59 protein-coding genes, 1 other RNA gene and 1 riboswitch (2 of these 61 only partly in view) are annotated in these 54,985 nt (G+C 69.6%); of the genes, 25 read left to right on the forward strand and 35 right to left on the reverse strand.

Annotated features, from left to right (window positions below):
• From ABTW65_RS22140 to ABTW65_RS22155, 4 genes are all read left to right on the forward strand, one after another.
• Positions 1-347, forward strand: the 3' end of a protein-coding gene (locus ABTW65_RS22140) for an alkaline phosphatase family protein (protein ID WP_350664093.1). It extends 658 nt beyond the left edge of the window; the window shows 347 of its 1,005 coding nt (coding positions 659-1,005); its start codon lies beyond the left edge, outside the window; the stop codon is at positions 345-347.
• A 42-nt stretch (positions 348-389) separates the two neighbouring features.
• Positions 390-1,436 carry an alkaline phosphatase family protein gene (locus ABTW65_RS22145; protein ID WP_350664095.1) on the forward strand — a complete coding sequence of 349 codons (1,047 nt, stop codon included), beginning with the start codon at positions 390-392 and terminating at the stop codon, positions 1,434-1,436.
• 75 nt (positions 1,437-1,511) lie between these two features.
• Positions 1,512-2,735, forward strand: a complete 1,224-nt coding sequence (locus tag ABTW65_RS22150; RefSeq protein ID WP_350664097.1) for an FAD-dependent oxidoreductase — start codon at positions 1,512-1,514, stop codon at positions 2,733-2,735.
• A 30-nt stretch (positions 2,736-2,765) separates the two neighbouring features.
• Positions 2,766-3,110 carry a hypothetical protein gene (locus tag ABTW65_RS22155; protein ID WP_350664098.1) on the forward strand — a complete coding sequence of 115 codons (345 nt, stop codon included), beginning with the start codon at positions 2,766-2,768 and terminating at the stop codon, positions 3,108-3,110.
• A gap of 139 nt (positions 3,111-3,249) precedes the next feature.
• Here ABTW65_RS22155 and ABTW65_RS22160 read toward each other — a convergent pair whose 3' ends face one another.
• Positions 3,250-4,197 (reverse strand): PLP-dependent cysteine synthase family protein, encoded by a 948-nt coding sequence (locus ABTW65_RS22160; RefSeq protein WP_350664100.1) that lies wholly within the window; start codon positions 4,195-4,197, stop codon positions 3,250-3,252.
• 90 nt (positions 4,198-4,287) lie between these two features.
• On the opposite strand from ABTW65_RS22160, the gene ABTW65_RS22165 reads away from it, so the two are divergent.
• The 4 genes from ABTW65_RS22165 to ABTW65_RS22180 are packed head-to-tail and all read left to right on the forward strand — an operon-like array spanning position 4,288 to position 7,814.
• Entirely contained in the window at positions 4,288-5,223 is a 936-nt protein-coding gene (locus ABTW65_RS22165) for an ABC transporter ATP-binding protein (protein WP_350664102.1), read from the forward strand.
• On the forward strand, positions 5,220-5,963 hold the full coding sequence (locus ABTW65_RS22170; RefSeq protein ID WP_350664104.1) for an ABC transporter permease: 744 nt from the start codon (positions 5,220-5,222) through the stop codon (positions 5,961-5,963). The genes ABTW65_RS22165 and ABTW65_RS22170 overlap by 4 nt, the downstream gene beginning before the upstream one ends.
• Before the next feature lie 13 nt (positions 5,964-5,976).
• Complete coding sequence (locus ABTW65_RS22175; protein ID WP_350664106.1) at positions 5,977-7,191, forward strand: sensor histidine kinase; 1,215 nt, start codon at positions 5,977-5,979, stop codon at positions 7,189-7,191.
• Positions 7,188-7,814 carry a response regulator gene (locus ABTW65_RS22180; protein WP_350664108.1) on the forward strand — a complete coding sequence of 209 codons (627 nt, stop codon included), beginning with the start codon at positions 7,188-7,190 and terminating at the stop codon, positions 7,812-7,814. The genes ABTW65_RS22175 and ABTW65_RS22180 overlap by 4 nt, the downstream gene beginning before the upstream one ends.
• A 4-nt stretch (positions 7,815-7,818) precedes the next feature.
• Here ABTW65_RS22180 and ABTW65_RS22185 read toward each other — a convergent pair whose 3' ends face one another.
• From ABTW65_RS22185 to clpS, 4 genes are all read right to left on the reverse strand, one after another.
• Complete coding sequence (locus ABTW65_RS22185; protein ID WP_008358635.1) at positions 7,819-8,094, reverse strand: MoaD family protein; 276 nt, start codon at positions 8,092-8,094, stop codon at positions 7,819-7,821.
• A gap of 32 nt (positions 8,095-8,126) precedes the next feature.
• Positions 8,127-8,555 carry a M67 family metallopeptidase gene (locus ABTW65_RS22190; protein ID WP_350664110.1) on the reverse strand — a complete coding sequence of 143 codons (429 nt, stop codon included), beginning with the start codon at positions 8,553-8,555 and terminating at the stop codon, positions 8,127-8,129.
• A gap of 85 nt (positions 8,556-8,640) precedes the next feature.
• Complete coding sequence (locus tag ABTW65_RS22195) at positions 8,641-9,231, reverse strand: DUF2017 domain-containing protein (protein ID WP_350664112.1); 591 nt, start codon at positions 9,229-9,231, stop codon at positions 8,641-8,643.
• Positions 9,231-9,524 carry an ATP-dependent Clp protease adapter ClpS gene (gene clpS / locus ABTW65_RS22200; RefSeq protein ID WP_040755277.1) on the reverse strand — a complete coding sequence of 98 codons (294 nt, stop codon included), beginning with the start codon at positions 9,522-9,524 and terminating at the stop codon, positions 9,231-9,233. The genes ABTW65_RS22195 and clpS overlap by 1 nt, the downstream gene beginning before the upstream one ends.
• Positions 9,525-9,550: 26 nt before the next feature.
• Between clpS and ABTW65_RS22205 the strand changes: the two genes are divergently transcribed.
• Genes ABTW65_RS22205 through ABTW65_RS22215 form a run of 3 tightly spaced genes read left to right on the forward strand, consistent with a single transcriptional unit; the run spans position 9,551 to position 12,764 of the window.
• Positions 9,551-10,843, forward strand: coding sequence for a nicotinate phosphoribosyltransferase (locus ABTW65_RS22205; protein ID WP_350664114.1), 1,293 nt, complete (start codon positions 9,551-9,553; stop codon positions 10,841-10,843).
• A 36-nt stretch (positions 10,844-10,879) separates the two neighbouring features.
• Complete coding sequence (locus ABTW65_RS22210; protein ID WP_502890650.1) at positions 10,880-11,464, forward strand: isochorismatase family protein; 585 nt, start codon at positions 10,880-10,882, stop codon at positions 11,462-11,464.
• Between the two features lie 55 nt (positions 11,465-11,519).
• Positions 11,520-12,764 (forward strand): MFS transporter, encoded by a 1,245-nt coding sequence (locus ABTW65_RS22215; protein WP_350664119.1) that lies wholly within the window; start codon positions 11,520-11,522, stop codon positions 12,762-12,764.
• A gap of 10 nt (positions 12,765-12,774) precedes the next feature.
• Here ABTW65_RS22215 and ABTW65_RS22220 read toward each other — a convergent pair whose 3' ends face one another.
• Entirely contained in the window at positions 12,775-13,377 is a 603-nt protein-coding gene (locus tag ABTW65_RS22220) for a TetR/AcrR family transcriptional regulator (RefSeq protein WP_350664121.1), read from the reverse strand.
• A 59-nt stretch (positions 13,378-13,436) separates the two neighbouring features.
• Here ABTW65_RS22220 and ABTW65_RS22225 point away from each other — a divergent pair, with 59 nt between their 5' ends.
• Positions 13,437-15,872 (forward strand): FAD-dependent oxidoreductase, encoded by a 2,436-nt coding sequence (locus ABTW65_RS22225; protein WP_350664123.1) that lies wholly within the window; start codon positions 13,437-13,439, stop codon positions 15,870-15,872.
• Positions 15,869-16,708 carry an SDR family oxidoreductase gene (locus ABTW65_RS22230; RefSeq protein WP_350664125.1) on the forward strand — a complete coding sequence of 280 codons (840 nt, stop codon included), beginning with the start codon at positions 15,869-15,871 and terminating at the stop codon, positions 16,706-16,708. The genes ABTW65_RS22225 and ABTW65_RS22230 overlap by 4 nt, the downstream gene beginning before the upstream one ends.
• A 3-nt stretch (positions 16,709-16,711) precedes the next feature.
• On the opposite strand, the gene ABTW65_RS22235 is transcribed toward ABTW65_RS22230, so the two are convergent.
• Complete coding sequence (locus ABTW65_RS22235; protein WP_350664127.1) at positions 16,712-17,251, reverse strand: DUF1697 domain-containing protein; 540 nt, start codon at positions 17,249-17,251, stop codon at positions 16,712-16,714.
• A gap of 58 nt (positions 17,252-17,309) precedes the next feature.
• Between ABTW65_RS22235 and ABTW65_RS22240 the strand changes: the two genes are divergently transcribed.
• Positions 17,310-17,786, forward strand: a complete 477-nt coding sequence (locus ABTW65_RS22240; RefSeq protein ID WP_350664129.1) for a MarR family winged helix-turn-helix transcriptional regulator — start codon at positions 17,310-17,312, stop codon at positions 17,784-17,786.
• On the opposite strand, the gene ABTW65_RS22245 is transcribed toward ABTW65_RS22240, so the two are convergent.
• From ABTW65_RS22245 to ABTW65_RS22265, 5 genes are all read right to left on the reverse strand, one after another.
• Entirely contained in the window at positions 17,783-18,514 is a 732-nt protein-coding gene (locus ABTW65_RS22245) for a copper homeostasis protein CutC (protein ID WP_350664132.1), read from the reverse strand. The two genes, ABTW65_RS22240 and ABTW65_RS22245, sit on opposite strands and share 4 nt — an antisense overlap.
• Before the next feature lie 14 nt (positions 18,515-18,528).
• On the reverse strand, positions 18,529-20,310 hold the full coding sequence (locus ABTW65_RS22250; RefSeq protein WP_350664134.1) for a DEAD/DEAH box helicase: 1,782 nt from the start codon (positions 20,308-20,310) through the stop codon (positions 18,529-18,531).
• A complete protein-coding gene (locus ABTW65_RS22255) occupies positions 20,307-20,585 on the reverse strand; it encodes a DUF3039 domain-containing protein (protein ID WP_141803520.1) in 279 nt (92 codons plus the stop codon). The genes ABTW65_RS22250 and ABTW65_RS22255 overlap by 4 nt, the downstream gene beginning before the upstream one ends.
• 21 nt (positions 20,586-20,606) lie before the next feature.
• Positions 20,607-21,173 (reverse strand): YqgE/AlgH family protein, encoded by a 567-nt coding sequence (locus ABTW65_RS22260; protein WP_350664136.1) that lies wholly within the window; start codon positions 21,171-21,173, stop codon positions 20,607-20,609.
• Between the two features lie 176 nt (positions 21,174-21,349).
• Entirely contained in the window at positions 21,350-21,880 is a 531-nt protein-coding gene (locus ABTW65_RS22265) for a hypothetical protein (protein ID WP_350664138.1), read from the reverse strand.
• Between the two features lie 125 nt (positions 21,881-22,005).
• On the opposite strand from ABTW65_RS22265, the gene ABTW65_RS22270 reads away from it, so the two are divergent.
• On the forward strand, positions 22,006-22,695 hold the full coding sequence (locus ABTW65_RS22270; protein WP_350664140.1) for a TetR/AcrR family transcriptional regulator: 690 nt from the start codon (positions 22,006-22,008) through the stop codon (positions 22,693-22,695).
• Positions 22,696-22,715: 20 nt separating this feature from the next.
• On the opposite strand, the gene ABTW65_RS22275 is transcribed toward ABTW65_RS22270, so the two are convergent.
• The 13 genes from ABTW65_RS22275 to ftsE form a co-directional block, all read right to left on the reverse strand.
• Entirely contained in the window at positions 22,716-23,756 is a 1,041-nt protein-coding gene (locus ABTW65_RS22275) for a DUF3048 domain-containing protein (RefSeq protein WP_350664142.1), read from the reverse strand.
• A gap of 99 nt (positions 23,757-23,855) precedes the next feature.
• The gene (locus ABTW65_RS22280) at positions 23,856-24,623 is read right to left on the reverse strand and encodes an SDR family NAD(P)-dependent oxidoreductase (protein ID WP_350664145.1); all 768 of its coding nucleotides are present in this window, start codon (positions 24,621-24,623) and stop codon (positions 23,856-23,858) included.
• Between the two features lie 90 nt (positions 24,624-24,713).
• Positions 24,714-25,865: a glycerophosphodiester phosphodiesterase gene (locus ABTW65_RS22285; protein WP_350664147.1), complete on the reverse strand. Its 1,152-nt coding sequence runs from the start codon at positions 25,863-25,865 to the stop codon at positions 24,714-24,716.
• Between the two features lie 76 nt (positions 25,866-25,941).
• A complete protein-coding gene (locus ABTW65_RS22290; protein ID WP_350664149.1) occupies positions 25,942-26,853 on the reverse strand; it encodes a glycerophosphodiester phosphodiesterase in 912 nt (303 codons plus the stop codon).
• Between the two features lie 114 nt (positions 26,854-26,967).
• Positions 26,968-27,375 carry an HIT family protein gene (locus ABTW65_RS22295; protein WP_350664151.1) on the reverse strand — a complete coding sequence of 136 codons (408 nt, stop codon included), beginning with the start codon at positions 27,373-27,375 and terminating at the stop codon, positions 26,968-26,970.
• Complete coding sequence (locus ABTW65_RS22300) at positions 27,372-28,199, reverse strand: hypothetical protein (RefSeq protein WP_350664153.1); 828 nt, start codon at positions 28,197-28,199, stop codon at positions 27,372-27,374. The genes ABTW65_RS22295 and ABTW65_RS22300 overlap by 4 nt, the downstream gene beginning before the upstream one ends.
• A gap of 37 nt (positions 28,200-28,236) precedes the next feature.
• Positions 28,237-29,118 (reverse strand): phenylalanine 4-monooxygenase, encoded by an 882-nt coding sequence (locus ABTW65_RS22305; protein ID WP_350664155.1) that lies wholly within the window; start codon positions 29,116-29,118, stop codon positions 28,237-28,239.
• 233 nt (positions 29,119-29,351) lie between these two features.
• Positions 29,352-29,722: a transfer-messenger RNA gene (gene ssrA / locus ABTW65_RS22310) on the reverse strand.
• Positions 29,723-29,816: 94 nt separating this feature from the next.
• Positions 29,817-30,296: an SsrA-binding protein SmpB gene (smpB, locus tag ABTW65_RS22315; RefSeq protein ID WP_350664157.1), complete on the reverse strand. Its 480-nt coding sequence runs from the start codon at positions 30,294-30,296 to the stop codon at positions 29,817-29,819.
• Positions 30,297-30,362: 66 nt separating this feature from the next.
• Complete coding sequence (locus ABTW65_RS22320) at positions 30,363-31,634, reverse strand: peptidoglycan DD-metalloendopeptidase family protein (protein WP_350664159.1); 1,272 nt, start codon at positions 31,632-31,634, stop codon at positions 30,363-30,365.
• Positions 31,635-31,709: 75 nt separating this feature from the next.
• On the reverse strand, positions 31,710-32,975 hold the full coding sequence (locus ABTW65_RS22325; protein ID WP_350664161.1) for a murein hydrolase activator EnvC family protein: 1,266 nt from the start codon (positions 32,973-32,975) through the stop codon (positions 31,710-31,712).
• A gap of 23 nt (positions 32,976-32,998) precedes the next feature.
• Positions 32,999-33,907, reverse strand: coding sequence for a permease-like cell division protein FtsX (gene ftsX, locus ABTW65_RS22330; protein ID WP_350664163.1), 909 nt, complete (start codon positions 33,905-33,907; stop codon positions 32,999-33,001).
• Between the two features lie 61 nt (positions 33,908-33,968).
• Positions 33,969-34,658: a cell division ATP-binding protein FtsE gene (gene ftsE / locus ABTW65_RS22335; RefSeq protein WP_008358693.1), complete on the reverse strand. Its 690-nt coding sequence runs from the start codon at positions 34,656-34,658 to the stop codon at positions 33,969-33,971.
• 74 nt (positions 34,659-34,732) lie between these two features.
• On the opposite strand from ftsE, the gene ABTW65_RS22340 reads away from it, so the two are divergent.
• The gene (locus ABTW65_RS22340; RefSeq protein WP_350664166.1) at positions 34,733-35,350 is read left to right on the forward strand and encodes a hypothetical protein; all 618 of its coding nucleotides are present in this window, start codon (positions 34,733-34,735) and stop codon (positions 35,348-35,350) included.
• A gap of 100 nt (positions 35,351-35,450) precedes the next feature.
• Here ABTW65_RS22340 and ABTW65_RS22345 read toward each other — a convergent pair whose 3' ends face one another.
• From ABTW65_RS22345 to ABTW65_RS22370, 6 genes are all read right to left on the reverse strand, one after another.
• Entirely contained in the window at positions 35,451-36,236 is a 786-nt protein-coding gene (locus ABTW65_RS22345; protein WP_350664168.1) for an alpha/beta fold hydrolase, read from the reverse strand.
• A 4-nt stretch (positions 36,237-36,240) separates the two neighbouring features.
• Positions 36,241-37,359, reverse strand: coding sequence for a peptide chain release factor 2 (prfB, locus tag ABTW65_RS22350; RefSeq protein ID WP_350664170.1), 1,119 nt, complete (start codon positions 37,357-37,359; stop codon positions 36,241-36,243).
• Between the two features lie 122 nt (positions 37,360-37,481).
• A complete protein-coding gene (locus ABTW65_RS22355; protein WP_350664172.1) occupies positions 37,482-38,294 on the reverse strand; it encodes a C40 family peptidase in 813 nt (270 codons plus the stop codon).
• 2 nt (positions 38,295-38,296) lie between these two features.
• Positions 38,297-38,459: riboswitch (cyclic di-AMP (ydaO/yuaA leader) on the reverse strand.
• A 228-nt stretch (positions 38,460-38,687) separates the two neighbouring features.
• Complete coding sequence (locus ABTW65_RS22360; RefSeq protein WP_176884042.1) at positions 38,688-39,368, reverse strand: response regulator transcription factor; 681 nt, start codon at positions 39,366-39,368, stop codon at positions 38,688-38,690.
• A 14-nt stretch (positions 39,369-39,382) separates the two neighbouring features.
• Positions 39,383-40,300, reverse strand: a complete 918-nt coding sequence (gene ligD / locus ABTW65_RS22365) for a non-homologous end-joining DNA ligase (protein ID WP_350664176.1) — start codon at positions 40,298-40,300, stop codon at positions 39,383-39,385.
• Complete coding sequence (locus ABTW65_RS22370; protein ID WP_350664178.1) at positions 40,300-41,268, reverse strand: ATP-dependent DNA ligase; 969 nt, start codon at positions 41,266-41,268, stop codon at positions 40,300-40,302. The genes ligD and ABTW65_RS22370 overlap by 1 nt, the downstream gene beginning before the upstream one ends.
• A gap of 153 nt (positions 41,269-41,421) precedes the next feature.
• Here ABTW65_RS22370 and ku point away from each other — a divergent pair, with 153 nt between their 5' ends.
• The 7 genes from ku (at position 41,422) to kynA (ending at position 47,597) form a co-directional block, all read left to right on the forward strand.
• Positions 41,422-42,264 carry a non-homologous end joining protein Ku gene (gene ku / locus ABTW65_RS22375; protein ID WP_350664180.1) on the forward strand — a complete coding sequence of 281 codons (843 nt, stop codon included), beginning with the start codon at positions 41,422-41,424 and terminating at the stop codon, positions 42,262-42,264.
• Positions 42,265-42,375: 111 nt separating this feature from the next.
• Positions 42,376-42,735, forward strand: coding sequence for a YciI family protein (locus ABTW65_RS22380; RefSeq protein ID WP_350664182.1), 360 nt, complete (start codon positions 42,376-42,378; stop codon positions 42,733-42,735).
• On the forward strand, positions 42,732-44,006 hold the full coding sequence (locus ABTW65_RS22385; protein WP_350664184.1) for an RNA polymerase sigma factor: 1,275 nt from the start codon (positions 42,732-42,734) through the stop codon (positions 44,004-44,006). The genes ABTW65_RS22380 and ABTW65_RS22385 overlap by 4 nt, the downstream gene beginning before the upstream one ends.
• A gap of 55 nt (positions 44,007-44,061) precedes the next feature.
• Positions 44,062-44,880, forward strand: a complete 819-nt coding sequence (locus ABTW65_RS22390) for an alpha/beta fold hydrolase (protein WP_350664186.1) — start codon at positions 44,062-44,064, stop codon at positions 44,878-44,880.
• Positions 44,881-44,914: 34 nt separating this feature from the next.
• The gene (kynB, locus tag ABTW65_RS22395) at positions 44,915-45,547 is read left to right on the forward strand and encodes an arylformamidase (RefSeq protein WP_350664188.1); all 633 of its coding nucleotides are present in this window, start codon (positions 44,915-44,917) and stop codon (positions 45,545-45,547) included.
• Positions 45,544-46,800, forward strand: a complete 1,257-nt coding sequence (gene kynU / locus ABTW65_RS22400) for a kynureninase (RefSeq protein WP_350664191.1) — start codon at positions 45,544-45,546, stop codon at positions 46,798-46,800. The genes kynB and kynU overlap by 4 nt, the downstream gene beginning before the upstream one ends.
• Positions 46,797-47,597 (forward strand): tryptophan 2,3-dioxygenase, encoded by an 801-nt coding sequence (kynA, locus tag ABTW65_RS22405; protein ID WP_350664193.1) that lies wholly within the window; start codon positions 46,797-46,799, stop codon positions 47,595-47,597. The genes kynU and kynA overlap by 4 nt, the downstream gene beginning before the upstream one ends.
• Before the next feature lie 111 nt (positions 47,598-47,708).
• On the opposite strand, the gene ABTW65_RS22410 is transcribed toward kynA, so the two are convergent.
• The 3 genes from ABTW65_RS22410 to ABTW65_RS22420 form a co-directional block, all read right to left on the reverse strand.
• Positions 47,709-48,629 carry a methylenetetrahydrofolate reductase gene (locus ABTW65_RS22410; protein ID WP_350664195.1) on the reverse strand — a complete coding sequence of 307 codons (921 nt, stop codon included), beginning with the start codon at positions 48,627-48,629 and terminating at the stop codon, positions 47,709-47,711.
• A gap of 71 nt (positions 48,630-48,700) precedes the next feature.
• Entirely contained in the window at positions 48,701-49,609 is a 909-nt protein-coding gene (locus ABTW65_RS22415) for an HpcH/HpaI aldolase/citrate lyase family protein (protein ID WP_350664197.1), read from the reverse strand.
• A 149-nt stretch (positions 49,610-49,758) separates the two neighbouring features.
• On the reverse strand, positions 49,759-50,391 hold the full coding sequence (locus ABTW65_RS22420; RefSeq protein ID WP_350664199.1) for an ArsR/SmtB family transcription factor: 633 nt from the start codon (positions 50,389-50,391) through the stop codon (positions 49,759-49,761).
• A gap of 67 nt (positions 50,392-50,458) precedes the next feature.
• On the opposite strand from ABTW65_RS22420, the gene ABTW65_RS22425 reads away from it, so the two are divergent.
• Entirely contained in the window at positions 50,459-51,760 is a 1,302-nt protein-coding gene (locus ABTW65_RS22425; RefSeq protein WP_350664201.1) for an MFS transporter, read from the forward strand.
• A gap of 57 nt (positions 51,761-51,817) precedes the next feature.
• The gene (locus tag ABTW65_RS22430; protein WP_350664203.1) at positions 51,818-53,893 is read left to right on the forward strand and encodes an MSCRAMM family protein; all 2,076 of its coding nucleotides are present in this window, start codon (positions 51,818-51,820) and stop codon (positions 53,891-53,893) included.
• Here the strand turns inward: ABTW65_RS22430 and ABTW65_RS22435 are convergent.
• Positions 53,853-54,985, reverse strand: the 3' end of a protein-coding gene (locus ABTW65_RS22435) for an NAD-glutamate dehydrogenase (protein ID WP_350664205.1). Its footprint extends 2,818 nt past the window's final position; the window shows 1,133 of its 3,951 coding nt (coding positions 2,819-3,951); the start codon falls outside the window, past its right edge; the stop codon is at positions 53,853-53,855. The two genes, ABTW65_RS22430 and ABTW65_RS22435, sit on opposite strands and share 41 nt — an antisense overlap.

Genomic DNA, 54,985 nt, shown 5'->3' on the forward strand with positions numbered 1-54,985 from the left:
GGCTGCTGAAGGCGATCGACTCCTCGACGACGCTCAAGCGGTCGACGTACGTCATCCTCACCGCCGATCACGGGTTCAAGGCCGCCGCCAGGGACCACGGTGCCCACCTCTACTCCAACTACCGGATCCCGTTCGTCGTGTGGGGTCCCGGGGTCAGGGTCACCCGTGGCGCCTCGCTCTATCGGCTCAACCCCGACTACCGCGCGCCGGGGACGACCCGCCCGACGTACGCCGGCGCGCAGCCGATCCGCAACGGCGACCTCGGCAACCTGGCCCTGGACCTGCTCGGCCTGGGCCCGATCCCCGGCAGCACGCTGAACTCAACTCAGTCACTAGACATTCGCTGAGCGTTCGCCCGGGGTGTCATCGGGTTCACTTAGGGTGTGCCGGTGCGTCGCCTCTTCCCTCTCGTCTCCCTCGGCATCTTCGTCGTCGTGGTGCTCGTCGTCGCGTTCACCGCGCTGCCCGACCGGGACGGTGGCGATGGCGGCGGTGGCAGCGGTGCCGGTGGAGGCGAGCGCAAGGAGCGTGAGGCCACCCAGGTCGACCGCAAGGTGCTCGCGATCTCGATCGACGGGCTCAACCCGGATGCCCTGGCGAAGCTGGGCCCGGCGAAGACGCCCAACATCCACCGGCTGATCGACGAGGGCGCCTCGACGCTCAACGCCCGCACGGCCTACGAGAAGAACATCACCCTGCCCAACCACACCAGCATGGTCACCGGCGACCCGATCAACGCCGACGACGGCGGCCACGGGGTCACCTGGAACGTCGGCGACCCGTCGAAGTCGATCTCGAAGGACGAGGAGTCGGTGTTCACCGTCGCCCACGAGGCCGGGCTCAGCACCGGGGTCTTCGTGACGAAGCAGAAGTTCGAGCTGTGGCAGCGGGCCTGGGAGGACGACATCGACCTCTACGTGCCGATCGACGACCACGACGACCTGGTCCCGGAAGCCGCCGAGGACCTTGCCGACGAGCAGCGGGACCTCACCTTCGTACATCTGTCCCTTCCCGACGCCGCCGGGCACGCCTCGGGCGGGATGTCGCCGGAGTATCTGGAGGCCGTCGAGGAGTCGGACGCCCAGGTCGGCGAGTTCCTCGATGTCATCGACGGCGACCCAGAGCTGTCGAAGGAGCTCGACGTCATCCTCACCGCCGACCACGGCTTCAAGCCGGGCATCACCAACCACTCCGAGAAGGTCTACGAGAACTACCGGATCCCGTTCATCGTGTGGGGACCGGACGCCGGCGCCGGCACGGACCTCTACGAGCTGAACGCCGACGACTACCGCGACCCCGGCAAGGACCGCCCCGACTACGAAGGTCCTCAGCCCGTACGCAACGCCGACCTCGGCAACCTGGCCCTGGACCTCCTCGGCCTCGACCCCATCCGGACCAGCGACATCGGCGAGAAGCAGACGCTCGACGTCAAATGACGTTTGCCATAACTGTCCACGAGCACACACGCCCCTGAGGTACGTTTCGAACGTAACCTCCCCAAGGAGCGTGCGATGTCAGTCACCCGGATGGCTCGGGCAGCTTTACGCAGGGATCGTCGTGCCCGGCGGGTCACGATCATCGGCGCCGGCATCGGCGGCCTGACCCTCGCCGTCGAGCTGCGCCGCCGGGGCATCGAGGTCGAGGTGTACGAGGCCGCGACCGATCCGCGACCCACCGGCGACGCCGTGCTGCTCCCGGCCAACGCGACCAGGCTCCTGGAGCGCATCGGGCTCGAGCCCGATCTCGGCGAGGCGGCGGCGACCGTCGACGGCTGGGTCTGGCGCGACGGCCACACCGGCGCTGCGATCGGCCGGGTGCTCTCCGCCGCGGAGTATGCCGACCGCGCCGGGGCGCCCTGCTACGGCATCGGTCACGCCGACCTGCACGCGCTCCTGAGCCAGGCGTACGGCACCGACGGGCTCCGCCTCGGCCACCGACTGGTCGACATCACCGATGACGGGGACGGGCCGGCGCTGCTGGAGTTCGCCGACGGCGAGTCGGTCGAGGCCGACCTGGTCATCGGCGCCGACGGCGCCGCATCGATGCTGCGCGAGTACGTCGTCGGCTACGACGACGCCCAGTTCTCCGGCTGCATCGCCTGGCGCGGGATCGTCCCACGCTCGCAGCTCACCCTGCTCCCCGACCCCGGCCGCGTGCAGGTGTGGACAGGCACCGACGCTCACCTGATGCATCATCCGGTCGGCAAAGGCGACCACGCGTTCCTGCTGGTCAAGCGGCAGCCCGGACCGTGGGCACCGGACTCGTGGTCCTGGCCGGCCGACCCGGACGAGCACGTGCATGCGTACGCCGGCTGGCATCCAGCCGTGGTCCAGATGATCTCCGCGGCACCGTGCTCGGAGCACTGGGGACTCTTCCACCGTCCGCCTCTGGCGAGTTGGTCACGCGGCCGCGTCACGCTGCTCGGCGACGCCGCTCACCTGATGCTCCCGCACCACGGTCAGGGTGCCGCCCAAGCGATCGAGGACGCGATCGTCCTCGCCGACTGCCTCGCCGCCGACGACTGGGACCGCGCCCGCACGACCTACGAGGTACGCCGCCGCGACCGCACCCGCCGGATCCAGATCGCCTCGCTGGCCGCCGCCGACGTCCTCCACCTCCCCGACGGTCCCCGCGCCCACGCCCGCAACAAGCGGCTCGGGTCAGGCGATGCGTACGACCGCCACCTCGCCTGGATCCACGACCACGACGTGGCCGCCCCCGGCCACCGCCCGTAACCCCGGGGCCCGCTGCCGCGTTGCCCAGGAGTGAGAGCCTTCCTCGGACGCAAGGGGATCCTGGCGCTCGGCATCTGGGCGATGTACGCATCGGCCGTCGCCGTAGCGCTGGTACAGCTCGGCGCCGAGCCGCAGGCCGGCAGCGTCTGGTCGGGGCGTCCGATGGCCCCCGGCAGCCCCGCCGCCCTCATCGCCAAGCACGACTGCTGGAGCGCCGAGGCCCCACGCGACATGGCCGGCAGGCTCCCCGGCCACGCCATCGTCGCCACCGGCCCCGCCCCGCGCTACGTCGACGCCCACCTCACCGGCAAGGCCCTCGACCAGGTCTTCTCCGGCGAGGACCACGGCCTCATCGTCTACGCCTTCTGCCGCTGACGCGCCACCGGTGGTCGAGCCGGATTCGCGAGGTACGAGCGAATCCGTGTCGAGACCAACACAGTCCCCTGTCGAGCTCGAACTGGCTGTGTTGGTCTCGACACGCTCGCTGGCGCTCGCGGCTCGACCGACGGGGAATTCAGGCCCAGAGCTGGCCTTCGAGGCCTTCCTCGGCGTCGTCGATGGTGCCTTCGTACGCCCCGGTGGAGAGGTATTTCCAGCCGCCGTCGGCGACGACGAAGGCGATGTCGGCCTTCTCGCCGGCCTTGAGGGACTTGGCGGCCTGGGCGAGGGCGGCGTGGAGGATGGCGCCGGTGGAGATGCCGGCGAAGATGCCCTCCAGCTCGAGGAGCTCGCGGACGCGGCGTACGGCGTCACGGGGGCCGACCGAGAAGCGGGCGTCGATCAGGGAGGCGTCGTAGAGCTCGGGGACGAAGCCCTCGTCGAGGTTGCGCAGCCCGTAGACGAGCTCGCCGTAGCGCGGCTCGGCGGCGACGATGCGTACCTCCGGCTTGGCGGCGCGGAAGAAGCGGCCGACACCCATGAGCGTGCCGGTCGTGCCGAGTCCGGCGACGAAGTGGGTGATCGAGGGGAGGTCGGCGAGGAGCTCGGGGCCGGTGCCCTCCTCGTGGGCGCGCGCGTTGGCGGCGTTGCCGTACTGGTAGAGCATCTCCCAGTCGGGGTGCTCGGCGGCGAGGCGCTTGGCGACCCGGACGGCCTCGTTGGAGCCGCCGGCGGCGGGCGAGGAGACGATCTCAGCGCCCCACATCCGCAGCAGCTGACGCCGCTCCTCGGAGGTGTTCTCGGGCATCACGCACACGATCCGGTAGCCCTTGAGCTTGGCCGCCATGGCCAGCGAGATCCCGGTGTTGCCGGAGGTCGGCTCCAGGATCGTGCAGCCCGGGCGGAGCCTGCCGTCCTTCTCGGCCTCTTCGACCATGCGAAGAGCCGGGCGGTCCTTGATCGAGCCGGTGGGGTTCCGGTCCTCGAGCTTGGCCCACAGACGTACGTCGGGAGAGGGCGAGAGGCGGGGCAGCCCCACCAACGGGGTGCCCCCGACCGACGCCAGCAGGTTGTCGTAGCGCATGGGGTCCATCGTCGCATCAACCGATCGACTGATGCCCACTCGCGCCGATCGCCCGATCCGTGAGACCGCGTCACCGACCAGGCTGAAGATATGCATCAGGAGCGAGAACCAGCGGTCGTCGTGGACGGCCTGCGCAAGAGCTATGGCGACAAGGTGGCGGTCGACGAGATCAGCCTGAGCGTCCACGAAGGCGAGATCTTCGGCATCCTCGGCCCCAACGGCGCCGGCAAGAGCACGACCGTCGAGTCGATCGCCGGCCTGCGGGTCGGCGACCGCGGCCGGATCCGGGTCCACGGCATCGATCCGTGGACGGACCGCGCCGCCGTGACGGAGGTGCTCGGCGTACAGCTCCAGGAGGCGAAGCTGCAGCAGAAGATCACCGTCCAGGAGGCGCTGGAGCTGTGGAGTGCCTTCTACCCCGACCCGGAGCCGTGGGCGCCGCTGGCCGAGCGCCTCGGCCTGGGGAGTCACCTGCGCCAGCGGTTCGAGAACCTTTCCGGCGGCCAGCAGCAGCGGCTCTCGATCGCGCTGGCGCTGATCGGCCGGCCGCGGGTCGTCGTGCTCGACGAGCTCACGACCGGCCTGGATCCGCGGGCACGTCGTGAGGTGTGGGACCTGGTGCGGGACGTACGCGACCGGGGTGTGACCGTCCTGCTGGTCACCCACTCGATGGAGGAGGCGCAGACCCTCTGCGACCGGATCGCCATCGTCGACGCCGGGCGGATCCGGGCGCTGGACACCCCGGCGGGGCTCATCGACTCCGCCTCCGCCGCCACGATCACCACCTTCGAGACCTCGGTCGCGATCGACCTGGCCTCCCTGCGCGATCTCGACGGCGTCACCGCCGCGCGCAGCGAGAACGGCACCATCACCGTCGAGGGCGCCGAAGGGGTCGCGCTCGCGGTCGTCGAGGTGCTGCGTACGCACGGCGTGACCCCGGAGCGGCTCCGGGTCGCCGCGGGCAGCCTCGACGCCGCCTACCTCGACCTCACCGACACAGACACTCGCCAGGAGGCGCTCCGATGACCGGCCCGACCGTTGCCGTGATCCGTACAGAGTCCCGGCTCTTCGCCCGCGAGCGGCTCTCGCTCTTCTGGATCGTCCTGTTCCCGAGCCTGCTGCTGGGGGTGCTCGGGGTGATTCCGAGCTTCCGCGAGGACAGTGCCGACCTCGGCGGCCGGAGCCTGATCGATGTCTACGTGCCGGTCACCGTGCTGCTCTCGATGATCATGGCGGCGATCATGACGATGCCGCCGACGCTGACCGGCTACCGCGAGAGCGGGGTCCTGCGACGGCTCGGCACCACGCCGGCCCGCCCCGCCTCGATCCTGCTCGGCCAGGTGCTTGTCCACGCCGTCGCGGTCGCTGCCTCCTCGGTGATCGTGATCCTCTTCGGCCGGTTGGTGTTCGGGACCCCGCTTCCGGAGTCGCTCGTCGGATACACCGTCGCGTACGTCCTGGCGCTGGCCGTCTCGCTGGGGATCGGCGCCGCGATCACCGCCGTCTCTCCCAACGCGAAGACCGGGCAGGTCGTAGGGATGGTGGTCTTCTTCCCGTCGATGTTCACCGCGGGGGTCTACTTCCCGGTCGAGGCCTTCGGCGGCACGGTGCGTGACGTCATCTCACTCTCGCCCTACGGGGCCGCGTCCAACGCACTCAACGACGCCGCGGGCGGGAGCTTCCCCCAGCTCGCGGACCTGGCCGTGATGGGTGGCTGGGCGGTGGTGCTCTACCTGATTGCCGTGCGCGCCTTCCGCTGGGAATGAGAAGGTCCTCCACATGACCTCGGCCGTCGAGCACGAGCAGCTCTGGGAGCGAAACCTCAAGGCGCTGCCGTTCGTGCTGCTCGCGCTCGCCACGGTGATCAGCGTCGCGACCATCCCGGAGATGGGACCGCACACGCTCGGCGGGCAGGTGACGCTCGGCGTACTGGTGGCGGCGACCGCGGTGTGGATCTGGCGGTGGATGTATGTCTACGGCCGCCCACATCCGGTCGGCTACGTCGGGCGCACCCTGCTGGCCGCCGCACTCACCGTCGTCCATCCGCTCTTCTGCATCTTCGCCTGGGTCGGGTTCCTGGACGCCTTCGAGTCCTTCCGCGGCCGCTGGAGATGGGTGGCGATGGCGGCCACCGCGCTGATCATGGCCATCGGCCAGACCGGCGGGCCGCCGCCGTACGACAGCCCGTGGCAGAGCGCGGCGCTGCCGGTGCTCTTCGTCGTCAACTTCGGGCTCGCCACCCTGATGGGCCGCTACAGCATGCACCTCGACGCCGTCAGCCAGGAGCGGGCCGACACGATCGTCCGCCTGGAGAGTGCCCTCGCCGAGAACGCGCGCCTCCAGGAGCAGCTCGTCGCGCAGTCACGCCAGACCGGCGTACGCGACGAGCGCGAGCGCCTCGCCCGCGAGATCCACGACACCATCGCCCAGTCCCTGGCCGGCGTCGTGGCGCAGCTCCAGGCCGCCGAGGGCTCTGCGGACGCCCAGGACGTACGCCGCCGGGTGGCCCGGGCCACCGAGCTGGCCCGCACCGCGCTGGTCGAGGCCCGGCGGTCCGTGCAGGACCTCACCCCCGCCGAGCTGGCCGACGCGGGCCTCGCCGACGCCCTGTCGAGGCTGGTCACGAGCTGGCGCGACGACCACGGCGTCGAGGCCTCGTTCGTCGTGGTCGGTGATGCCACGGCGCTGCACTCCGAGGTAGAGGCGACGCTGCTGCGGATCGCCCAGGAGGCCCTCGCCAACGTCGCCAAGCACGCCTCCGCGTCCCGGGTCGGCGTGACGCTCACCTTCGACGAGGCCGACGTCATCCTCGACGTACGCGACGACGGCTCCGGCTTCGACCCCACCGCTCCGCGCCGCTCGTCCTCGTTCGGGCTGGGCGTGATGCGCGAGCGCGCCCAGCGCCTGGCCGGCACCTTCACCCTCGAGTCCGCCCCCGGCGCCGGCACCGCCGTCTCTGCCAGCATCCCCGCTCTCCCCCGAGGACCCGCATGACTCAGATCAGGATCGTGGTCGCTGACGACCACCCAGTCGTACGCGACGGGGTGGTCGGAGTGCTCCGCGCGCAAGGCTTCGAGGTCGTCGGCCAGGCGGGCGACGGGGCGCAGGCCCTCGCTCTCGTCGAGGAGCTCGAGCCCGACGTGCTCGTCCTCGACCTGCGGATGCCCGGCACCGGCGGGGTCGAGGTGATCGAGCGGCTCCGGGCGCTGGAGTCGCGGACCGGCGTACTGGTCCTGACGACGTTCGACACCGACTCCGACGTGGTCGCCGCGATCGAGGCGGGTGCGACCGGTTACCTGCTCAAGGACGCGCCGACGCCGGACCTGGTCGAGGCCGTCCGCGCGACCGCGGCCGGCGAGACCGTTCTCTCCCCCGCGGTGGCGACCCGGCTCGCCTCCCGGCTCCGCTCACCGGGCCCGACGGCCCAGCTGAGCCCTCGCGAGCGCGAGGTGCTCACTCTCGTCGCCCGCGGGACGACCAACCGCGCCATCGCAGCGTCGCTCTTCGTCAGTGAGGCGACGGTCAAGACCCACCTGGGTCACATCTTCGACAAGCTGGGGGTCACAGACAGAGCAGCCGCGGTCGCACGAGCGTACGACCGCGGCATTCTGGGGTGAGCGTTCAGCAGCCGCCGGCGACGGCGGGAAGCACGACGACCTGGTCGCCGTCCTTGAGCTCGGCGTCGAGACCGCCGATGAAACGTACGTCCTCGTCGTTGATGTAGACGTTGACGAAGCGGCGCAGGTCACCGTTGTCGATGAGGCGCTCCTTGATGCCGGAGTGGTTCGCCTCGAGGTCGTCGATGAGCGCGCTCAGGGTCTTGCCCTCGGCGCTGACTGCCTTCTCACCGGCGGTGTAGGTGCGGAGGATGGTCGGGATCTTGACCTCGATGGCCATGGGTTCTCCTAGCTGGATGTTTCTTGGGCGCGTCACGACAACGTCGCGACGATGCTGATTTCTTCCTCGGTGACTTCGCCGTCGACGATCCGGTACGACCGAAACTCGACCGGACCTTCGTCGTTGCCGTGCTCGCGGGTGCTGACCAGCACATAGTGCGCGTTCGGCTCCATCGCCAGCCCGATGTCGGTGCGGGACGGGTAGGCCTCGGTCGCGGTGTGGGAGTGGTAGACGATCACCGGCTCCTCGTCGTTCGCGTCCATCTCCTTGTAGAGCTGGAGCAGATCGGTCGAGTCGAACTCGTAGAAGGTCGGCGAGCCGGCGGCGTTGATCATCTCGATGAATCGCTCCGGCCGGTCGGACCCCTCAGGGCCCGCGACGATCCCACACGCCTCGTCGGGATGGTCGCGCTTCGCGTGGGCGACGATCGCGTCGTACGTCGCCTGGTCGATGGTCAGCACGGGATCAGCCTAGGCGGGCCGAGCAGCGAAGACGTACGTGACCGGGTGCCGGACACGGCCACGACCGCACCACGACATGGTGTAGTCAGGACGCCGCCCACAGCGCCTCGACCATGGTCTCCTGCAGGATCCCGACCCACTGGTAGATCCCGTAGACCTGGCCGGCGGGGTCGTCCTCGGGCAGCGAGTCCCAGAAGTCCTCGTCGCCCTCCTCGACCCCGAGCCGGGTCGCGAGCGCGAGCCGGATGTCGGTGAAGGAGCGCATCCACGCCTCGGCGTCGGGGATCGGGAGCTCGACGTCGATGACCAGCCCGTCCTCGTCGAGCTCGGGCGGGAGCCCGGCCTCCTCGAGCGAGTCGATGATCGTGGACGCGGCCTGCGCCTTGCCGTCGCGCAGCCCGCCCTCGGTGAATCGCCGAAACTCCCCGGCCGCCTCTTCGTCGTTCCCGTAGGCCGAGGGGAAGAGCCGCTTCAGGACCGGGTCCTCGGGCTCGGTGGTCGGCCCCGAGAAGTCGAGCAGCGCCTCGAGCGGGTCATCGCTCTCGGCCGGCGCGGCCACCTCGTTGCGCAACAGCTCGACGAGCTGCGAGGCCAGCGAACGAAGCAGGTCGGCCTCGAACCCGGAGAACGTCGCGATGATCTGCTTGCCGCGGCGGTGGTAGCTGAACCCGCCCATCAATCCTGCTTCTCCAGTGTCGCCCACAGCCCGTATTCGTGCATCGCCTGCACGTCGCGCTCCATCTCCTCGCGCGACCCGGAGGAGACGGCCGACTTGCCGTCGTTGTGCACCTCCATCATCAGCTTCTCCGACTTCTTCTTGGAGTAGCCGAAGTACTTCTGGAAGACGAAGGTGACGTACGACATCAGGTTGACCGGGTCGTTCCAGACGATGGTGACCCACGGGGTCGCGGGCGCTACGAGGTCGTCGACCTCGGGCTCGTCGAGCTCCACGGGGCTTGGCGCGCTCATGACATCCATCGTGCCACGATGTGCCCGTGGACTCGACAGCGGACTCGACCGCGCTCCTGACAGATCACTACGAGCTGACCATGCTCCAGGCCGCCCTGAAGGCGGGCACCGCGGAGCGTCGTGCCGTCTTCGAGCTGTTCCCCCGGCGCTTGGCCGGCGGACGGCGCTACGGCGTGGTGGCCGGGGTCGGGCGGGCCCTCGACGCCCTCGAGGCGTTCCGGTTCGGCTCGGAGCAGCTGGCCATCCTGGAGGACGTCGTCGACGGCCCGACCCTGGAGTGGCTGGCCGGCTACCGCTTCACCGGCGACATCTGGGGGTACGCCGAGGGCGAGACCTTCTTCCCGCACTCGCCGCTGCTCGTGGTCGAGGCCAGCTTCGCCGAGGCGGTCGTCCTGGAGACGGTGCTGCTCTCGATCTACAACCACGACTCGGCCATCGCCACCGCCGCCTCCCGGATGACGATGGCCGCCGGCGAGCGCCCGTGCATCGAGATGGGCTCGCGCCGCACCCACGAGGCGGCCGCGATCGCCGCCGCCCGCGCGGCCTATGTGGCCGGCTTCACCGCCACCTCCAACCTCGCCGCCCGCGCCCGTTTCGGCGTGCCCACGACCGGCACCTCCGCGCACGCCTTCACGCTCCTGCACGACACCGAGGAGCAGGCCTTCCACGCCCAGGTCGCCTCCCTAGGCAAGGGCACCACGCTGCTGGTGGACACCTACGACATCGCCGAGGCGGTGGCGAAGGCGGTCGAGATCGCCGGTCCCGAGCTCGGTGCGGTGCGGATCGACTCCGGCGACCTGGGGCTCCTCGCCCATGACGTACGCCGCCAGCTCGACGACCTCGGCGCCACCGACACGAAGATCATCGTCACCAGCGACCTGGACGAGTACGCCATCGCCGGCCTCGCGGCCGCCCCGGTCGACGGCTACGGCGTCGGCACCCAGCTCGTCACCGGCTCCGGCCACCCGACCGCCGGCTTCGTCTACAAGCTGGTCGCCCGCGAGGGCGCCTCCGGCGACCTGGAGCCGGTCGCCAAGAAGAGCGCGTCCAAGGCCTCGATCGGCGGCCGGAAGTACGCCCTGCGCCGCCGCAACCGCAAGGACGTCGCCGATGCCGAGGTGATCGGCATCGGCACCCCGCCGAACGGCGACGGCAACGACCGGCCGCTGCTCACCCAGCTGGTCAAGAACGGCGAGGTCGTCGGCCGCGAGCCCCTCGACGCCGCGCGCGAGCGCCACCGGGCCTCGGTCGCCGAGCTCCCCGTCATCGCCCACTCGCTCCTGAAGGGCGATCCGGCGATCCCGACGCTCTTCCAGTGATGTCTCGCCAGTGATGTCTCGCCAGCCCGGTCTAGGCTGACGGGCATGACGCGTGCACTGATCGTGGTCGACGTACAGAACGACTTCTGCGAGGGCGGGTCCCTGCCGGTCGACGGCGGGGCCCGGGTGGCCTACGACATCGGTCAGCTGCTGCGCGAGCGGGCGGCGAGCAAGGAGCCGGAGCAGACGTACGGGCTGGTGGTGGCGACCAAGGACCACCACATCGACCCGGGCGACCACTTCGGCAACCCGCCGGACTACGTCGACTCCTGGCCGGCCCACTGCGTGGTCGGCACCGACGGCGAGGCCTTCCACCCCAATCTCGACCCGGTCACCTTCGACGAGATCTTCCGCAAGGGTGAGTACGCCGCGGCCTACTCCGGTTTCGAGGGCGCGGCCACCGGCGGGGCCACCCTGATCGACTGGCTCCGGGCCCACGACGTCGAGGAGGTCGACGTGTGCGGGCTGGCGACCGACTACTGCGTACGCGCCACCGCGCTCGACGCCCGAGCCGCCGGTTTCCACACCACGCTGCTCGCCGATCTGGCCGCCGGCGTGGCCGCGGCGAGCACCTCGGCTGCCATCGAGGAGATGCGCTCGGCCGGGATAACGGTCTCGTGACAGAATCGGGAATTTTGGGCAGATAGAAATCACCCAAAGGTCTATTCTCTCTCGAATGGCTCGGATCTCGGCGACAGCCCCACTTCGCGAACCCCACTTCCGCTGGTTCTTCGCGTCCCGCTCCATCAACCTGGTGGGCAACTTCATGGCGCCCGTCGCCCTGGCCTTCGCCGTCTTGGAGGTGAGTGACGCGCCGATCGCGATCGGCGCCGTCCTCGCGGCCCGCACCATCCCGATGATCGTCTTCATGCTGATCGGCGGCGTGCTCGCCGACCGGATGGGCCGAGCCAGGATCCTGTTCGCCTCCAACCTGGTCTCGGGGCTGAGCCAGGCGGTCGTCGCCGTCCTCGTCATCGCCGGTGTCGCCGAGCTGTGGCACCTGATCGCGCTCTCCGCGCTCAACGGCATCGTCTCCGCCGCCGGCCTGCCCGCCCAACAGGGGATCATCCCGCTCGTGGTGCCTCGCACCATGCTGCAGGAGGCCAACGTGCTGATGTCGCTGACCCGCGCGATCGTCGCGGTCGCCGGCCCCGGCACCGCCGGCCTGCTCGTCCTCAGCGTCGGCGCGGGATGGGCGCTCGCGCTCGACGCCGCCACCTGGATCATCGCGGCACTGCTGCTCCTGCCGGTCAAGATCAGCGGCATGGTCGGCAAGGCCTCGGTCATCGGCGATCTGCGCCTTGGCTGGGACTACTTCCGCTCCACGAGCTGGCTGTGGCTCTGCGTCGGCGCCGCGACCATGCTCAACGCGCTCTACGAGGGCGGGCTCCTCACGCTCGGCCCGCAGCGGGCCGAGGGCTCAGGGCTGGGCGCGGGTGGCTGGGGTCTGATCCTGACCTTCCAGGGGATCGGCGTGCTCGCCGCGACGCTCGTGCTGATGAAGGTCCGGCTCGAGCGGCCGCTGTTCTACGGCATGATCGGCATGGCCCTGTTCGGGCTGCCGATCGCCGCTCTCGGCTTCTCCACCGACCTCGCCGTGCTGTTGCCCGCCGCCGCGCTCTCCGGCGCCGGCATCCAGGTCTTCAGCCTCGGCTGGCAGCTCTCGATGCAGGAGAACGTCCCCAGCGAGCTGCTCTCCCGGGCGTCCTCCTACGACCAGCTCGGCACCTACATCGCCATCCCCGTCGGGCAGCTGGCGATGGGGCCGCTGGCCGCTGCGTACGGGATCGAGAACATGCTCGCGATCGCCGGCATCGCCTACGTGGTGATCTCGCTGGCGACCCTGCTGAGTCCTGCCGTACGCCGCCTGAACCGGGTCTCCTTCCCCTCCCCCGAGCGCAACGGCGCCCCGGCTCACTAGGTCTCGCGCGCTACGACGCAGGTGTCGCGCTCTCCAGCAGCGATCGCAGCAGATCGACCAGGCTGGTGACCGAGAGGTCGGGGTCGAACGCGCGCTGGACGCCGAGCCCGATGCCGAGGGAGAGCAGCTGGACAGCGGCCTCCTCGGCCGGTGCCGGCAACGTGAGGCCGAGGTCGGCGGCCTGCTGCTCGATGAGGCCGGCGACGGCCGCGGTGAGCTCGCGGCGCCGGGCGGCGAGCTGCTGGCTCACTCCATCGACCCGACGGGTGCTGGTCGCGAACTCGACCTCGAGCGCGGTCCAGCCGACGTCGCCAATGTTGGCCTCGGCCCAGGTCGCGAAGGCGTCGATCCGGCCCTCGACGGTGTCGACGCCGCTGACGGCCTCCGCCAGCGACATGGCCCGCTCCCGGTGGATCACGTCGAGCACGGCGAGGCCGAGCTCGTGCTTGGTCGAGAAGTTCGAGTAGACCGCGCCCTTCGAGAAGCCCGCCGCGGTGGCGACTTTGTCGAGCGAGGTCGCGTTGTAGCCGTCCGAGATGAACAGCCGGTGCGCGGTCTCGATGAGTCGCTCACGCGTCTGCGCGTGCGACTCCTTGCGCGTGATCCTTCCCACGGGCCAGATCTTATCAGTTCGGGCTACCGTCGGTATTCAAATACCGTTAGTATCCGAATATGACTCGACGACGCGCACTCGCCATCGGCTGCGGCGGCACCCTCGGTTTCGCTTGGACGGCCGTCGCCCTCCGCGTCCTCGAGGAGGCCCTGGACTGGGACGTCCGCACCACCGACGTCCTTGTCGGCACCTCCGCGGGCTCGGAGATCGTCGCGGCCCTCGGGTCCGGCCGTACGCCACAGGACCTGCTCGACGCGCTCGACGGGGCACCCGGCGCCGACCCCGTCCTGGCGGCCCACGTGGCAGCCCATCCCGGCACGGTGCCACCGGTGCCGGCTCCCGCGCTGCCCGCACTCGGCCTGGTCCGACCCGGCCTCTCCCGCCGCTCGCCCTACAGCGCGATCGCTGGCCTGCTCCCCCGCGGCCGCGGCGACGCCACCTGGCTGAGGGCGTACGGCGACGCGCTGGCCGGCTCTGAGGGCTGGGTCGACCACCCCGCGACCTGGCTGGTCGCGGCGGACGCGGCCACCGGCCAGAGGGTGGCGTTCGGCTCGGACGATGCCCCCGCGGCCACCCTGGGTGCGGGGGTCGCCGCTTCCTGGGCGATACCCGGCTGGTTCCCGCCGGTCGAGATCGCGGGCCGCCGCTACGTCGACGGAGGAGCCGTCTCCTCCGTCTCGGCCGACCTCCTCCTCGGCCAGGCGGCGGTCGACGAGGTGGTCGTGGTCGCCCCGATGACCACCGAGGGTGGCGTCCCCGCTCGTGGCCTGGACCGGATCGAACGTCTGCTGCGCTCACAGATGACCGCCGTGCTCGACCGCGAGGTCGCGCGGCTCCGGGAGACCGGCGTACGCGTCATCCGGATCGAGCCCGGCGCCGAGGAGCTGGCCGCGATGGGCCCCAACTTCATGGACCTCGGCCGCCGCGAGGCCACCCTCGCCGCGGCCCGCCGACACGTCCCCGGCCGCGATCTCGACACGCTCGACCAGTTCGACCAGCGAAGGAGCAACCGCATGAGCACCCACCACGAGGTCGTCGTCATCGGCGCCGGAATCTCCGGCATCGCGGCCGCGATCAAGCTGCGCGAGGAGGGCGTCGAGGATGTCGTCATCCTCGAGAAGGCCGACACCTACGGTGGCACCTGGCGGGCCAACACCTATCCGGGGTGCGCGTGCGACGTACCGTCCAACCTCTACTCCTTCTCGTTCGCGCCCAACAGCGACTGGTCACGGGTCTACGGCAACCAGCCCGAGATCCTCGGCTACATCGACGGCGTGGCCCGGGATCGCGGCCTCGAGGACGTCACCCGATTCGGGGTCGAGGTCCGCGGCGCGACCTGGAACGCCGAGGTCGCCGGGTGGCACCTGGACACCAGCGACGGCGAGATCACCGCCCGCTTCCTGGTCGCCGCCGCCGGCCCGTGGAACGAGCCGAAGATCCCGGACCTGCCCGGCCTGGCCGACTTCCCCGGCGAGGTCTGGCACTCGGCCCGCTGGAACCACGACGTCGACCTGGACGGCAAGCGCGTCGCCGTGATCGGCACCGGGGCGTCGGCGGTCCAGTTCGTACCCGAGGTCCAGAAGCAGGTCGCCGACCTGCACCTCTTCCAGCGCACCGCCCACTGGGTGCTGCCCAAGGTCGACCATCCTGTGCCGGACGCCGAGAAGTGGGTCAAGCACAACGTGCCCTTCTTCGAGAAGGCTCTCGGGGCGGTCGAGTACGCCGCCATGGAGGCCGTCGGCATCGCCTTCCGCCGCCCGCAGCCGCTGATGCAGGGCCTGCAGCAGGTCGGCCGGGCCTACCTGCGCGCCACCGTCCGGGACAAGGAGCTACGGGCGAAGCTGACGCCCGACTACCTGATCGGCTGCAAGCGCATCCTCTTCTCCAACAACTACCTCCAGTCGCTGACGAAGCCGAACGTCGAGGTGCACGCGACCGGCGTCGAGCGGGTCGATGGCGCGAACGTGATCGGCGCCGACGGCAGCACGGCGGAGGTCGACGCGATCATCCTCGGCACCGGCTTCCACATCCTCGACATGCCGGTCGCCGACCTGATCCGCGGAGCCGACGGCCGCACGCTCGCCGAGCACTGGGCCGGCTCCCCCGAGGCGTACCAGGGCACCTCGGTCACCGGTTTCCCCAACGCGTTCGTCGTGCTCGGCCCGAGCCTCGGCACCGGTCACGGCTCGGCCTTCGCCGTCGCCGAGTCGCAGGTGGCGATGATCACCGAGGCCATCACGACCGCCCGCGCCCAGGGCTGGGCCGAGCTCGACGTCAGGCCGCAGGCCCAGGCCGCGTACGTGGAGGAGGTGCAGGCCGCGCTCGCCGGCACCGCCTACAGCGGGGCGTCCTGCCACAGCTACTTCATCGACGCCAACGGTCGCAACAGCTTCTCTTGGCCGTGGTCCACCGGCGAGCTGGTCCGCCGGATCAGCCGCTTCGACCCGGCCGACTTCGAAGTGACGGTCTACGAGACGGAGGAGGTTCCTGCATGACCCGCTACCCCAGGATCGACCTCGACGGCGCTCTGCTCGTCATCACCGGCGCCGCCCGTGGCATCGGCCTCACCACGGCGAAGGAGTTCGTCGCGGCTGGAGCGCGGGTCGCCCTCGGCGACCTCGACGACGCACTGGCGCAGGAGGCGGCGGCAGGCCTCGGCGAGAGCGCCAGCGGCCACCTGCTCGACGTCACCGACAAGCAGTCGTACGCCGACTTCCTCGCGGCCGCGGAGGAGGCGCACGGCAGGCCGGTCGACGTCCTGGTCAACAACGCCGGGGTGATGCCCAACGGCTCCTTCCTCGACCAGGAGGACCGGATCGACCGGCTGACCATGGAGGTCAACGTCTACGGCGTCATCCACGGCATGCGGCTCGTGCTGCCCGGGATGATCGCGCGCGGCCACGGCCATGTCGTCAACGTCGCCTCGCTGGCGGGCAAGTTCCCGCTCAAGGGCCTGGCGGTCTACAACGCCAGCAAGTACGCCGTCGTCGGCCTCAGCGCCGCCACCCGGCTCGAGCTCGAGGGCACCGGGGTGTCGCTCACCACCGTCCTGCCGAGCGCCGTACGCACCGAGCTCTCCTCCGGCATCGACCTCGGCGTCCTCCCGGCCGTCGACCCCGAGGACATCGCGGCCGCGGTGGTGAGATCGGTCCGCAGCCGGGCGGCCGAGATCGCCGTCCCGTCCTACGTCGGCCTCGCCGCCAACAGCGCCCCGCTCGTCCCCGAGCCGGTGATGCGACTGCTCCGCCGTGCCGTCCACGACGACGCCGCGATCACCCGCGTCGACTCAGTCGTACGCCGGGCCTATCTCGACCGCATCGAGGCGCAGTAGGCCTCAGGCCCACTTGTCGGCGAGCGTACGGATCACGTTGATGTTGCGGTTGGTGCTGATGGCGATGTGGCGCTCGACGACGGCGTTGGTGATCTTCGTCTGCTGGAAGCTCTTGGTGAGCAGGTGCACGGCGCGGCCGATGACATAGACCCTCTCGCCCTCCCCCGCCCGAGCGACCAGCGCGTCCCGGGATCCGGAGTCGGTGAGCTCCTTGCACAGGAACACGTACTGCTTGCCCTCGTGCCCCATCCCGACCGCCGCGGCGTCGTTGGCGATCACCTTCAGCTCAGCGGGCGTCACGCAGATCGTCGGCACCTCGAAGAACCGGTCGGCCGCGAAGGCCTCCTCCAGGATCGCTTCCATCTCGGCCCGGTCGCCGACCGGGTGATCGAAGCGTACGTTGCCCGTGTTGATGTAGGTCTCGACGTCGGTTCCGCCCGCCCTTACCACGGCGGCCGAGATCGCCTGCTTCGGGAATTTCCGGGTCGCACCGAGGTTGATGGCGCGCAGGAACGCGATCCAGGTGTGCCGTTCCGTAGTCATTCTCAGATAGTCTCCACCCGTTCACTGCGCCGCAACCCCCAACTCTGGATTCCGATCGATGCCTTCACAGCAGCTGCTTCCCTCGGAAGCCCCGACCGCCTCGGGCTCCGCGTCAGCGAAGACCCTGGACCTCTCCAGCGACCTCGTCGTCTACGCGGCGCGCCTCATGCGCTTGGTCCGCCGTGCGCTCGACCTTCCGGCCAGCGTCCGGGTCCTCACGATCCTCGACGCCATCGGCCCGCTCGGCATCACCGACCTGGCCCGCGCCGACGGCTGCTCGCAGCCCACCATGTCGGCCCAGATCGCGCAGCTGGTGGAGACCGGCCTGGTCAGCAAGGAGCCCAACCCCGCCGATGCGCGGGCGAGCCTGGTGACCCTGACCGACGCCGGCCGCGCCGATCTCGCTGACGTACGTGAGCGCATCTCTCACCTCATCGCCGAGCGGCTGGAGTCGCGTCACCGCACCCAGGCCGATCTCGAGGGCGCCGTCGCCGTGCTGCGCGACCTGGTCGAGGGCGACACCCCGACCGCCTAGGCGAGTTCTGCGGCCGCGGCGGCGATCACATCCGGATCGGTCACCCAGTGACCACCGTCGTCGGCGACGCCCAGGGCCACCCGGCCGGTCGTGACGACCCGTCGCTTGGCGGAGAGATGCACGCCCTCGACACCGAGCTCCGCGAGCGCCCCGATCGCGTCGATGGTCACCCCACCTCCGGCCAGTACGTCCGGCCCGCCGACCGCAACCATCTCGGCGATCGTCGCGGCCCCTGCAGCAGCGGCCGGCGCGCCTCCTGAGGTCAGCACCCGGTCCACCACGCCGTTCAGCGCCCTGATCGCCCCGACCGGGTCCGCGCTGAGATCGATCGCTCGGTGGAACGTCACCGTCGCCTCGTACGCAGCGGCCGCCTCCGCCAGCTCCCGGACCAGCTCCACGTCGGGCTCCCCGTCCGGGGTGAGCGCGCCGATCACGATCCCGTCGGCCCCGGCCTCCAGGACCGTCTCGACCTCGCGCCGCAGCAGGTGGCGCTCCTCGAGCGAGTAGCCGAACCCGCCCGGCCGAGGCCGGACGAGCACATGGACGCCCTGCCAGCCGTCATCGGCATCGACGCCACCGACCTCGTCAAGGACTCCATCGACCAGCCCCTGCGACGGTGTGACCCCGCCGACCTCGAGGGCAGAGCAGAGCTCGACCCGGGTCGCCCCGGCCGCCCGCGCCGCGAGTGCGCCGGCCACCGACGTCACGGCGATCTCGAGCGCTGTCATCGTCCCGAGCTAACTCAGGCGGAACCGCGCGCGGCCCAGTCACGCAGGGTGTCGATGCGGGCCTTGAGCTGGTCGGCGTTGGCGACCGCGGCGGGCGGGCCGCCGCACTCCTTGCGGAGCCGGTTGTGGGTGACGCCGTGGGGCGTCTTGGTGCGGTGGTGCCAGGCGGCGACCAGGCCGTTGAGCTCGCGGCGGAGCACGGCGAGCTGCTCGTGGGCGGCGACAGCGGCGACGGGCTCGTCGGCCGCGATCGGCGCCGCAGCGGACTTCTGCTTGCGCGCCCGGTCGCTCTGCCGCTGCTGGAGCAGGGTCTTCATCTGGTCGGTGTCGAGCAGGCCGGGGATACCGAGGAAGTCCATCTCCTCCTCGGAGCCGACGTGCACCTCACCGGAGTGGCCGAACTCGCCGCCGTCGAAGAGCACCCGGTCGAAGCGCGCCTCCGACCCCATGGCCTCCCAGGCTCCCAGCTCCTCCTCGGAGGCGCCCTCCTCGGCGTTGGCCGCGGCCATCAGCGCATCCTCGGCGGCGAAGATGTCGTCCTCGCTGGTGACCTTCTTGCCGAGCACGTGGTCGCGCTGCAGCTCCAGCTCGGAGGCGAAGCCGAGCAGGTTCGGGACCGACGGCAGGAAGACGGATGCGGTCTCACCACGGGTACGAGCACGTACGAAACGCCCCACCGCCTGCGCGAAGAAGAGCGGCGTGGAGGTGGTGGTCGCGTAGACCCCGACCGCGAGCCGGGGCACGTCGACGCCCTCGGAGACCATCCGGACCGCGACCATCCAGCGGTCGTCGGACTCGGAGAACTTGGCGATCTTCTTCGAGCCGGCCTTCTCGTCGGAGAGCACCACGGTCGCACTCTGCCCGGTGATGGTCTTCAGCGTCTTGGCGTAGGAGCGCGCCGAGTCCTGGTCGGTCGCGATGACGAGCCCGCCCGCGTCCGGGACGTGGCGGCGTACCTCGGTCAGGCGCTTGTCGGCGGCCGCGAGCACCGACGGGATCCACGATCCGGCCGGGTCCAGCGCGGTCCGCAGCGCCTGCGAGGTCAGGTCCTTGGTCAGCGGCTCGCCGAGGTGGGCGGCGATCTCGTCGCCGGCCCGGGTGCGCCACTGCATCTGTCCGGAGTAGGCCATGAACAGCACCGGCCGGACGACGTGGTCGCGCAGCGCCTCGGCATAGCCGTAGGTGTAGTCGGCCGCCGAACGCGGGATCCCGTCCTCGCCGGGTGCATAGGTGACGAACGGGATCGGGTTGGTGTCGGAGCGGAACGGCGTACCGGTCAGCGCCAGCCGCCGCGCGGCCGGCTCGAAGGCCTCCCGGACCCCCTCGCCCCACGAGAGCGCGTCACCGGCGTGGTGCACCTCGTCGAGGATCACCAGCGTCTTGAACCGCTCGGTGCGGATCCGCATCGCGAGCGGGTTGACCGCCACCCCGGCGTACGTCACTGCGATCCCGACGTAGTCGGCCGAGGTCTTGCCCTGTCCGGCCGAGTAGCTCGGGTCGATCGCGATCCCGGCGCGCGCGGCCGCCTCGGCCCACTGGACCTTGAGGTGCTCGGTGGGCGCGACGATGGTGACCCGGTCGATCAGCCTGCGGCCGAGGAGCTCGGCGGCGACGGTCAGCGCGAAGGTCGTCTTTCCGGCGCCGGGCGTCGCGACGGCGAGGTAGTCACGGGGCTGTTCGGCCAGGTACTTGGACAGCGCCTCCTGCTGCCAAGCACGCAGCTTGGGCGCAGTGCCCCACGCGGCCTTGTTGGGCCACGCAGGTGTGAGGGCGCCGGGAAGGTCGGCGCTACTCACTCGTCGTCGCCCTCGCCACCGCTCGGCGGCATCCCCTCGAAGATCTCTTTGCAGTCGGGGCAGACCGGGAACTTGGACCCGTCGCGGCTCGGCACCCACACCTTGCCGCACAGCGCGACCACGGGCGTGCCCATGACCATCGCCTCGGTCAGCTTGTCCTTCTCCACGTAATGGGAGTAGCGGTCGTGGTCACCCTCCTCGGTGGGGACGTCCTGCTCGCGGATGTCCTCCCGTTCCTTGAGGGCTTCTTTCGTGCCGAATCCCAGGATGCCCATGCCGCCCAGTCTACTGGTCTTCTAGTTGAGTTCCGGATCGGGCGGTCGCGTGGCGTGGAAGGCCAGCTCACCGGGCTGCCGACGGAGCACCGCAGCCCACATCGAGCTCACGTCGTCGAGGAAGGAGTCGTACGGCTCGCTGTCGACGACATACCAGGACCCCTCGTCCACCTCGCCCTGGAGCTGGGCGGCGCCCCAGCCGGCGTATCCGGCGAAGATGCGCAGCCGCGACAGGGTGCCGTCGACCAGCTCGACAGGCGTGTCGAGGTCGAGCAGCCCGAGCCGCCCGACCACGGGCCGGAAGCCCAGCGGCGGGTCCTCTGCGTCGACCAGGAGCGCGACGGCGATCGCGGCGTCCTTGCTCACCGGGCCGCCCTGGAAGAGGACGTCGGGATCGGCGACGGAGGTCGCCCATGGATGCAGCACCTCGGCGACCGGCACGGGCGAGGGACGGTTCAGCACCACGCCCAGCGCTCCGTCGTCGTTGACCTCGATCAGGAGCACCACGGTGTCGACGAAGTTGGGGTCGCGAAGCTCCGGGGTGGCTACCAGCAGCCGCCCGGCGCGTACGTCCTTCTGCTCCGTCATGACGCCATGATCGCATCACCTGGGTCACGTCAGCCGCAACAAGAAACCAACAAAGCCCGCCGATCGGAACGAGACAGGAAAAGGCCCCGGGGCCGGCACTTAGGGAGGTGCGGAGGGAGTCCGCGGGAGGGAGCGCACCGGCGCCCGGGGCCTTGGTTCAGACGGCCGTCAGCAGGTCAGGCTGCCGAGCGGACCGCTCGGAACATGTCGACGAGGCCGGCGAAGGGCCCGCGCTCGACGACCTCGACGGCCGGCACGTACTCGGCACGAGCACGCGCCTCGATCATCGAGCCGAGACGTACGCACTCGGCGTCGGCGAACGCGCCGCGGCCGGCCATGACCGCGAGGGTCAGGTGCTCCTTGGTCTGCGACTTGGCCAGCGCGGTGGCCATCGCCTCGTCGACAGGAAGGGCGTGGTAGCGGTCGAGGACCGTGCGGATGCCGGGCAGGTCGTCGGCAGCGCCGTGCCACGCTCGGACGACGGCGTCCTCGAGGTCCATCGGCTGGTTGGCGAGCTCGGTCTCGATGCGGCCCGACAGGCGGGTGTGCCAGCGCAACTGCAGGGCGGCGAGCAGGTCGAGCTCGTCGGTGAAGGTTTCGGTGACGCCGGGAAGATCCATGGGCAGCAGACCGTCTCGACGCTCGTCGATGACGGCGACCACGCCGCGGAGGATCTCCCCGCGCTTGTGATGGCTGGTCCAGCTCATTTGTCGGCTCCTTGCGGAAGGTGAGCACTCACATACCGTGAGTACGTACCTATAGTATTGGACATACCGACGGTATGGCCAACACCTGGGACGGTGATTCCGAACACGGCCGTTAGAGTGGACGAGTGGCAAAGTCGTCCGTGAGCAAGCTCGTCCCCAAGGTTCCTCCGCTTCCGTCGGTGCCGGGGATGTCACGACGACAGCAGTTCTCCGCCTCGACCAAGAAGACGCTCGTCGAGGTCGCCGAGCGGCTTTTCACCGAGCACGGCTACGCGAGCACCTCGCTGGACGCCATCGTGGCCGGGGCCGAGGTCACCAAGGGCGCGCTCTACCACCACTTCAGCGGCAAGCAGGCGCTCTACGAGGTCGTCTTCGAGAAGGTCGAGGCCGCCACCGCGCAGAGCATCGACGCCGCCATGCGCGAGACGAAGGATCCCTGGGAGCAGGCCCGCGCCGGGCTGCGTACGTTCCTGGAGGCCGTCCAGCAGCCCACCTACCGCCGCATCGTCGTGCAGGAGGGGCCGGCGGTCCTCGGCTACCAGCGCTACCGCGAGCAGGAGGAGCGCTCCACCTTCACCGTCGTCGAGGACATCGTGGCCGCCGTCCTGCGGGCCGGTGACCGGACCGTCGACGACGAGATGGTCGCGACCTTCGCCCGGCTCTTCTTCGGAGCGATGTCGGCGGCCGGCGAGTCCGTCACCGAGGCCAGCGACCCCGAGGACGCGGCCGAGCGCATCGAGCTGGCCGTGACCTACCTGCTCACCGGGGTCCAGACCCTGGCCAAGCAGGGCGTCAAGGTCGAGGACATGCGCTAAGAGATCGCCAACTCTGGGCCCTACTTGACGATCACGCCACCGGGCTCGACCTGGCCGTTGCCCTTCGGGATCAGGTCCAGCCAGACTTTGCCCGGCGGGATCTCGATCGCGGCGCCGCTGGCGTCGGTGAACGTCACCGCACCCTTCTCGCCCTTCTTCACCCAGGTCGCCTCGACGATCTGGCCGGCGCGCAGGATCCACGCCTTGCCCCTGCCCGTGAAGTGGGAGACCGGCACGATCGCGCCGCCCGGGTCCTTGTAGGGGGCGATGGTGGTCTTGGTCTGCGCGACCACGACGGTGTCGGCGAGGAACTGGCCGCTCTTGGACATGTAGTTGTTCTGCAGGCGGTACTTGCCGCCCTTGAAGACCCAGTTGTCCGTGCGCGCCTGGGAGAACTTCACGTCGACGGCCTTGGCGGGCTTGCCACCGGTCAGCTTGGTGGTCGCATCGCCCCAGGGCATGAAGTCGCCGGGACGCTTGGCCTTGCCGTCCTTCGCGGCCGCGTTGCCGGCCTTCGCGACCTTGCCGACCACGCTGTGCAGGAAGTCGTGGGGCTTGCTGGTGTCGCGTACGACGTAGGGGGTGGACATGTCGATCCACGAGATGTCGTGCTTCTTCAGCTGCGCGAAGGTGTACGGGGCCGCGCCGCTGGTCAGGATCTTGGCATCGATCGGCGCCGCGATCCCGGCGTCGGTCGCCCGCATGGAGCGGACCGGACCGGCCTCCTTGGGAAGCTGGGAGTAGTACGCGACGGCCAACCGGGTCACGCCACCCTCGACCAGCTCCTGGACGACCATGTCGGCCTTGGCGAGACCGTACTGCGGGTCGCTGGCCGCGGTGTTGTCGATCTTGACGATGTAGGCGGGGTGCTTGCGCGCGGCGGTCTGCCCCTCGGGCAGCTCGACGCCCGTCAGCGGCTCGTGGTCGGGCTCAGCGGGCGCGGACGGCGACGGCTTCGCATCCGACGACTCCTCCGAGGAGCCACAGCCGGTCAAGACCAGACCCGCGGCGGCCAGCGTCGCCGCTGCTCGCAGGAAGAACCCCGGGCGGGACGTACGCATCATCAATCTCCATCTGCATCGGCTCAGTACCAAGACGAGTGACAGACGGTAATCGTTGCGCTCAACGGGCCCGCGCCCGGGGTTCTCTTCTTCGAAAGCTCAGGCGACCGTGGCACCGCCATCTACGTACAGGGTCTGGCCGGTGATGTAGGAGGCCTCGTCGCTGGCCAGGAAGGCCGCGGCGGCAGCGATGTCGGCGGGCTCGCCGACGCGCTTGACCGGGTTGGCGTCGGCCGAGAGCTTGCGGAAGTCGTCCACGTCGAGCCCGAGGCGGGCCGCGGTCTGGTCGGTCATCTCGGTGGCGATGAACCCCGGCGCGATGGCGTTCACGTTGACGCCGAACGGGCCGAGCTCGAGCGCGAGGGTGCGGGTGAAGCCCTGCACACCCATCTTGGCGGCCGAGTAGTTGGCCTGGCCGCGGTTGCCCAGGGCCGAGGTGGAGGAGACGTTGATGATCTTGCCGTACTTCTGCTTCACGAAGACCGCCTGCGCGGCCTTCGACATCAGGAAGTGGCCCTTGAGGTGGACGTTCATGACCAGGTCCCAGTCGTCCTCGGTCATCTTGAAGAGCAGGTTGTCGCGGGTGATGCCGGCGTTGTTCATCAGAATGTGCAGGCCGCCGAGCTCCTCCACGATGCGAGCGACCGCGGCCTCGGTGTCCTCGGCCTTGGCGACGTTGGCGCCGATGCCGACCGACTTGGCACCCTCGACCAGCGGAAGCTTGGCGGCAGCCTCAGCGGCGGCGGCCTCGTCGAGGTCGATGATCGCGACCGAGGCACCCTCCTCGGCGAAACGCGTGGCGACTCCGAAACCGATCCCGCGCGCTGCACCGGTGATGACTGCGACGCGTCCGTCGAAACGACCCATGACTCAAACTCCTTTGGTTGTGACGAGGCCCACGAACACGTGCGGCCCCCGCCGACAATAGCGAGGGCCGTACGTATCGTGTTCAGGGGTCTACTGCTTGGTAACCCATGCGTCGCGCGCGGCCACACCCAGGTCGGGGTGGTCGGTGAAGAACGCGTCGACACCGGCGTCGAGGTAGGGACCGACCTCGCAGCCCAGATCACCGATCGCGATCGGGTCGGTGCCGATGCGGCACTCCGCGGGCAGGTACTTGTTCTCGGCGCGCATGGTCCAGATGACGGTCGGCAGCCCGATGCGCTCGGCGCGGTCGGCGAGATCGGTGGGCTCGCCCAGGGTGCTGTCGGCGTTGCGCGGGATGAAGTAGAATTTGTACGGCGCCACCTGGTCGGCGTACCTCTTGATGCTTCGCAGGCCCCTGTTGGTGACCAGGTAGTCGTTGGTCACGCCGGTTCCGGCCACGACCTGGTCGTACGGCGCCCCGCCGAAGTCGATCAGCTGCACCAGCGGAGTGTCGACCATGCGGTTGAGGTCCTTGAGGTTGCTGACCTCGAAGGACTGGATGACCGCCGCGGCGCGCTTGCCGCCGAGGCCGTGGTTCTTGAGGCTCTTCGCGAGCGGCTCCTCCAGCGAGAGACCGATGGAGTCGAAGTACGTCGGGTGCTTGGTCTCCGGGGCGACGCCGATGGTGCGGCCGGTCTCGGCCTCCTTGGCATCGACCAGGTCGAGCACCTCATCGAGGGTCGGCACCTCGAAGAGGCCGTTGTACGCGGTGTTGGCCGGGCGGTCGCCCGGGATGCGCTCCTTGGCGCGCAGCGTCTTCAGCTCGGCGAGGGTGAAGTCCTCGGTGAACCAGCCGGTCAGCGCGTTGCCGTCGATGGTCTTGGTCGTCTTCCGAGCCGCGAACTCGGGGTGGTCGGCGACGTCGGTCGTGCCGGAGATCTCGTTCTCGTGGCGGGCCACGAGCACGCCGTCCTTGGTCGAGACCACGTCGGGCTCGATGAAGTCGGCACCCTGCTGGATGGCCAGGTCGTACGCCGCCAGGGTGTGCTCGGGCCGGTAGCCGGAGGCACCGCGGTGACCGAAGACGATCGGGTCGGCCTGCTTGTGCTTGGCCGCCTGAACGGCGGTCGTGGTGGTGGCCGTCGCGGAGGCGGGGTGCGAGACCAGAACGGTCCCGGCGGCGAGCGCCGCGGCGGCGGCAAGCGCGAGAGTACGCATGCGAGTGGGGTTCAGCGTGGTCATGCCCCGATCACACCGGCCCCGGGAGTCTCTGGGGCCGGTGTGCGGTGAACGCGACGTGACGATCTGCCGAAACGACTCAAGCGGCGTCGCCCAAGTCCGGGGAAGGCGTACGCCGCCCAGCGATCACTTCGCGGAGCACGTCGGGGTTGTTGGTGATGATGCCGGCGACACCACGGTCCAGGACGGCGCTCATCGTGGCGGCGTCATTGACCGTCCAGGAGTGGATGTGCATGCCGAGCGCGTGCACCCGGGCGACGTAGCCCGCGTCGAAGGAGCCGAAGTGCGGGTTGATCTGGTCGGCCCAGGTGTAGCTGTCCAGATCGGCGTAGGCCGGGGTGCCGAGCAGGCCGACCGGCATCTCGGGCTGGACGCTCTTGTAGGTCTTCATCGAGCCGAAGTCGAAGCTCTGCACGGCGAGGCGGCCGGCGGCGACCGCGGCGGCCACGTAGCCGGGGAAGGAGTCGAACTCGGCCGCGACCTTCTTCTCGATCCCCGGGTAGAGCGCCGGCGACTTGAGCTCCATCAGGATCCCTGACCGCGTCGGCCGCACCTGCTCGACCATCTCCTTCAGCGTCGGCACCGGCTCGCCGGCGTACCTCTCGCTGAACCAGGAGCCGGCGTCCAGCGTCTTGATCTCGGCGAGGGTGAAGTCCTTGACGTTCCACGGCGAGCGGCCGGGGAAGCGCTGCTCGACGTCGGTGGTGCGCGACAGGGTCGTGTCGTGCATCAGCACGAGCTCGCCGTCCTTGGTGGCCTGCACGTCCGACTCGATCCAGTCGGCCCGCTGCTCGATGCCGACCGCGAACGCCGCGAGGGTGTTCTCCGGCGCGTACGCGCTCGCCCCACGGTGGGCGGTGACGGTGATGTCGTCGGCCCGGTTGGCCTCGACGGCGTTGACCGCCACCGGAACGATCATCGTGCCTGCTGCCAGCGCGACGCCGGCCAGTGCTGAGGTGAAGGTTTTGGACGCGACGGACGACAGCGACATTGCGCACTCCCGGGATCAGTGGACAACAACTGATCTCGAGTGAATCGGCCCTCCCCGACCTCGTCCCGACCTCTTGATGGCCGAAGCCGTACGCCTCGGTGAACTCGGCCCCGATCAGCCGAGCACGGCGCGGAGCCGGTCGGCGTACTCCTTCTGCTCGCCGTCCTTGTATTTGTGGCGGGGCCAGAAGAAGCCCTTGAGGCCGTCGCCGCGGGTGCGGGGGACGACGTGCAGGTGGAGGTGCGGGACGGACTGGCTGACGACGTTGTTGACCGCCACGAAGCTGCCCTGGGCGCCGAGCCCGTCCACGACCGCGGCGGCCAGGCGCTGGGCGTTGACGACGAATCGTTCGTGCAGGTCAGGCGGGAGATCGAGCAGCGTGGCGAGATGCTGTCTGGGCACCATCAGGATGTGGCCCTTCTGCACCGGCCGATGGTCGAGGAAGGCCAGGAAGCTCTCGTCCTCGAAGACCACCTCGGCCGCCAGGTCACCGGCGACGACGTCGCAGAAGACACAGCTCACGACTCGTCGCCCCACGACAGCGTCGCGACCACGAGGTCGACGGTCGGCAGGGCCACGTCGGCGAGGTCGGGGTGCGGGAAGGAGTAGATCAGCCGCGACTCGTAGAGGCGGTCGGGCGAGGCCACCCACCGCTCCCCCACCGTCGTGGTCTCGGCCTGCAACGGGTGCCGCACCATGCCGAACGGAGCCGGCCGGCTCAGCGCGACCGCCAGCCCGGCCGGGCGCCGCCCGACCCGCTGCAGCCAGAAGGCCAGGAACGCCGCGCCCTGCTCGGCGGCCGCGTTCTTGGCGGCGGTCATCCACTGCGCCCAGTCTGGCTGCTCGACCCTGGACCGCTGCACCTTCGGGAGGACCTTGGCGGCCAGGTCGGCGAGCTGGTAGTCACGTACGTCCTCGTCGGACATGTCCACGACGTACCACTCCTGCGCCTTCGGCAGCCGCAGGTCGACGTGCGGCTTGGGGCCGATCGCCTTGAGCACGTCCTTGATGCCCGCCCGGAACCGGTTCGGCCCGGCCGGGTCGAAGGTGACGTACGCGATCTCCTCGATGTTGGCGGTGAGGAACTCGCGCAGGCCGTCGGCGTTGCGCAGCTGCGCGCGCCGGCGGGTGTCCTCGGCGAGGAACGTCTCCAGCGCCTCCTGGGAGGAGAAGAGCATCGCCTCGTACGGTGGCCGGTTGCCGCGATCCCCGGGAAAGACCCTGATCCGGGCCTCGTCGAGCTGGGGAACGACAACCTGCCCCGTACGCAGCGCAGCACCGACCGCGTCGGCGTCGGCGGCGGCGAGCGCCGCCTCCAGCGCGCGGTTTCGGTAGCTGTCGATCATCATCCGAGGCTAACGCCTCGGAAGCGGTCGATTCGGCCTAGACGGCGCCGAGACGCTGTGGCGTGTCGTCGTCGCAGGTCGCGAAGAAGTTGCCGACCTCGTCGACCATGTGGCTGAACGACTCCGCCGCGAAGAGCACCGGCTGGTAGTGGGTGATGTCGTAGTCGACCGTCGCCATCTGGGCGAAGTCGATCGGACGCACCTCCACCTCATGCATCTCCTCGATCTCGCCGTAGGACGAGAGCAGCCCGGCCCCGTAGGCCTTCAGGTCGCCGTCCTCGCGGAGCACGCCGAACTCGATGGTGAACCAGAAGACGTCGGCCACGACCTGGAGCGCCTCCCTGGTCTCGACGCGACGCGCGGCGGCGCCGGCGAGACGCTTGACCTCGGCGACCTGCGGGTCGGCGAGGAGGTTCCCGTGGCCGATCACCTCGTGGATGATGTCGGGCTCCGGGGTGTAGAGCGGCACGGCGTGGTGACGCAGGTACTGCGTCGAGTGGAACTGCCCGTCGGCCAGGCTCCCGTAGAATTCCTCCAGCGGGACGATCCCCGCGGCGGGGACGTACTCGAAGCCCGTCAGCGGCTTCAGGCCGGCGCTCACCTCGTCGAGCTGTGGCACCCGGTCCTGCGGGAGGTTGAGAGCCTCCACGGCCGCGATGTAGTTGCGGCAGGCGTACTTCGCGTGCAGCGGTGCGATCTCCCGGCACACCGTCCGCCAGATCTCGTTCTCCGTCTCGGTGTAGTCGATCCGTGGCACTGGCTGCCCCGGCTTCCAACCCAGCGCCGCGGCAGCGATCTCGCTCCGCCGTGCCCGGTAGTCCTGGTCTGCGAACCCGGGGTGGTTGTCCCCCAGATGCACCTCGACCTGCCCATCCTCGCCCACGGTGACGGGTGAGTAGAGCTGTCCTTCCTCGAACATCCTTACCTCCATGTGACGTACGCCTCACAACCCTATCGCGCACGCAAGAGAAGTCATCCCGCCAGGGAGATGAACAACCGGAAGTCTTCCGACAGACGCGACCAGGCAGAAACACCAGCCACGCCGAGTCAAGGGGGTGCGGGGGCGAAGCCCCCGCCGCGACGCGGAGCGTCGCATATGAATAACAAACCGACGTGGCCCGCGCGAAGCGCGGGCACACGTCGGCCAAAGGTTTGTGGAGCTGCGGGGAATCGAACCCCGGTCCTCGAGCGCCGTGCCAGGTCTTCTCCGGGTGCAGTCTGTGGGTGGCGTTCTCTCATCCCCGGGGCTCGACGCAGACACGTCCCCGACAGGCTCAGCCGACTAGATGTCCCTCATGCCCCGTCGGCATGTGCATGAGGTGAGTCTTCTAGATGACGCCTGGGTCCGAGCCGAAGACGGATACTCGGTCAGACGCTTCGATCACCGCGTCAGGCGGCGAGAGCGAAGGAACTGCGCTTAGAGTCGGCAGTTATTGGTTTCCAGCGATCGTTTACGAGATGACGCTGGCTCCTCGACCCGCTTCCCCTGGGAGCAACGTCCCAAGTCGAAACCGATCAGCCCCTTTTGAGTTATCAACGCCTGCAACCAGGCAACAGGACAACACTACAGTCCCCCGCGAACATTCCCCACTCGGTTATCTCCCGGCAGGAAACCCGTCAGCCCGTCATGCCCTTGAGCTTGCGGCCGACCTCGACCTCGGCCTCCCGCTTGGCAGTACGCTCGGCGATGGTGTTGCGCTTGTCCCACGACTTCTTGCCCTTGGCGACGCCGATCTCGACCTTGGCGCGGCCGTTGAGGAAGTAGAGGGCAAGGGGGACGACGGTGAGTCCCTTCTCGGAGACCTTGCGCTCGATCTTGTCGATCTCGGCCCGGTGCAGGAGCAGCTTGCGCTTGCGTCGGGCGGCGTGGTTGGTCCAGGTGCCGTTCAGATACTCCGGGATGTGGATCCCGTGGATCCAGGCCTCGCCACGGTCGATGTCGATGAAGCCGTCGACCAGGGAGGCGCGACCCTCACGCAGCGACTTCACCTCGGTGCCCTGCAAGACCATGCCGGCCTCGTAGGTGTCCTCGATGTGGTAGTCGTGTCGCGCCTTCTTGTTCTGCGCGATCATCTTGCGCCCCTGCTCCTTCGCCATTCCTCCATTCTCTCAGGCGCAGGGTCATGACCGCGAAACGTTTAGGCCCCCCAGTTGCACAACCAGCTACAGACCAAGCAGCGGCATCGGGTCGATGATCTCGCCGTCCCGGAGGATCATGAAGTGCAGATGGCACCCGGTGGACCAGCCGGTCGTCCCGGCGAGCCCGATGACATCGCCGCGGCCGACCGTGTCGTCGACGTCGCTGCGGTACGCCTCGAGGTGGTTGTAGACGGCCGTGTAGGAGTGCCCGTTGATCTTGCCGAGGAAGAGATGCAGGCGGTTTCCGTACGCGTCGTTCCACTCCTGCGCGATGACCGTGCCCGACTCGGCGGCACGCAGCGGCGTGCCACAGGGGGCGTGCAGGTCGACGCCGTCGTGCAGCTTGTACTCCCCGGTGGTCGGGTGCGTGCGCATCCCGTAGGGCGAGGTGACGTACGAGTCCGCGACCGGCATCGCCAACATGCCCACGAGCGTGTCGACGGTCCGGTTCTGCGCGCCCTCGGCGAGGGCGGCGATCTTCTCCTTGAGCGCGGCATCCTGCTTCTCGAGCTCGGCGAGGACCTTGCGGTCCTCCTCGGCCAGCTCGGCGGCCTTCGTCCTGGCGGCCGCGGTCCGTGTCACCAGGGCGGCGATCTCGTCGCGGGCCTCGGCCGCGCGAGCCCGGAGTCGCTTGACCTCGGCGACCTTCTGGGCGGCGGTCCTCTCGGTGGCCGCCACGACCGCGGTGGCCCTGCGCTGGCCGCGTTCGCGGCGGGCGACCAGCCGCTCCCCGGCTCGCAGCCGCTCTAGGGTGCTGGCCTTCGAGGAGGTCACGGCGTCGGTGTAGTTGCGCCGCCGCATCAGCTCCTCCAGCGTCGCACCCTCGATCAGCGCCGAGAACTCCTGGAGCCGCGGGTCGCCGACGGCGGTGAACTCCTCCAGGATCGTGTCGCGCAGGTCCTCCTGGGACTCGGTCGCCCGCTTCCGCGCGGTGCGCAGGTCCGTACGCGCGGCCTCGAGCACGGCTCGCTGCCGCTCCAGGGACGCCTCGGCACGTCGATGCGCGCGGGAGGACGCCCGCAGGCGTACGTCGGTCTTCTTCAGCCGGGAGCGGGCCCCGGCCAGCTTCTTCTGGGCGGTGGCCAGGGCCGTCGTGGCTCGCTGCAGAGCGTCGCTGGAGTGCTCGACGGCGTGCTGGGCCGCCTCCTTCTCCTTCTCGATCTGCTCCTGCTGGTCCTCGAGCGAGTCGTCGGCTCGAGCGAGCGGGGTGATCAGCGTCCCGGCGAGCACGCTGCCGATGAGCAGCGCGAGCAGGGGACGGCTCAGACGGATGGCGCCGAGTCGCGCGGGGTGCAAAGCATTGCCTCCGGTGGCAGTGGGGGGTGACCGGACGAGCAGGAGACGATACCCCCCAGGGCTCAGCAGCCGAATTCAGCCCAGCAGCGGTGCCGGGTCGACCGGAGTGCCGTCGCGCAGGATCGTGAAGTGCAGGTGGCAGCCCGTGGACCAGCCGGTGGTCCCTGCGTACGCCACGGTCTCACCGCGCCCGACGCTCCCTGAGCTCTTCGCGTAGCTCGAGATGTGGTTGTAGACGGCGGTGTAGGAGTGCCCGTTGACCTTGCCGAGATACAGGTGCAGGCGGTTGCCCCACACGCTGGAGTACGAGGTCGAGATGATCTGCCCCGAGTCGACGGCGAGCAGCGGGCGGCCGCAGGGCGCGGAGAAGTCGGTGCCGTTGTGCAGCGAGACGTAGCCGTAGATCGGGTGCTTGCGGATCCCGTAGGGCGAGGTGACGTAGGTGTCGGTCACCGGCGGCCCGAAGAGCCCGCCGACCGATCCGACGTTGCGATCAGAGCCGGAGCCCGCCGAGGCGAGCGACCGGATCTTCGTACGCAGCGCCGACTCCTCGGACTCGAGCTTGCGCAGCTCGGCGGCGTCGGCCGCCCTGGCCGCCTCGGCCGACTGCTTCGCGGTGGCTGCCTGGTCGGCGAGCGTGGACATCTCGGCGTGGGCCGCGGCGGCCTGGTCCCGGAGCGAGTCGACCTCGGCAACCAACTCCCGGGCCTTCTTCTCCTTGGCCGCGATCGCGTCGGTCGCCTCCTGCACCTCGCCCTCGCGGACGACGAGCATCGTCTCGGTCGCCTCCATCCGCTGGAGGGTGGCGTCCTGGCCGGCGGAAGCCGCATCGACGTACGTCTGCTGGCGCATCAGGTCCTCGAGGGAGCCTCCGGAGAGCAGTGCCGCCGCTTGGGCGAGCTGCGGGTCTCCCCCGGTGAACCGGGTCAGGATCGCGTCGCGCATCTCCTCGCGCTGGGCCTTCACCTCGGCCTGGCCCTCGGCGAGCTCCCGCTTCGCCTCGGCGAGCAGCAGCTTCTGCTCGGCGAGCTCGGCCTCGAGCTTGGTGTGAGCGGCCTGCACCTCGACGAGCTTGGCGTTGAGCTCATCGAGACGGGTCTGGGCCTGGTCGAGCTTCTTCCGTGCCGCGGCGTACGTCGCCGATGCCTTGCGCAGGCCGGCGCTGGAGTGCTCGAGATCCTCGGCGGCGGCCTTCTGGTCCTGCTGGACCTCCCGCTGCTCCTGCTCGAGGCGGTCCTTCTCGTCGGCGGAGGAGGGAAGGGTGGGCGAGAGCAGCACGGCAGCCACCACCGCGCAACAGAGCACAGTGGCGAGCGAACCGGCACGGGGGAAGACGTGCACGGCTCGACGGTAGGGGATCCGGGTCAGACCTTGATGTATTTGCGGGTGAGCAGGAGTGTCGGGACGAGCGTCAGCAGGATGCCGAGGATCGCGACGATCGCGAAGGAGCTGAAGAACTCCTCCCAGCCGACCCACTGGGTCACCGCGGTGGACGAGAGCCGCTGCTCGACGCCGAAGTACATCACCGCGGCCAGCGCGATGCCGGACAGCCCGATCCCGACCAGGGCGACCACGAGCGACTCCAGGAGGAACGGCAGCGCGATGTAGAGGGTCGAGGCGCCGACCAGTCGCATGATCCCGATCTCACGGCGGCGGGCGAAGGCTGCCAGCCGGATGGTGTTGGCGACCAGCAGCAGGGCCGCGATGACCAGCACGATCGCGCCGACCAGCGCCGCGCTCTGCAGTCCGTCGACGGCGGCGAGGATGGGCCCGGTGACCTCGTGGACGTCGCCGACGTGGTCGATGCCGTCCAGACCGGCGACCGCCTCGATGATCTCGGCGGAGTGGTGCGGGTCGGTCATCGTGACCCAGTAGGACTCCCACATGTCGCTGGACTTGACCACCGGGTCGGGACCGCTGACGCCTTCGACGTCGAGAGCCTGCAGCCGCTCGTAAGCCTGCTCCTGGCTCTCCTCCTCGATCTTGTCGACGTACCTGTTGTCGTCGAGAGCGGCGGTGATGACCTTCTTCTGGCTGTCGTCGACGGCGCCGGCGCACTGCGGGTTGCGGTCGTTGGCGCCGTTGCACATGTAGAAGGTGATCTGCAGCTCGTCGCCCCAGACCTCCTCGGTCAGCTGGGCCTGCTCACGCAGCAGCAGGCCGACGCCGGCGAGGGTCAGCGAGACGAGCAGCGTCAGGGCCACCGCGACGTGCATCGACAGGTTGCGGCGTAGCCCCTGGCGGAGCTCGGTGAATACATAGCGCAGCTGCATGGCGGGTCGAGGAACCTTTTCTGGGTTGTAGAACCTGGTCGAAGGTGAGGGGGTCCGGGGCTCAGAACTGAGCGCCGTAGCCGCCCTGGACCTGGTCGCGTACGAGGTGGCCGTGCTCGAGCTCGATGACGCGCTTGCGCATCTGGTCGACCATCTGGACGTCGTGGGTCGCCATCACGATCGTGGTGCCGGACCGGTTGATGCGGTCGAGCAGGCGCATGATGCCGACGGTGTTGCCGGGGTCGAGGTTTCCGGTCGGCTCGTCGGCGATCAGGATCATCGGCCGGTTGATGAAGGCGCGGGCGACGGCCACGCGCTGCTGCTCACCACCGGAGAGCTCGTCGGGCATCCGGTCGCCCTTGCCGTCGAGGCCGACCAGCTCGAGCGTCTCCGGGACGCGCTCCCGGATCTCGCGGTTGGAGTGGCCGGTCACCTGCATCGCGAAGGCGACGTTCTCGGCGACGTTCTTGTTGGCCAGGAGGCGGAAGTCCTGGAAGATCGTGCCGACCTGGCGGCGCAGCCGCGGCACCTTCCAGCCGGCGAGCCGGTTGATCTCCTTACCGGCGACGTAGACCCGGCCGGTGGTCGGGCGCTGCTCGCGCAGCATCAGCTTGAGCGCCGTCGACTTCCCCGAGCCGGATTGGCCCACGAGGAAGACGAACTCCCCCTTCTGGATGTCGATCGAAAGGCTGTTGAGGGCGGGGCGCGCCTGCCCTGGGTAGGCCTTGCTGACCTTCTCGAAGCGGATCACCGCACCGAGGGTAGTGCAATGGTGGTGGGCTCAGCACTTCGGCTCTGAGATACCTGCCCCTGTACTCTGACGGCGTGCGCTCTGCAGTCCGGATCCTCATCGGTGCCGTAGTCCTCACCGCGATCGCGGTCGGGGTCGGCGTACTCACCCTGAAAGACGACGAGCCCGAGGTCGCCGAGGTGAAGGGCGACCTGAGCACCACGGACACCACCAAGATGCACGTACGCCGCGGCGCGTTCTGCGACCGCGTTCCGTCCGAGGACGCGACCGAGGCCCTCGGCGGTGCCGCTGCCGAGAAGAAGGCCTACGGCGACGGCGACCAGACCGCCATCTCGGGCGAGGTCAACGACGTATCGCAGGAGTACGGCTGCATCTGGACCGGACCGGAGGACTCGGCCACCTCGGCCCGGGCCTGGGTCTTCGCCCCGCCGGTCACCCTGGACTGGGCCACTCAGATGACCAAGAGCGTGCCCAAGGGCTGCAAGGCCGCGTCGACCCCGGCGTACGGGAAGCCGTCGGTCGCCCTCACCTGCACCGACGCGAAGAAGCAGCCGAAGGTGGTCTACCGCGGCCTCTTCGGCGACGCCTGGCTCTCCTGCGAGCTCACCGGCAAGGCCGGCGAGGCGCCCGCGACGGTCCAGAAGCGCGCCTCCCGCTGGTGCCTGGTGACCCTGACCGCGGCTGCCGCCTGACGCCTGCGGGCCTCGATCGAGCCCAGGATCGGTGCGTCGTTTGCGCCAACCTAAAGTCTAGTGCTTTAATCGACTTAGTCGCTCGGGCCGGGTAGGCACCTCACCGGGCGGCGCGCGCCGCCGCGGGCACTGAGTCAGAGCAGAGCCGGTCGGCGAGAGCGGGTGGGGTCCTTAGGGATGGGGATCCCACCCGCGACGCGAGCCAGGCCAGGACGGTTTCGGCGAACTCGCCGGGCTGGTTGCGGTGCACGAAGTGACCGACGTCGAAGTGGACGAGATCGGCCTCCGGAATCCGCTGCGCGACCTTCTCCAGGTCCGACCGCGGGATGTGGCTGTTGCCGCCACCGGCCACGAGCAGGGTTGGCATCGGCAGCAGCTCGAGCTGCTCCCACATCCACGCGTCGTACATCGTCGCCTCGACCAGCAGGGACGCGATGCACTCCCAGTCGTGCGGCATCGGCTTGGCCGGGCGCCCGGGCCGCCTGCGCTCGCGCGGCGCGGGTGGCACCACGTCCTCGATGATCAGCCGGGAGACCAGGTCGGGCCGGTGCATCGCGACCAGGAGGGCGACGTTGCCGCCGGTCGAATGCCCGACGATCACGGCGCCCGAGATCCCGAGCGCGTCCATCGCCACGATGACGTCGTCGGCGATGAGCCGGTGGGAGTACTCCGAAGCCCAGTCCGAGTCCCCGTGTCCACGCATGTCGAAGGCATGCACCCGGTGGTCAGCGGCGAACTGCGGCACGACCCCCTGCCACCGCTTCGCACTGCCTCCGAGCTCGTGCAACAGCACCATCGGCACCCCGTCCTCAGGGCCGTAGGCGTCGTAGACGTACGCCGCCCCGCGGCCCGGGAGTGGAAGCCTGGTGCGCGTCAGCGCATCCATCAGGTCAGTTCTGTTCGGCCTTCTCGGCGCCGCGGCGCCACCGGATGCCGGCCTCGAGGAACCCGTCGATGTCCCCGTCGAAGACCGCCTGCGGGTTGCCGACCTCGTAGGTCGTACGCAGGTCCTTGACGATCTGGTAGGGGTTGAGGACGTAGTTGCGCATCTGGTCGCCCCAGGACGCGGCGACGTCGCCCTTGAGCTCCTTGAGCTGCGCCTCCTCCTCGGCCTTCTTCAGCGCGAGCAGCTTGGCCTTGAGGACGATCATCGCGGCGGCCTTGTTCTGCAGTTGCGACTTCTCGTTCTGGCAGGAGACCACGGTGCCGGTGGGGATGTGGGTCAGCCGGACCGCCGAGTCGGTGGTGTTGACCGACTGGCCACCGGGACCCGAGGAGCGGTAGACGTCGACCTTGATGTCGTTCTCGTCGAGGTCGATCTCGTCGGTCTGCTCCAGCACGGGCACGACCTCGACCGCCGCGAAGGAGGTCTGGCGGCGGCCCTGGTTGTCGAAGGGGCTGATCCGCACCAGGCGGTGGGTGCCGGCCTCGACGGAGAGGGTGCCGTAGGCGTAGGGGGCGTGGATCGCGAAGGTGGCGGACTTGAGCCCGGCCTCTTCGGCGTAGGAGGTGTCGAAGACCTCGACCGGGTACTTGTTGCGCTCGGCCCAGCGGACGTACATCCGCATCAGCATCTCGGCGAAGTCGGCGGCGTCGACGCCACCGGCGCCGGAGCGGATCGTGACGACGGCCTCGCGGGAGTCGTACTCCCCCGAGAGCAGCGTGCGGATCTCGAGGCTCTCGACCAGCTTCTTCACCCGGCGAAGCTCGGCCTCGGATTCGGCGAGCGAGTCGGCGTCGCCCTCCTCCTGGGCCATCTCGACCATCAGGCCGAGGTCCTCGATGCGGGTGTGGAGCTCGGTGAACTTGTTGAGCTCGCCCTGCAGCAGGGAGAGGCGGCCGGTGACGCGGGTGGCGTTGTCCTGATCGTCCCAGAGGTCGGGCGCGGCGACCTGCTCGCCGAGGTCGGCGATCTCCTTGCGCATCGCGTCCAGGTCCAGCACCTGGCCGATGGTCTGCATCGTTGCCTGGAGCTGCTTGATCTCGGTGTCGAATTCGGGGCCTGCCACGTCTTACAGGTTACTTGACGCGTGGTGCCGTACCCGATTCGCGGACCCTCAAATATGCGCTCGCCCTCCGGTAGGGGAACCGGAGGGCGAGCGCCAGGGGGATATATGGGTCCCGAGAAGCCTCAGGCCTGGTGGGTCGAGCCGGCGAACCAGCCGTCCCAGGCAGCCTCTTCACGAACGGCCGAGCCCGGCTTGGGGGCGTGCAGCATGATCGCCTGACCATTCTCCCAGCGCAGGAAGATGCCCACGTGGTAGACCGGGCTGCCCCAGAACATCAGGTCGCCGCGCTGGATCTGGTCGTTCGGGACCGTCGGCAGCGCTGCGGCCTGGTCCCGCGAGACCCGGGGAAGCTCGATGCCGGCGGCGCTGAAGGCGTACTGCGTCAGGCCGGAGCAGTCGAACGAGCTCGGGCCGGTGGCACCCCAGACGTACGGGTCACCGATCTGCTCCGAGGCGACGCTGATCGCGCGCTCGATCTTGCCCTCCTGGCTCGCGGCGAAGGCCTTCGCCTCTGCTTCGGCCTTCTTCTTCGCTTCCGCTGCCTTCTTGGCGGCGATCGCTGCCTTGCGCTTCGCCTCGGCCGCCTTGCGGGCTGCCTCGGCCTTACGCTCCTGCACCTCGACAGCCCTCTCGAGCTGCTTGATGTCGGTGAGCATCGCGGTGGGGGTGGCCGAGGCCTCCAGGGTCGGAGCCTCCACCACCTTGGCCGACTCAGTGGTCGACTCGAGGCTGGCCTCGTGGGAGACCGGGGCGGCGTTGGCGGCGGGCACTGCCACCAGGGCACCGGCGGCGATGCCGCTGGCAAGGGTGATGCGGCCGATGAGCTTGCCGTGGCCGCTGAGCGATCCTGCGATCGACCGGGCGATCGAGACGTTCGGCGACCGGAACGGGCGCGGCGCGCCTCGATGGGCTGGGTTGGATACGGACTTGGACATGCGTGAGTTCCTTCCCACGCCTGCGAGGTGAGCTGTCGGGTTCGGGCTAGAAGGTTGCCCGGCCATCATTGCGATGGCTTCACCCCAAGCGACCGTCCGAGTTAGTCGCGTGGAACTTGGGTCCCCCGCTCCTGTCCCATACGTACTGCTGAGTGTGAGGGTAAAGGGGGTTCAGTAGTAGGGGCCGGCTTCCGGAGGGACAGGATTCGGCGTGTACCCGGGGCCGGTCGTGCGTTCTGCACGGCTCATCCAAGGTGACATGCGATCTGGAACGGATCCAATCCCGAATGCCCGAATCCGGAGCACAAACGGCGTGTTCACGCGTGACTTTGCCGTCGTTTGTGAGTCATCTCACCGAGTGAACACGTGTCTGACGCCGTGTCGAACTTGCGTTTACTCCGCTGCTTCGAGTCGGAAACCGACTCCGCGGACCGCGACGACCTTCTCCTGGACACCGGCCGCCTCGAGCTTCTGGCGAAGGCGTCCGACGGTGACGTCGAGCGTCTTGGTCGAGCCGTACCAGTTCTCGTCCCAGACCTCGGCCATCAGCCGGTCGCGGGAGACGACCTTGTCGCGGGAAGCGGCCAGGACGGCCAGGAGCGCGAACTCCTTGCCGGTCAGGGTGACCTCACGCTCGCCGGCGTAGACCCGGTGGGCAGCGACGTCGATGCGCAGGGCGTCGTCGTCGGCGCCGGGCTCGACCGGACCCGAGCGGCGCAGGAGGGCGCGGACCCGCGCCTGGAGGACGGCCAGCGCGAACGGCTTGGCCAGGTAGTCGTCGGCACCGGCGTCGAGGCCGACGACCAGGTCGATCTCGGCGTCACGGGCGGTGAGGATCATGATCCCGCCCTCGTAGCCGTTGTCGCGGGCGGCCTTGCAGACCTCGAGGCCGTCCATGTCCGGAAGGCCGAGGTCGAGCAGCACCAGCTCGGCGTCGTACGGAGGTGCCAGGAGCTCCAGCGCCTTCTTGCCGGAGTCGACCCAGGTGACGTCATAGCCCTCACGCTGGAGCGTGCGCACCAGGGGAGCAGCGATGTCCTCTTGGTCTTCTACGACAAGCACGGAGTTCGACATGAAGAGAACAATAGTTACAGCCCCGTAGGGCTTGTGAAGAGATCCCCCCTTTCAGATAAGCGCGTGATCACATCGTTAGGTCCCAGCTGGTCGATACCGAGCGGATCCTCGGCCCCTTCGGAGACCTCGTCCCAGGTCACCGGGGCCGCGACCGTCGGGGTCGCTTTGCCCCGCAGCGAGTAGGGACAGATCGTCGTCTTCGATCCCGAGTTCTGCGACCAATCCAGGAAAACCTTGCCTGACCTGCGGCTTTTGGTCATCGTCGCGGTGACCTTGCGCGGGTGGGCATTCTGAAGCTCCTCGGCGATCTCCTTGGCCAGCGCGGTGGCGACGTCCGGCTCGACGGGCTCCGGCAGGGCGGCGTACAGGTGGACGCCCTTGCTTCCGCTGAGCACCGGGGTCGCGGCGAGGTCACGGGCACCGAGCGCTTCCCGCACGAGCAGCGCCACCTCGCAGCACTCCTGCAGACCGGCCGGCTCGCCGGGGTCGAGGTCGATCACGATCCGGTTCGCACCGGCCGGGGTGCCGTCGGTGCCGACCGTCCACTGGTGGACGTGCAGCTCCAGCGCGGAGAGGTTCGCGGCCCAGGTGAGGGCGGCGAGGCTGTCGAGGATCGGAAAGGTGAGTGTTCCCTCCCTGTGGTCGGCGGTTCGGGATCCCGTTGTCGGAACGATGACGGTGCGGACCCAGCTGGGTGTGCCTGCCGGTGCGTTCTTCTCGAAGAACGACATGTCGCCGATGCCGTGCGGCCAGCGGATCCTCGTCACGGCCCGGTCCTGGAGCTGCGGCAGGAGCGCCGGCGCGACCTGGGCGTAGTAGTTGAGCACCTCGCCCTTCGTCATGCCCGTGCGTGGATAGAGCACCTTGCTGAGGCTGGTCAGGGTCAGGACCCTGCCGTCGACCTCGACGCGTACCTCTTCTCGTTCGACCATCACAGATCCTCCGGTGAGACGTCGTCCCTGATGCCGATGAAGCTCGGCTGCCGCAGCCGGCCCTTGTAGCTCGCCGCCGCGACGGCGGTGCCGTGGGTCTCCACCTCGACGACGAGGAGCGGCTCGACCCAGTGGGTGCCGCGGGCATCCAGCGACGGCACTCCTCCGTCGGGGTCCACGTCGGGTCCGGCGAAGGGGTTCCGGCCGGTCTCGCGGAGCCGCTCCCCGAGCCGCTGGGCCCGCTTGCCGGTGATGCCGCTACCGACCCGCCCGCGGTAGATCAGCCCGTCAGGCGTCGGCTGCCCGACGAGCAGGGCGCCGAGGCGCTCGGTGCCGCCCTCCGTGCCGACCTCGGGTCGCCAGCCGCCGACCACCAGCGAGGCCCGGTAGCGGTGGGCCAGCTTGATCCAGTCCTTACTCCGCTCCCCCGGCCGGTAGCGGCTGCGGCGCCGCTTGGACACGATCCCCTCCAGCCCCTGCGCCCGCGTCACCTCGTGGATCATCCGGCCGTCCTCGTACGTCGCAGGCACCTGCCAGGAGCCCAGGTCCCCGTCCGCGTGGACGGCCTCGAGGATCTTGCGGCGCTCCGCCCAGGTCTCCTCGATGAGCAGCCGCCCGTCGAGACGGAGGAGATCGAAGACCATGTACGTCGCGGGAATCCGCTCCGCGAACCGCGCCGCCCGACCGACGTCGCGATTGTGCATCCTGTCCATCAGCACCCGGAAGTCGGGCAACCCGGCCTCGTTGAGCGCGATCACCTCGCCGTCCACGAGCACGTCCCGCGCCGGGCCGGTCGCGATCTCGGGCCAGGCAGGCGTCGCGTCGTTGTCGTTGCGTGTGGTCAGCCGGGTCTGCGTACGTCCTTCCGGGCTGTCGCCGAGGAGCCGGATCCCGTCCCACTTGACCTCATGGACCCACTCCTCTCCCGGAGGAACGTGGGCGCCAGGCGTGGCGAGCATGGGACGCATGCGTCCATCTTGCCTCTACGAAGTCGTCGCGCCGGGCAGATCTGGACCGTGCATTCCTTTCGCTCGCCGTGTGACGCATGTGGTTAAGGGGTACCGAGAAAGCGGAATCCGGCAGATACTGGGCAAGTCGTTGCCATTGCGGAGGGAGTCACCATGCGTGCGATCTGGAAGGGCGCGGTCTCGTTCGGGCTGGTCAGCGTGCCCGTGAAGCTCTATTCGGCGACGGAGTCCCACGACGTCTCCTTCCGTCAGGTGCACCAGGCCGACGGTGGCCGGATCCGCTATCAGCGGATCTGTTCGATCGACGGCGAGGAGGTGCCCTACTCCGAGATCGCGAAGGGCTATGAGACCGAGGACGGCGAGATGGTCGTGCTCACCGACGACGACTTCGCCAACCTGCCGACGACGTCCTCGCGCGAGATCGCGGTGGAGAAGTTCGTGCCGAGCGACCAGATCGACCCGATGCTCTTCGAGAAGAGCTACTACCTGGAGCCGGAGAACACCGGGGTCAAGCCCTACGCGCTGCTGCGTCAGGCCCTGCTCGAGGCCGACCGGGTCGCGCTGGTGACCGTCGCGCTGCGGCAGCGCACCACGGTCGCGGCGCTGCGGGTGCGGCCGACCGACAACGGCGACGTGATCGTGCTGCAGACGATGATGTGGCCCGACGAGATCCGGGTACCCGACTTCAAGGTCGAGGCCGGCGAGATCAAGGACTCCGAGATCAAGATGGCCAACATGCTCGTCGAGACGCTCGCGGGCGACTTCCATCCCGAGGAGTTCTCCGACGACTACGCCGGCGCCGTCGAGGAGATGGTGAAGGCCAAGATCGAGGGCGGCGAGGTCGAGCGGACCCCCACCTCCACCAAGACCTCCGGCGAGGTCGTCGATCTGCTCGCGGCCCTGCAGCGCTCCGTCGCCGACGCGAAGAAGTCGCGTGGCGAGGAGGTCCCCGATGAGGCCGAGGAGAACAAGAAGAAGAAGCCGAAGGCGTCCTAGGGCAACACGTACCCAAATCTCTGGTGCCGGCGTGTCGAAAGCGGCAGGCTCTTCTCGACGCGTAGGCGACGACGCGCAACGGACGCGACGCCGACACGCAAGGAGAAGCCGATGCGCTACATGATGTTCGTGAAGATGGACCCCGAGGCCGGGCCGCCCCCGGCCGCGCTGATCGAGGCGGTGGAGGCCGAGATCAAGCAGCAGTACGCCGACGGCATCCTGCTCGACGCCGACGGACTCGGTCCCGCCGTGGAGATCCGGCTGACCGCCGGGGAGGTGACCCACATCGACGGGCCCTTCGCCGAGGCCAAGGAGGTCGCTGGCGGGTTCTCGCTCTTCGAGGTCCGCTCACCCGACGAGGCCATCGAGCTCGGTCGCCGGATGATCCAGCTCCACGAGGAGCTGTGGCCGGGGCAGGACGTGGCCGTGGAGATGCGGCCGCTGTTCGGTCCGCCGACCCCGGCTGAATGAGCTCGCCCACCGAAGACGCGATCGTCGCGGTCTGGCGCAACGAGTCCGTACGCCTCCTCGCCGGTCTGGCGCGGATGACGCACGACCTCGACCTGGCCGAGGACCTCGCCCAGGATGCCCTCGTCGCGGCGCTGGAGCAGTGGCCGCACGAGGGCATCCCTCGCAATCCCGGGGCGTGGCTGATGTCGATCGCGAAGCGGCGCGCGATCGACGGGTTCCGCCGTGACGAGGTGCTGCGCCGCAAGGTCGCCCTGCTGGGCCACGAACTGGAGGAGGGTGAGATGCCTGACCTGGCTGCCGCGGTCGACCACATCGAGGACGATGTGCTGCGCCTGATGTTCCTCTCCTGCCATCCGGTGCTGGCGCCCGACTCCCGCACGGTGCTGACGCTGCGGCTGGTGGGCGGGCTGACGACCGCCGAGATCGCGCGGGCCTACTTCGCCAAGGAGTCGGCCGTCGGACAGCGGATCTCGCGGGCGAAGCGCACCCTGGCCGAGGTCGGGGCGTCGTTCGAGCTGCCCACCGGCGAGGAGCGGACGGCACGGCTGCGCGACGTGATGCAGACGATCTACCTGGTCTTCAACGAGGGCTACGCAGCGACGTCGGGGCCCTCGTGGACCCGGCCCGAGCTGTGCCTGGAGGGGATGCGGCTGGCCCGGATGCTGGCCGCGCACGCCCCGGCCGATCCCGACGCGCAGGCGCTGCAGGGGTTGCTGGAGATCCAGGGGTCACGGCTCGCGGCCCGCGCGGACGCCGAGGGTCACCCGGTGCTGCTCGAGGACCAGGACCGGACCCGCTGGGACCAGCTGCTGCTGCGGCGCGGTCTGGCCGCGGTCGACCGGGCCACGGCGCTCGCCTCCTCCGGCACCCCCGGCGGGAGCTATCTGGTGCAGGCGATGATCGCCGCGTGCCACGGCCGCGCCCGGCAGGCCGAGGACACCGACTGGGCCGAGATCGCGCGGCTCTACGACATGCTCGCGACCGGCGTCCCGGGCGCGGTCATCGAGGTCAACCGGGCGGTGGCGCACGGGCGGGCCTTCGGTCCCGATGCCGGGCTGGCCATCCTGGCGGCCCTCCCTGAGGGAGCGCTTCCGGGGTCACATCTACCTGCTGGCGTACGTGGTGACCTGCTGCACCGCGCCGGGCGGCACCTCGAGGCCGCGGCGGCGTTCGACGAGGCGGCCTCGTTGACCACCAACGCCGGCGAGCAGGAACTTCTCGAGAAACGTGCGGCCGCGTGTCGAAGCGATGAGGTCTCGTCCGACGCGTAAGTATCAACCGGGTCATCTCGACAGGCTCGACCACCGCTGGATCAGGAGCAATGCCATGACCACCAAGACCACCACCTCCGCCGACGGCTCGACCATCGCCTATGAGGTCACCGGCTCGGGACCGGCGCTCGTGCTTGTCGACGGAGCTCTCTGCTACCGCGAGATGGGTCCGTCGAAGGACCTCGCGGCGGCGCTGTCGGACAACTTCACCGTCTACCGCTACGACCGCCGAGGGCGCGGCGAGAGCACCATCGCCAAACCGGCCACGCCAGGAACGGCGGAAGCCGTCGAGCAGGAGGTCGCCGACCTGGGGGCCGTGATCGAGGCCGCGGGCGGTCATGCCTACTTGCTCGGTCAGAGCTCGGGTGCCGCGCTGGCGCTGGAGGCGGCGCGCGCGGAGCTTTCGATCGACGCGATCCTCGCCTACGAGGCCCCGTTCATCCTCGACGACACCCGTGAGCCCAATGACGCCGACCTCGGCGACAGGGTCGAGAAGCTGGCCGAGAGCGGCCGCCGGGCCGCGGCCGTCGAACTGTTCCTGCGGACCGTCGGGATGCCATGGGTCGCGGTCAAGGTCATGCGGCTGACACCGGCGTTCAAGAAGCTGACGGCTGTCGCGCACACTCTGCCGTACGACTTCTCCATCGTGCTGCCCTTCGAGCAGGGTCTGCCGCTTCCGCGGGACTACTACGAGCGCGTGAAGGTGCCGGTGCTGAACGTGGCAGGGAGCAAGAGCCCGACCTACATGACCAACGCCCAGCAGGCCATCTCCAAGGCCGTTCCCGACGGCCGCTACGTCGTCCTGGACGGGCAGAACCACATGGTCAAGGCCGACGCCCTGGCTCCAGTGGCCACGGAGTTCTTCACCGCCTGACCGACCCCGCCGGAGGGCGGCCTATCCTGGCGCCATGGCGCAGCTCTGGGACATCTCCCCACCGGTCCACGCATCCTCGCCGGTCTTCCCCGGCGACCATGCCACGGAGGTCGGCTGGACGTTCCGGATCGGCCCCGGCTGCCCGGTCAACGTCGCCGAGCTGACCCTGTCGGCCCACGTCGGCGCGCACGCGGACGCTCCTCTGCACTTCACCGACGGCGGCACGCCCGCCGGTGAGATGCCGCTGGAGCCGTTCCTCGGTCCGTGCCGCGTGGTCGACGTCTCGGGGGTGCGCCCGCTGGTCACCGTCGACGACATCGACGTCACGGACCTGCCGCCGCGCGTGCTGTTCCGGACGTACGCCACCCAGCCGGCGACGTGGGACGAGGACTTCTGCGCGCTCGACCCCGCGCTGATCGACCTGCTGGCCGCCCACGGGGTGCGGCTGGTCGGCACCGACGCGGCCAGCCTGGACCCGTCCTCCTCCAAGGATCTTCCGGCCCATTTCGCCACCCATCGTCATGACGTACGCATTCTGGAGAACCTGCTGCTCGACGAGGTGCCCGCGGGCGACTACGAGCTGATCGCGCTCCCCCTCAAGCTCACCACCGCCGACGCCGCGCCCGTGCGGGCCGTGCTCAGGCCGATCAAGGAGATCAACGAATGAACCGCGACGACGCGGTCGCTCTCGACCAGGCCGACCCGCTGGCCCCGCTGCGGGACCTCTTCGACCTGCCCGGGGGGACGATCTACCTCGACGGCAACTCGCTCGGGGCGCTCCCCCGCGCCACCGCCGGCCGGGTGGCCGAGGTGGTCACGCAGGAGTGGGGACAGGGACTGATCGAGTCCTGGAACACCGCCTCCTGGATCACCCTCCCCCAGCGCGTCGGCGACAAGGTCGCCCGTCTCGTCGGCGCAGGTCAGGGCGAGGTCGTGGTCGCCGACTCGACCTCTCTCAACGTCTACAAGGTGCTCGCCTCGGCGCTCTCGATCGCCTCGGCCGACTCACCCGATCGCCGGGTCGTGGTCAGCGAGCGCAGCAACTTCCCAACCGACCTCTACATCGCCTCCTCGCTGTGCCGCGAGCGTGGCTATGAGCTGGTGCTGGTCGACTCCCCCGGCGAGATCGAGGGGCTGCTCGACCGGACAGCGGTGCTGATGCTGACCGAGGTCAACTACCGCACCGGCTACCTGCACTCGATGGCCTCGGTGACCGCGCTCGCGCACGAGCACGGGGTCCTCGCCGTCTGGGACCTGTGCCACTCGGCCGGCGCGGTGCCGGTCGACCTGCGGGGCGCGGACGCCGACTTCGCGATCGGCTGCGGCTACAAGTTCCTCAACGGCGGCCCCGGCTCGCCGGCGTTCTTGTGGGTCAACCCCCGCCACGTCGACCGCTTCGAGCAGCCGCTGTCTGGCTGGATGGGTCACGCGGCGCCGTTCGAGATGTCGCCGGGCTACCGGCCCGCGGAGGGCGTCTCGCGCTACCTGTCCGGCACCCCCGCCGTCATCGGCATCTCCGCGCTGGAGTGCGGGGTCGACACGCTGCTCGCGGCCGAGGCGTACGGCGGTCTCGAGGCGGTCCGGGAGAAGTCGCTTGCGCTGACCCGGCTCTTCGCCCACCTCGTCGCGTCCCGGCTTCCCGGGTTCACGATCGAGTCCCCGCTGGACGACGACCAGCGCGGCAGCCAGCTGTCGCTGAGCGTCAGCGACGACGGGGCGTACGCGATCGTGCAGGCACTCATCGAGCGCGGCGTGATCGGCGACTTCCGCGCAGGGTCCCCGGACATCCTGCGTTTCGGCGTCACCCCGCTCTACACCCGCTACGTCGACGTGTGGGACGCCGTCGACCACCTGGTCTCGGTGATGGACAACGACGAATGGCGCGACGAGCGCTTCTGGACCCGAGGAGCAGTCACATGAGCAGCACGCAGGACCTTCCGATGGACTACTCCGACTACCTCCATCTGCCGGAGGTGCTCGGCGCTCAGAACCCACTCTCGGGCGACCACAACGAGATGCTCTTCATCGTGCAGCACCAGGCGATGGAGCTGTGGATGAAGCTCGCGCTGCACGAGCTGACCGAGGCGCAGCGGCTCCTCGCCGAGGATGCGGTGCGCCCGGCGTTCAAGGGGCTGGCCCGGGTCTCTCGGATCATGGAGCAGCTCGTGCACGCCTGGGACGTCCTCTCGACGCTGACCCCGACCGAGTACGACAAGTTCCGCCCCTACCTGGCCACCGGCTCGGGCTTCCAGTCGTGGCAGTACCGCTGCATCGAGTTCGCGCTCGGCAACAAGGCCGCCTACACGCTCCGCGTGCACGAGGGCCGGCCGCACGAGCAGGATGTGCTCGCCGCGTACGGACGGCCGTCTCTCTACGACGAGTCGCTGCGACTGCTGGCCCGGCGGGGCTTCGACATCCCGGCTGACCACCTCGACCGGGACTGGAAGCAGGAGTACGCCGCCTCCGACGCCGTCGAGGCCGCCTGGCGCGAGGTCTACCAGGACCCGGAGAAGCACTGGGACCTCTACGAGCTCGGCGAGGAGCTCACCGACCTCGAGACCGCCTTCCGGGTCTGGCGGTTCCGGCACGTGACCACCGTCGAGCGGATCATCGGCTTCAAGGTCGGCACCGGCGGGACCAGCGGCGTCTCCTACCTGCGCAAGCAGCTCGACATCATCCTGTTCCCCGAGCTGTGGGCGATGCGCACGGGGCTCTGAGCGAGGGTGGATGCTCACCGAGGTAACTCGGTGAGCGCGCACCTACTTCGTGGAACTCCACGAGGGAAGTGACTGTTGACCGAGGTAACTCGGTCAACATCCCGGCCCGCCTCAGCGCGCGAGCTTGCCGCGGAGCCGTTCGGCGAGACGTACGGAAGCCTCGATCTCGACCTTGCGGATCGAGACGGACTCGATGTTGATGCCGAAGGGCACGCCGAGCTGACGGCAGAAGGACATCAGCTCGATCGCCGTCGCCTCGGCCTGCTCGAGCGAGGCGTCGAGGGTGTCGGTGGCGTGGCGAAGTTCGTTCTCGATCCAACGCGGTACGTCGACGCCGAGCCAGCGGAGGAACTCGAGGGTCTTCATCGAGCCGCAGACGGAGAAGGTGAACACGATCGGCACCGGCTGGAGGCCGCGGGTCTCGCACTCGTAGCGGTAGTCGGAGACGAGGTTCTTGGCGGCGTTGACGTCGTAGACGACCTGGGTGACGAAGTAGGAGCAGCCCGCCTCCTGCTTGGCGATCAGCCGAAGGTGCTCGTCGCCCTTGGCCGTGTGTCGCTCGGGGATCGCGACGGCTCCGAGGAGCAGGTCGGGGTTGGTCTCGTTCCGGATCTGCTGGGCGCGGCGCAGGCTGGTGGCGACCCGCTTCTCACCCGAGGAGGCGCCGACGAAGACCGACAGCGCCTTGGCCGGGTCCTGGGTCTTGACCCAGTCGCGCAGGGTCGGCTCGTCGTACTTCCCGGTGGCCCGGTAGACGACGGCCGGCACATCGAGACCGGCGAGGTTGCGCTCGAGGAACTCGGCGGGGTCGAGGGTGCGTACGAACGGGAACGGCCGCTCCTCGGGGTTGCGGTCGGACTCGTCGTCGATGTCGTAGAGGATCAGCCCGTCGACATCGAGTGGCCGGATCCGCTCGAGCGTGACCTCCGCGATCTGCTGCACCCTCTCGGGTGCCGTCGTCACCCTCGGCGGGGTGACGGCGAACAGAAGAATCTCACCGGCCCGGTCATTGATGCGCTGCTGCAGATCCACGACGTCAACGCTAGCCGAGCCGTGCCGACCCGGCGCGTCTGTCCCACCCCAGAGCGCCGAGTCGGCGTCGATCAATAGACGCTCGGCCCCGAGGCGGGCGCGTCGTAGGCCTCGGTGTCGGGCTTGATCTTGAAGAGCTCGGCGCGGCGCTTGATCGTCTCGGCGCGAGCCAGGCGCGGCTTGTCGCTGCCGTCGCGGATCACGCGGCCGCCCTCCTCGAACTTCTGGAGGAACTCGTGGGCCCAGGTCACGTCGGAGGGGGACGGGCTGAACGACTCGTTGATCACCGAGGGCTGCTCGATGTCGAGGCAGAGCTTGCCGGTCATACCCATCGCGACGCCGTCGGCCGACTGCTCACGCAGCAGCGGGTGGCTGCTGCCCACCGTCGGGCCGTCGATCGGGCCGGGCAGGTCGCCGATCCGCGAGGCCAGGACGAGCTTGGTCCGCGGGTAGGCCATCGCGAGCGGGTCGTTCTCCGCACCCGTGTCGCGGCGGTAGTCGCCGGAGCCGAAGGCGAGCCGGTAGGCGCCGCGGGCGCGCGCGATCGTCGCGGCGTCCTCGATCCCCAGCGCCGACTCGAGCAGCGGGATCACCGGGGTCTTGCCACCCAGCCGCTGGAACGTGTCGGTCACCTGGTCCGGCGACTCGGTCTTCGCGAGCATCACACCGGCGAGCGTCTCGATCCCGGCCAGCGCCGCGATGTCCTCGCTCCAGTCCTCGGTGGTCCAGTCGTTGATGCGTACCCAGGCACGGCCGCCACCCTTGAGCCAGCTGGTCACGTTCTCGCGCGCCTGCGACTTGAGCGAGGTGTCGATCGCGTCCTCCATGTCGAGGATGATCTGGTCGGCTCGGCTCAGCTGGGCGTCGTCGAAAATCTCCGTACGCATCGCGGAGACCAGGAGCCAGGACCGGGCGTTGTGGCCCTCGACTCGGTTGGCTTCGCGGACCTCGCGCTTCTCGGCGATCTGGCTCGTGCTCATCGTTCGTCTATCTCCCTACTGGCGTCCTGGGTGGGCGCGACTTCGGACGGTAAACCAACTTCTCGGTGACTCGCGAGTAGGAAGGTGCGTGAAGTGGCTGGTGAGACGTGACTCACGTCAGCGGCCGCACCGAACGAGTCGAACCTGGCTCACTCAGTCTCGGCGTCAGCCCGACCGAACCCGCTCACCCGGAACTCGTCCTTCACGGGGTCGAGCTCACCTGCAAGGTCCGGCATCGGCTGGACGATCTGGTAGACCGAGTAGAGCTCCCGCTCCTCGCCGGATGGCTGGCGACCGGTGTCGCGGTAGCGCGCGACGACCTGGTTCAGCTCTTGCTGCAGCCGGACGGCCTCGTCGCTGGTCAGCCGCAGGGAAGACTCCGACACGTACCGCTTGGCGGGATCTTCCTCGGTCTCCGGAGGGACCTTGAAGGCCTCGTCGACCAGATGGTGGCCCCAGGCGACGGAGCTGCGCTGAAACACCGTGTACGCCGCCTCGCCTCCGGGCTGCTGGACCATGTCTCTGGGGCTGATGGTGATGTCGTCGTCGGTGAGCCGCCAGACACGGTCGCGCTTGTCGCGGCCGGCGTCGGGGTCGACCTCCACCAGGCCGTACTTCGCCAGCTGCCGGAGGTGGAAGCTGGCCTGGTTGGCCGGGATGCCGGTGCGCTTCGCGACATCCGCGGCACGGAGTGATCCCGCTGCCGACAGCTCGTGCAGCACCCGGTTGCGAGTCGGGTGGGCGATCGCACGCAGGATCCGCGGGTCGTCGTACGTAGCCATGGCCGCAGTCTACAGAATTCCGCAATACATATTGCGCAACATATCTTGCGCACCTTATGGTGCGGGTATGCCCTCCTATCGCGAGCTCGCCCGCAACCACGACTTCACCGCCCTCTGGATCGGCGCCACCGTCGCCGAGCTCGGGACCCGGGTGAGCCTCTTCGCGATGCCCCTGGTCGCGTACGCAATGACCGGATCCGCCTTCTGGGCAGCGGCCGCGGAGGCGATCCACCTCATCGGGATGGTGGGGATGCTGCTGCCCGCCGGAGTGATCGCCGACCGGCGCCACCGGCTGCGGATCATGCGGTTCGCCCACGGCTCGGGCACCGTCCTGTACGCCTCGCTGGCCGTCGCCGGGATCCTCGGCTCGCTCACCCTCCCCCACCTGCTCCTCGTCGCCCTCCTCACCGGAGCGCTCAACGGGCTCTTCCTCCCCGCCGAGAACTCGGCGATCAGGTCGGTCGTCGCGGCAGACGACCTCCCGACGGCCCTCTCCCAGCAGCAGGCCCGCCAGCACATCGCCGGACTGCTCGGCGGGCCGCTCGGCGGCGTGCTGCTCGGCTTCACCCGGTGGGCTCCGTTCGCCGGAAACGCAATCGCGTACGCCGCCGGCTGGCTGCTCCTCGGACGCGTCCGGGCCGACCTCTCGGCACCGTCGGTCCTCGACCGCGCGCCTCGCGAGAAGGCATCGGCCGACCTGGTCGCCGGGCTGCGCTACAGCTGGCAGCAGCCGTTCCTTCGGACGCTGCTCTTCTTCGGACCTGCCGCCAACCTCGCCGTCAACGCCCTCTTCTTCCTGGCTCTGCTGCGTCTGATCGAAGCCGGGTTCCCGGCCTGGCAGATCGGGCTGGCCGAGGCCGCGATCGGAGCCTGCGGGATCCTCGGCGCACTGGTCGCTCCCTGGCTCATCGACAGGATCCCGACGGGCCGCCTCACCGCCCTGGTCGCGTGGAGCTTCGTGCCGCTCTCGATCCCGCTCGCGTTCTGGACGCACCCCGCCGTGATGGCCCTGGCCGTCTCCGTCGGGCTCTTCCTCAACCCGGCGGGCAACGCCGGCGTCGCGGCGTACCGGATGGCGATCACCCCACCTGAGCTGGTCGGGCGCGTGCAGTCGGCGGCTCAGTTCGTCTCGATGCTCTCGATCCCGCTCGCGCCCGCGCTGGCGGGTGCGCTGCTCGCCGTCACCGACGGCACCACCGCCGTCCTCGCGGTCACGGGCCTGGTCGCTCTCGCCGCTCTCATCCCCACGCTCGCCCGCTCGGTGCGGTCGATCCCGCGCCCTGCGGACTGGCAGCGGCTGGGCTCGAACGACGACAACCTCGGCCATACACGCGCTTCAGAGCGTAAAAATCCGGTTTCGCAGGGCTAATCTTCTCAACGTCCCCCAAGGCAACGTTTGCTCCTCGGAAGCAAAGGATCCCCTCCCATGTTCAACCGGGCCTGTCTGGCGTTGGCACTTCTGGCCGGAGTGTTCGTCACCGTGCTGTCTCCGGGACCGGCTCATGCCGTGACCGACTCGTGGGCCGAGTGGGCGCCCATCTCGGGGACGTCCAACGACTACTCCACGACGATGACCCAGCGGTCGACGGGCTTCCCCGTGGCCCAGATGGCCAGCGACTCCCGGGCCAACGTCGCCCTTCCCAGCGGTGCGAGCACGTTCCTCGACGCCAGCACGCCTCCGGGAGCGAAGTACGGCTCCAGCCGCGGGTCGGCCTATATCAACCTGCGCCCGAAGGCCGACACCCCGACCGGCGCCTCGACCACGACGTACGCCTTCGAGAACCCCACGCCCGACACCGGCTGGGCGTTCGTGCTCGGTGACGTCGACTCCGACCAGGTCCAGGTCCAGGCGACCGACGAGAACGGCGAGGCGGTCCCGGCCGCGGAGATCTCCTCGTGGTTCCAGGGGCCGTTCAACTACGCCGGAGGCACCGACCAGCCGACCTGGAACCCAGCCACCTCGACGCTGACCGGCAACCCGACCGCCACCGACACCAACGGCGCCAGCGGCTGGTACGAGCCCGACATCCGGCTCACCAGCCTGACCTTCGTCTTCACCCGCCGGGCCGGGTTCCCGGTCTACCAGACCTGGTTCGTGAGCCGGGCGCGGCCGATCGGCGGCATGGTGTCCGACGTGTCCACCTCCGGGTCGTGCCCGGTCGAGAGCTCGGTGCTCACCCTCGTCTCGCCCTTTGGGGAGACGCTGGCCACCACGAGCCCTGCCGCCGACGGCACGTACTCCTTCGGCGAGTTCGCCACCCAGGACGGCTACACCGTCCGGCTGAGCCAGCCTGACGGGTGTGCGACGGTCGGGCAGACCGAGGCGACCGTCAGCAACCGCGGCGAGGACGGCGACCCGGCTTCACGGGCCGACTTCGAGGTGCGGCAGGTGATCCCGCAGGCCATCAGCGGGACCGTACGCGACGACGCCGGTGCTCCGGTCCCGGGCGCGACCGTGACGCTCAACCGGCCCGACGGGTCCACCGCGACCACGACCACCGGCACCGACGGCAGCTATCTCTTCGACGACAACGCGGTCGGCACGGGCTACTCGGTGACCCTGACGGTGCCCGACGGCTACTCCGCGGGCCCCGACGGGACGACCCGCTCCGACATCACCATCGACGACATCCCGGTCACCGACCAGGACTTCGTGGTCAACCAGCTGGCCAGCGTCTCGGGCACCGTGACCGGCGGCGGCAGCGGGCTCGGCGGCGTCCAGGTGCGCCTGGTCCCCGCCGGTGGCGGGGAGCCGATCACCACCGTGACCGACGGTGATGGCAACTACACCCTCGACGGGGTGCCGCCCGGCGACTACACCGCCGAGATCGACGCTCCCGAGGGCTACACGGGCGCCACCACGCGACCTGTCACCGTGGCGACGAGCGACGTGACCGGGGTCGACTTCGACCTCACCCGCCCCGGCACGATCGCCGGGCGGGTCACCGACGCCTCCACCGGAGACCCGGTCGCCGGCGTGACCATCACCGTCGACGGACCCGACGGTCCGGTCACGGCCACCACCGACGACGCGGGCGCCTACCTCGTCGACGACCTCCCGCCGGGCGACTACACCATCACCGTCACTGCACCCGATGGGATGCGCGTCGTGGGTGAGGCCTCGCGTACGGTCACGATCACCTCGGCCGGCGAGATCCGGGGCGGACAGGACTTCCGGGTCGACGAGGTCCCCTCGCCGAGCCCGACGCCGGACCCGACTCCTACGCCAGACCCCACCCCGACGCCGGAGCCGACGCCGACCCCGGACCCGACTCCGGATCCGACACCTACGCCGGACCCGACCGACGTACCGATCCCCGGCGGAAATGAGAATCCGCCGACGGCCCCTAACCCGGGACCGCCGACGGAAACCTCACCTCAGAGCTCGCTGCCCGATACCGGCGGCCCGTCGTGGGTGTTCGCCGCGCTCGGCATCTCGCTCCTGCTCGCCGGCACAGTGCTCACCGTGACGGCGCGTCGAGCCTCCCGAACGCGAGGTTGACCTCCTCGTTGACCGCCGAGGTCGCCCAGATCTCCCACCGCAGCGGGTGATCCAGGATGGCCTCCGGGAACCGCTCGCGGATCGCGGTCGGGAAGTAGGCCACCAGGCGCTTCGTCATCTCCGGGTCCGCGGCCGGGTCGGGTACGCCCTCGGCGACCAGCTCGCGCCGGCGCTCGATCTTGGTCCAGGCGAGCACGACGGCCAACTCGGGGGCGGTCAGGCCCTCCCCCGCCTCCAGACGGTGCGCGACCTCGGTCGCGGAGGGCAGGCCCTCCACCTCGCGGTCGAGCAGACCGGCCGTGACCCACTCCGCGATCTGGCGCTCGTGAGCCTCCAGGAGCTGCGGAGCCGAGGCCACCGCGCGGGTCAGGGTCACGTTGTGGGCCTCGTTGTGAGCCAGCACCAACGCGGCGACCTCGTCGGTCATCTCCTCGAGGAGCTCGTCGCGCTCGGCGAGTGTGAGCGAGCCGGCGCGTACCTCTCGCTCCAGCAGGATCTTGAGGTTCACCTCGTGGTCGGAGGTGCCGACACCGGCGGAGTTGTCGATCGCGTCGGTGTTGATCAGCCCACCCTTGCGGGCGAACTCGACACGGGCGGCCTGGGTGATGCCCAGGTTGCCGCCCTCGCCGATGACCCGCACCCGTAGATCGGCGGCATCCACCCGGACGCCGTCGTTGGAGTGGTCCCCGGCATCGTCATGGCTCTCGTCGGACGCCTTGACGTACGTCCCGATCCCGCCGTTCCACAGCAGGTCGACCGGCGCGCGCAGGATCGCGCTGATCAGCTCCTGTGGGGTGAGCCGCTTGACGTCGGTCGCCAGACCGAGCGCCTGCCGTACCTCGGGGCTGATCGGCACCCACTTCAGCTGCCGCGACCACACGCCGCCGCCCGCCGAGATCAGTGAGGTGTCGTAGGACTCCCAGGTGGACCGGGGCATCTCGAAGAGCCGCTTCCGCTCCTGGAAACCCGTCGTCGCGTCGGGCGTGGGGTCGATGAAGATGTGCCGGTGGTCGAAGGCGGCCACGAGCCGGATGCGGTCCGAGCGCAGCATGCCGTTGCCGAAGACGTCACCGGACATGTCCCCGACGCCGA

The organism is Nocardioides sp. NPDC127503 (assembly GCF_040302165.1).
Lineage (GTDB): Bacteria > Actinomycetota > Actinomycetes > Propionibacteriales > Nocardioidaceae > Nocardioides.

What these genes read in the sequence shown, in the direction of transcription:
- ABTW65_RS22180 (WP_350664108.1), top strand. Translation starts at nt 7,188, where the DNA reads ATGACTCAGATCAGGATCGTGGTCGCTGACGACCACCCAGTCGTACGC.
- ABTW65_RS22240 (WP_350664129.1), top strand. Translation starts at nt 17,310, where the DNA reads ATGCCTTCACAGCAGCTGCTTCCCTCGGAAGCCCCGACCGCCTCGGGC.
- ABTW65_RS22235 (WP_350664127.1), bottom strand. Translation starts at nt 17,251, where the DNA reads ATGACTACGGAACGGCACACCTGGATCGCGTTCCTGCGCGCCATCAAC.
- ABTW65_RS22300 (WP_350664153.1), bottom strand. Translation starts at nt 28,199, where the DNA reads ATGATCGACAGCTACCGAAACCGCGCGCTGGAGGCGGCGCTCGCCGCC.
- ABTW65_RS22430 (WP_350664203.1), top strand. Translation starts at nt 51,818, where the DNA reads ATGTTCAACCGGGCCTGTCTGGCGTTGGCACTTCTGGCCGGAGTGTTC.
- ABTW65_RS22290 (WP_350664149.1), bottom strand. Translation starts at nt 26,853, where the DNA reads ATGTCGCTGTCGTCCGTCGCGTCCAAAACCTTCACCTCAGCACTGGCC.
- ftsX (WP_350664163.1), bottom strand. Translation starts at nt 33,907, where the DNA reads ATGCAGCTGCGCTATGTATTCACCGAGCTCCGCCAGGGGCTACGCCGC.
- ABTW65_RS22185 (WP_008358635.1), bottom strand. Translation starts at nt 8,094, where the DNA reads ATGGCCATCGAGGTCAAGATCCCGACCATCCTCCGCACCTACACCGCC.
- ABTW65_RS22385 (WP_350664184.1), top strand. Translation starts at nt 42,732, where the DNA reads ATGAGCTCGCCCACCGAAGACGCGATCGTCGCGGTCTGGCGCAACGAG.
- ABTW65_RS22225 (WP_350664123.1), top strand. Translation starts at nt 13,437, where the DNA reads ATGACTCGACGACGCGCACTCGCCATCGGCTGCGGCGGCACCCTCGGT.
- ABTW65_RS22230 (WP_350664125.1), top strand. Translation starts at nt 15,869, where the DNA reads ATGACCCGCTACCCCAGGATCGACCTCGACGGCGCTCTGCTCGTCATC.
- ABTW65_RS22195 (WP_350664112.1), bottom strand. Translation starts at nt 9,231, where the DNA reads ATGGGCGGGTTCAGCTACCACCGCCGCGGCAAGCAGATCATCGCGACG.
- ABTW65_RS22355 (WP_350664172.1), bottom strand. Translation starts at nt 38,294, where the DNA reads ATGTCCAAGTCCGTATCCAACCCAGCCCATCGAGGCGCGCCGCGCCCG.
- ABTW65_RS22380 (WP_350664182.1), top strand. Translation starts at nt 42,376, where the DNA reads ATGCGCTACATGATGTTCGTGAAGATGGACCCCGAGGCCGGGCCGCCC.
- ABTW65_RS22215 (WP_350664119.1), top strand. Translation starts at nt 11,520, where the DNA reads ATGGCTCGGATCTCGGCGACAGCCCCACTTCGCGAACCCCACTTCCGC.
- ABTW65_RS22245 (WP_350664132.1), bottom strand. Translation starts at nt 18,514, where the DNA reads ATGACAGCGCTCGAGATCGCCGTGACGTCGGTGGCCGGCGCACTCGCG.
- ABTW65_RS22265 (WP_350664138.1), bottom strand. Translation starts at nt 21,880, where the DNA reads ATGAGCTGGACCAGCCATCACAAGCGCGGGGAGATCCTCCGCGGCGTG.
- ABTW65_RS22370 (WP_350664178.1), bottom strand. Translation starts at nt 41,268, where the DNA reads ATGCGTCCCATGCTCGCCACGCCTGGCGCCCACGTTCCTCCGGGAGAG.
- ABTW65_RS22170 (WP_350664104.1), top strand. Translation starts at nt 5,220, where the DNA reads ATGACCGGCCCGACCGTTGCCGTGATCCGTACAGAGTCCCGGCTCTTC.
- ABTW65_RS22345 (WP_350664168.1), bottom strand. Translation starts at nt 36,236, where the DNA reads ATGGATGCGCTGACGCGCACCAGGCTTCCACTCCCGGGCCGCGGGGCG.
- ABTW65_RS22275 (WP_350664142.1), bottom strand. Translation starts at nt 23,756, where the DNA reads ATGCGTACGTCCCGCCCGGGGTTCTTCCTGCGAGCAGCGGCGACGCTG.
- ABTW65_RS22150 (WP_350664097.1), top strand. Translation starts at nt 1,512, where the DNA reads ATGTCAGTCACCCGGATGGCTCGGGCAGCTTTACGCAGGGATCGTCGT.
- clpS (WP_040755277.1), bottom strand. Translation starts at nt 9,524, where the DNA reads ATGAGCGCGCCAAGCCCCGTGGAGCTCGACGAGCCCGAGGTCGACGAC.
- ABTW65_RS22255 (WP_141803520.1), bottom strand. Translation starts at nt 20,585, where the DNA reads ATGGGCATCCTGGGATTCGGCACGAAAGAAGCCCTCAAGGAACGGGAG.
- ligD (WP_350664176.1), bottom strand. Translation starts at nt 40,300, where the DNA reads ATGGTCGAACGAGAAGAGGTACGCGTCGAGGTCGACGGCAGGGTCCTG.
- ABTW65_RS22305 (WP_350664155.1), bottom strand. Translation starts at nt 29,118, where the DNA reads ATGTTCGAGGAAGGACAGCTCTACTCACCCGTCACCGTGGGCGAGGAT.
- kynB (WP_350664188.1), top strand. Translation starts at nt 44,915, where the DNA reads ATGGCGCAGCTCTGGGACATCTCCCCACCGGTCCACGCATCCTCGCCG.
- ABTW65_RS22165 (WP_350664102.1), top strand. Translation starts at nt 4,288, where the DNA reads ATGCATCAGGAGCGAGAACCAGCGGTCGTCGTGGACGGCCTGCGCAAG.
- ABTW65_RS22390 (WP_350664186.1), top strand. Translation starts at nt 44,062, where the DNA reads ATGACCACCAAGACCACCACCTCCGCCGACGGCTCGACCATCGCCTAT.
- ABTW65_RS22415 (WP_350664197.1), bottom strand. Translation starts at nt 49,609, where the DNA reads ATGAGCACGAGCCAGATCGCCGAGAAGCGCGAGGTCCGCGAAGCCAAC.
- smpB (WP_350664157.1), bottom strand. Translation starts at nt 30,296, where the DNA reads ATGGCGAAGGAGCAGGGGCGCAAGATGATCGCGCAGAACAAGAAGGCG.
- ABTW65_RS22360 (WP_176884042.1), bottom strand. Translation starts at nt 39,368, where the DNA reads ATGTCGAACTCCGTGCTTGTCGTAGAAGACCAAGAGGACATCGCTGCT.
- ABTW65_RS22285 (WP_350664147.1), bottom strand. Translation starts at nt 25,865, where the DNA reads ATGACCACGCTGAACCCCACTCGCATGCGTACTCTCGCGCTTGCCGCC.
- ABTW65_RS22420 (WP_350664199.1), bottom strand. Translation starts at nt 50,391, where the DNA reads ATGGCTACGTACGACGACCCGCGGATCCTGCGTGCGATCGCCCACCCG.
- ABTW65_RS22175 (WP_350664106.1), top strand. Translation starts at nt 5,977, where the DNA reads ATGACCTCGGCCGTCGAGCACGAGCAGCTCTGGGAGCGAAACCTCAAG.
- ABTW65_RS22260 (WP_350664136.1), bottom strand. Translation starts at nt 21,173, where the DNA reads ATGACGGAGCAGAAGGACGTACGCGCCGGGCGGCTGCTGGTAGCCACC.
- kynU (WP_350664191.1), top strand. Translation starts at nt 45,544, where the DNA reads ATGAACCGCGACGACGCGGTCGCTCTCGACCAGGCCGACCCGCTGGCC.
- ABTW65_RS22425 (WP_350664201.1), top strand. Translation starts at nt 50,459, where the DNA reads ATGCCCTCCTATCGCGAGCTCGCCCGCAACCACGACTTCACCGCCCTC.
- kynA (WP_350664193.1), top strand. Translation starts at nt 46,797, where the DNA reads ATGAGCAGCACGCAGGACCTTCCGATGGACTACTCCGACTACCTCCAT.
- ABTW65_RS22280 (WP_350664145.1), bottom strand. Translation starts at nt 24,623, where the DNA reads ATGGGTCGTTTCGACGGACGCGTCGCAGTCATCACCGGTGCAGCGCGC.
- ku (WP_350664180.1), top strand. Translation starts at nt 41,422, where the DNA reads ATGCGTGCGATCTGGAAGGGCGCGGTCTCGTTCGGGCTGGTCAGCGTG.
- ABTW65_RS22160 (WP_350664100.1), bottom strand. Translation starts at nt 4,197, where the DNA reads ATGCGCTACGACAACCTGCTGGCGTCGGTCGGGGGCACCCCGTTGGTG.